Source organism: Moorena sp. SIO4A1, assembly GCF_010672065.1.
Lineage (GTDB): Bacteria > Cyanobacteriota > Cyanobacteriia > Cyanobacteriales > Coleofasciculaceae > Moorena.
Genome location: NZ_JAAHHX010000039.1, coordinates 1 through 57,671, shown reverse-complemented (window position 1 = coordinate 57,671; position 57,671 = coordinate 1). Strand labels below are relative to the sequence as shown.

Sequence of the window (57,671 nt, the reverse complement as noted above, 5' to 3'; positions counted from 1 at the left end):
ATGATACCCTGGTTGGAGGAGATAACTCAGACACCTTGCACGGTGGTGACGGTGATGACGTCCTTGATGGTGGGACTAATGGCGACTTACTCAAAGGTGGAGCTGGTAATGATACCTTGTCTGGGGGAGAAAACTCAGACACCTTGATCGGTGGTGAGGGTGATGACATCCTTGTTGGTGATAACGGTGATGATACCTTAGAAGGCGGATTAGGGAATGATATCTTATCTGGAGGAGTCGGCTCTGACACCTATGTCTTGAACCCTGGTGAGGGAACAGATACTGTGAATGATTTTCAAAATGGAATCGATTTCTTCAAGTTAGGTGGAGGTCTGACCTTTGCTGACCTGGAGATTACTGGTAATATTGTCCAGAGTACTATTAGTATTGATGACACTGGCGAAGTCTTAGCACAGGTGTTAGGGATATCCGCAAGTCAGCTCACAGAGGCAGATTTTATTTAATTCAAGAGCCGCACACCCACTTCCAGAGTGGGTGTGTTGGTCCTTGCTGACAAATCCTCTGTACTTGTTGCTCCAGGCGTTTCTGTTCTAAGGGTGGTAATCCAAATAAAATATTGCGACTTTGCCAAACTAAGACGGCTAAGGTTGTGCCAATACAGATAGCCAGACCTATTGCAGGCACATGGTTGTAGATAATACTATACCGGAGTGCCGCCCAGGTAAAATGCGATCGCATCAGGGAAATTTCATAGTGCCAACCCCACAGGCTTAATGGAGCAACAGTTATCCAGAGGATGCCTACGAAAACCCACCTACCATAAACAGTTATTTGATGTAATCGTTTTACCCTGGCCTTAAAGATGGGGTCAAGGGTAATTTTTCTTCTTTGGCTACCTGGCTGCTCCATAATCAGAAAACTATTGAAAATTAGAACTAAACTTCATCAGAAAATTCTGCTTCAATCACTGAATTCCCCTCCTTTTCGGGATTAACCGGAACCTCTACTACAGACTGAGCTTTACCAGTGCGCTCTCTCCACCAAGCTAAGAGGGTACTGGCAATAAAAATACTGGAGTAAGACCCTGCTATAAAACCAATAATCAGTGCTAAGGCAAAGAATTTTAGGGTTTCTCCCCCGAACAGCAAGATTCCTAACAGGGGTAGCAAGGTAGTTAAGGTGGTATTGATGGAACGGGTTAAGGTTTGATTAACAGCATCCTCTACAATTTGATTGATATGTTGACCTGGCTTGAGTTTAATTACTTCTCGCACCCGGTCGTAAATCACCACAGTATCATTAACCGAAAAACCAATAATTGTCAATAGGGCAACCACAAACAAGGTATCGACTTCTACCCCTAGCACCAAACCTAGGATAGAGAAAAGACCAATGGCGATTAAGACATCGTGGAACAGGGCAACGAAAGCGAATAGGCCATAGTCAAATTCGAATCGGAAGGTAAGGTAGACAAAGATGCCCACAAAGGCCATAAACAAAGCGATTAAGCCAGAAACAAACAGTTGTCTGCCCAAGGTCGGACCAACGGTGTCAATCTGAGTAGATTTGGGATTGAAAACACCAAGACGCTCGGTTAGGGCAGTTTGCAACTGGGTGCGTTGTTCAACATCTAATGTTTTAGTCCGAATTGTTAGGGCTTGTTTTTCTTCCCCTAGAATTTGGATACTGCTATTGCCAAGACCTTGTACTGTCATCACCTCCCGTACCATAGCCACATCAATGGGTTGGTCGCAGTTTCCAGGTTGAGTACAGTCTCTCTCTAGCTGTAGGCGGGTACCACCAACGAAATCCAGACCTAACCGTAAAGGGGCTCCTAGTTGGAGAAAAGAAATCACCATGGCAATGATACCGACGGTAATCAGGGAGGTTGAGATGCTCCACCAAAGCGATCGCGTTTTAATTACATTAAGTTTCATATTGACTTTTTTATTAGTAAATCCTGATATAGCAAAGGGAGTAGGGAGTAGGGAGTAGGGAGTAGGGAGTAGGGAACAAAATTATCACAATTAATTTAATTTAGGATTGCTATAACCTAGGAATTATGAATGATGAATTATGAAATGGGTTTGTTGATGGAAACTGATCATGGTCAACTAAACACTTTATCCACAACTCTATTCACCACTTTATCTACAACTAGGATGAAGGATGAAATAGGTTTTTTAGTTAAACCGGATCATGGTGAAATAAACGCTTTATCCAAACCCTTGAATTACACTTCCTACTTCCTAGTTTCTACTTCCTAGTTCCTACTTCCTAGTTGCTAATTTCTAAACTATTAGGTTGGTAAATTAGGGCAGAAGAGTTCTGGTTTCTGACGTACCCCTGGAAGTCCTAAAACTGTCACGAGCATCAGCGTGCGACTACAGGTAAGGGCGGTAAACATACTGATTCCTACCCCAATGCCTAGGGTGACAGCAAAGCCTTTGACTAGACCTGAGCCTAGCCAAAACAGTACTGCACAAGCGATTAATGTGGTCACAGTTGCATCTACAATACTAGAAAATGCTCGGTAAAACCCGGACTCCACTGAGCGATACAAGGTCTTACCAGCACGTAATTCTTCCCGTGTCCGCTCAAAAATCAGCACATTGGCATCAACTGCCATACCGATACTAAGGATAAAACCAGCAATTCCGGGTAGGGTTAAGGTAACATCTAGTAGGGCAAATGCTGCGATGGTAAGTAAAGCGTAGATACTCAGAGCAATATCAGCAATGATGCCAGGGAGTCGGTAATAGACCACCATAAAGATTAATACTAAAATCAGACCCACTACAGCAGCATAGATACTACGTTGAATACTATCTCGTCCTAAGGTTGCCCCTACGGTGCGATTCTCCACGATTTCCACTGGCAAGGGCAAGGAACCTCCCCGCAGCTGGGCAGCAAATTCATAGGCACTTTCGGCATCAAAGTTACCCGTAATCACTGCTGCACCACCACTGATGCCATTTTCAGCATATTGCGCTGCCACACTCGGAGCACTAATTAGTAAATTGTCGAGGAAAATACCAATGCTGCGTCCTGTACCGGCAATGTTCTTGGTCAGCTCAGCAAACTTTTGAGCTCCCTCACTATCAAATCGGATAGCTACTTCCCAAGCACTACCACTTTGAAGAGGTTGGGGACGAGCATCTTTGAGGTTTTTGCCAGTCAGACCAGTACTTTCAAATAGTTCAAGGATGGCTTGGTTACTACGATTGATAGCAGCTTGATTTTCTGCGATCGCATCTCCATCACCACTGTTGCGTAATACTTCTTGGTTGAATTGTTGTTCTTGTAGCACTTGCTGTTCAACCCGCAGCTGTGCTTCTGTACCAATCTTTTGATTGAGAAAATCCAGCTGTGCTGTTCCCCCTAGTACCCGTTCCGCTTGTTGCGGGTCATTGACACCAGGTAGCTGTACCAAAAGCTGGTCTTTGCCAACGGTTTGCACTACCGACTCAGAAACCCCTAGGGCATTGACTCGGCCTTCTATAACCGTTTTAACTGCGGCTAATTGCTCAGCCGTGATTTCCGTAATCTCTTCGGTAGTGTTAATCTGAATTGTAAGTTGAGCCCCTCCCTGCAAGTCCAGTCCTAACCGGATCGGAATTTGCACCAGTACTATGATTGCTGTAATTACAAGTACTAGGATTAAGGCTAATAGTGAACGCTGTTTTTGCATGACTACGACCCGCCGCAACAAATGCTATGATAATCTGTTTTGGCGAGTGTAGTAACTGAGAAAGTCTGAAGTCTGAAGTCTAAAGTCTAAAGTCTAAAGTCTAAAGTCTGAACTCTGAAGTCTGAAGGCTGGAGGTTTAAGTATTCCATCGATTGGTTACTTAGTATAGTTAGTCACCAATCGGGATCTTTTTAACCTCCAGCATCCAAAGATCAGCAACGCCCCCTGCATGGCTAATGCCTAAGCTTTATTTGCCAAGCTTTAAATTAAATCCGCAAAGCCATCATCTTTTTCACACCCTCGACAATCTGATCGGGTTGGACAATGGTGAGATTTTCCAGAGTCCCGTTGTAGGGAGTGGGAATATCTTGAGATGAAAGCCGAAGCACTGGTGCATCGAGTTCATCAAACCAGCGCTCGTTAATCGATGCTGTTAATTCTGCCCCAATGCCACCGGTTTTCATGCACTCTTCTACAATAATGACTCGGTGGGTTTTGGCCAGTGAAGCACCAATGGTTTCAAAGTCTAGAGGCTTGAGGGAAATCAGGTCAATTACCTCAGGATCATACCCCTCTTTTTCCAGCTGCTTAGCCGCTTGCATGGCGTGGTAACGCATCCGGGAGTAGGTGAGAATGGTAACATCTTTACCGGAGCGTACAACTTCAGCTTTATCAAGGGGTACCAAGTACTCCTGTTCTGGCAGATTTTCTTTGAGATTGTAGAGCAGGACGTGTTCAAAGAACAGTACTGGGTTATCATCTCGAATGGCAGATTTCAGCAACCCTTTCCCATTGTAGGGGGTGGAGCAAGCAACGATTTTGAGACCAGGAACTGCCTGAAAGTAGGCTTCTAGACGCTGGGAGTGTTCGGCTCCTAACTGACGTCCGACACCACCAGGACCTCTAACCACCATCGGGATTTTAAAATTACCACCAGAGGTATAACGCAGCATCCCAGCATTGTTGGAAATTTGGTTAAATGCCAGGAGTAAAAACCCCATATTCATGCCTTCGACAATTGGTCGTAAACCTGTCATTGCTGCACCCACAGCTAGACCAGTAAAGCTATTTTCGGCAATGGGGGTATCCAGAAGCCGCAAGTCACCGTATTTTTTACACAGATCTTTGGTAACTTTGTAGGAACCACCGTAGTGACCAACATCTTCACCGATTACAAATACTGTCTCATCCCGTGCCATTTCTTCGTCTATGGCTTCACGCAGAGCATTAAAGAATAGTGTTTCTGCCATTAATAATTCAATATAGGGGGCTACTGTGATCCTAGCATTGCCAGAGCCCTCGAATGATTATGCACAGGGAAGTTTCCCTCAGGTAAGTCGGGCAGATTGAGCTGTGGTAGCGCTAATCAATAGTATTGAATCTACTACTTAACCCGATGTTCGAGTTTGCTAACATAATCTCTATTATGATAGGATGCTTATTTTAAAATTATGCTCAATTTGAGCATAACTCAAGGGATAGAATAGATTCAGCACTTCGGGGCATCCCTTAGCATAACTGCAAGCGTCAGGGGTCTAGGGTGACTACGCTTCGGAAAACCGAACCACTGGCTATATACAATTTTAATCAAAATATCATCTATATATATAGTAGTTGAAATTCATTGAACGAGTTGACAGCATTCATCTTGAGGAGAATAAAGGACGCATGGGCAAGGTAGTCGGCATTGACCTGGGTACAACAAACTCCGTGGTGGCTGTCATCGAAGGCGGTAAGCCGGTGGTAATTGCTAATGCGGAAGGTATGCGCACAACTCCGTCAATGGTTGGCTTTAGTAAGGATGGGGAAAGGGTTGTAGGACAATTGGCACGCCGCCAAGCTGTGCTTAATCCCCAAAATACTTTCTATGGGGTGAAGCGGTATATTGGACGTAAGTATGCTGAACTGAATCCAGAGTCGAAGCGGGTTGCCTATACCATTCGCCGGGATGAAAGTGGTAATGTGAGAATTAAGTGCCCCCGCTTGAAAAAAGACTTTGCCCCAGAGGAAATTTCTGCGATGATTCTGCGGAAGTTGGCGGATGAGGCCAGCCGCTACCTGGGAGAGGAGGTAACAGGGACAGTAATAACAGTCCCGGCTTACTTTAATGATTCTCAACGGCAAGCCACACGAGATGCTGGACGAATTGCTGGGTTAGAGGTTCTGCGGATTCTTAATGAACCAACAGCAGCGTCTTTGGCTTATGGCTTGGATCTTGAGGCAAGTCAAACAATCCTAGTATTTGATTTGGGTGGGGGTACCTTTGATGTCTCTATCCTAGAGGTGGGGGATGGGGTGTGTGAAGTCCTATCCACCAGTGGTGATACTCAACTGGGGGGCAATGATTTTGATCGAAAAATTGTTGACTGGTTGGCAGAGCAATTTTTGGAATCAGAGGGAATTGATCTGCGACGCGATCGCCAAGCCCTACAACGGCTGACTGAAGCTGCAGAAAAAGCCAAGATCGAGCTGTCTGGGGTGGGTGTAACTGATATTAATTTGCCCTTTATCACAGCTACAGAAGATGGTCCAAAACACCTAGAAACTAGGCTGAAGCGCTCCCAGTTTGAAGAGCTATGTGTGGATCTAGTTAGTCGTTTGCGCAGACCCCTAAAACGAGCTTTCAAAGATGCTGGCTTAACTCCTATGGAAATCGATGAAGTGATCTTGGTAGGAGGGGGGACCCGCACCCCTATGGTACAACAATTGGTGCGCAGCTTAATCGATCGGGCACCAAATCAGAACGTTAATCCTGATGAGGTAGTGGCAGTAGGAGCTGCAATTCAAGGAGGAATTCTCAACAGTGAAGTCAAAGATATCCTATTGCTGGATGTAACCCCGTTGTCCTTGGGTTTGGAAACTATTGGTGGGGTGATGAAAAAATTAATCCCTCGCAACACGACTATCCCAGTCCGGCGGTCTGATATTTTTTCCACCTCCCAAAATAATCAGACTTTGGTGGAAATCCATGTGCTGCAAGGGGAACGGGATATGGCAACAGATAATAAGTCCTTGGGTCGGTTTAAGTTGACTGGTATTCCCCCAGCACCACGGGGAGTGCCCCAAATTCAGGTGGCTTTTGATATTGATGCCAATGGAATTTTGCAGGTATTGGCACTGGATAAAACTACTGGTCGAGAACAAAGCATTACCATTCAAGGGGCTTCTACCCTGAGTGAGGCGGAAGTCAACAAAATGATTCGTGAGGCAGAAGAATACGCCCAGGTTGACCGGGAACGAAGGGAACGAGTAGAAAAGCGCAATCGGGCAGAAAGTTTGGCTAATGAAGCGGAACGGCAACTGAGGGAGGTAGCCCTAGATTTTGGTAGACAGTTTGCTAGTGGTTATCGGCGTCAGATTGAAGGCTTAATTCAGGAGATGCGTCAATCCGTTGCCCAAAATGATGACCGGGCTATTGATCGGGCTCAAGGTGATCTACAAGATGCCCTCTATGAGCTCAAGCGAGAGGTACGGCTGCAATATGAGGAAGAAGAGGATGATGACTTCTTTGGCTCAATTCGTCGCACCTTTACCGGAGATAGTGACACAGACAGATATTCTCAACGGGATTACCGCCGGGGGGGGGACTCCTATGACTCCTATGGGGCTAGTTCATCGAGATCCAGTCGCGATCGCTATCGCAGAAATCCCCTTGAAAATGATTGGGATGAGGATGATGATTGGTTCTAAATTAGTCAATAGTTAGTTGTCAGTAGTCAGTAGCCACAACTAATTAGCAATTAGTGTTTAGGTAAAAGCAAACTGGGCTCTTCGCTTCAAAAAATACTGACAATTGACCATTAATCAAGAATAGATCAAAAAAGCGATGCAGCCCCTTAATACGGGGGTTTCCCCGATGAGGGAATGCATTAAGACACTGACAATGGACTAATGACCAATGACTAAGACCAATGACTATGCAAAACTATCGAGATTACTATGAAATGTTGGGTGTACCCACAGAGGCATCCAGCGAGGAAATTAAAAAGGCTTATCGGCGGTTAGCTCGACAGTATCACCCTGACCTGAATCCTGGAGATAAGACAGCAGAAGACAAGTTCAAGGATATTGGTGAGGCATATGAAGTTCTCTCTGACCCGAATAGGCGATCGCAGTACGACCAATTTAGTCGATATTGGCAGAAGAATTTTGGTAGAAAAGCGGCTAAAGCGGCTAGTTTGATTAAAAATGTAGGCTGGAACGGCAATGGTCGTGGTTCATACCAAGCAGAGGATTATGGCAATTACCGGGACTTTAACACCTTCGTTGATCAACTACTCGGACGCCGCTCTACTAGAAAGGCAACATCAACCCCACCTCCAGGGACTCGGGTAAGTTCCGACAGTGCGTTTCGACCAGGGAAAACTAAAACAGCCTACACGGTTAGTTCTCGTCTGAGACCTCAACCGAAATCCCAGCCTCAGCCTCAACCTTATCCCAAACCTCAACCTCAAGATATTGACGCTCGATTAACCCTACCTTTGGAAAAAGCCTATAAGGGGGGTCGAGAGCGAATTCGCCTAGAAGATGGACGGGGTTTAGAAATTGAGCTACCTGCTGGGATGGTAACCGGTGCCCTGGTGCGGCTCCAAGGTCAAGGTATTGATGGTGGATGTTTAAATTTAAAAATCACTGTGTCACCTCATCCCTTCTTTAAATTAGAGGAATTTGATGTGATTTGTGTAGTACCAGTAACGCCTGCTGAAGCAGTATTAGGTGACTTAATAGAAGTTCCCACCTTGGATGGTATAGTGCAAATTAATGTTCCTAGTGGGGTGAGGTCAGGACAAAAATTGCGCTTGGCCAATAAGGGTTATCCCAATCAAGAAGGGGTGCGAGGGGATCAGGTAGTAGAAATTCAGATTGTTGTGCCCACCGAAGTCACTGAGGAGGTCAGAGAACTGTACGAAAAACTACGGCAGATTGATAATTTTAATCCTCGCCAGGATTTACCGGTCTAGGAAAAAGGCTGACATCCAAGCATCCACAAGTATGGTTAGAGTCGATGCCTAGGTAGGGCTTGCTGAATAAGTCTGGGAAAAACAACCGATGAATTATTTAGTTATTTAAGCCTGAAGCAAAGATGAGTGTTTATTGTTGACAACTCCCATGATTATTTAATAATAATTGATGCCCAGGCGTTATTATTTTGTTTGAAAATGTTCTGTAGTGGCGTGGCAAGCTTAAAATAGTGCAATAGATTTTTGCTCCCCATCTTCCCACACTCCCCGCGCCCCCGCCCCACACTCCCCACACTCCCCCATCTGTTTCTAATGCATCAAATTAAGCTTGCCACGCCAGTAGGGTGCGTTAGGGATGGACTAGCCCTGATTTTCGCGGTAGCCAGTTTGGAACAGTCCGTCCGATTGTAACGGGCAAGATGCCCATTCCACCCACCGTGTTAAACAGCATGGATTGAGATGCACCCTGTGATCCCTTAATTGGGAGTAATTCTAGCGGTCTTAGTAAACGCGGATATTTAGGAAACTCATTAGAAACAATGGGATCACATAATAATATAGTAGTGTAAAATCTGATAGCGCTCAAATAATGATTAGCAATGCGATCGCTTAATAATGAATTGAGTATAGCGGGCTTAGTACAATTCGATAGGGCTAAAACTCTGATCAGTTATGCAATTGCAATTGGATAATTTTTATTAAAACTAGCGCTATAGTAAAACCCGATAAGTAGCAGGGTAAGCGCATCTTGTTGGGTAACCGGGGGTATTTCTCAATAAACCCGGTCTTATTGTGCTTATTGAGAATATACTTTCTATATATAGTTTTCATGCAATTCAATAAACACTATATGTAGAAATAAAAAAATTAGATGCGTTTACCCTGTTCTCTAGGCCAAGCAGCCCTAACAGAAGTACGAAACTAAATCAAACCCACCCTTGAATATATTGGTGACATTCTAGCTATGTTGTCACCCCCTTAGGCTTGAAATTATAAGCACCGATCCCATAATTAATTACCTACTCGCAATCTCTGCAACCCTTACATTGTAATGGTTTGAGTTTTTTGGAAATGTGTATAGCGGTTTTAAATTTGGTGAGGTACAGATTACCTGGTTTGATGGGACAGGTAAAAAATCCTGTGTACCTCATTAGGCTAAAAACCGCTATAATTAATTTTGTGTACCTGCTTAGCATAAAAATTCTAAATTAAGCAGATATGTAATTAAGGACTATAAATAGGTAGGTTGAATTATGGATGTATTCACGTGGCAGCGGTCTCTAAATGCTTATACAAACGGCTCTTCCGTACTTGTTATGCTAAATAAACAGTATGTAAGAGGGAACAGCGGATCTGGGAACAGCGGATCTGGGGTCAGAGGCCGTATAAAGGAAAATTTTGTTAGTTGAATAGCCTAAAAATCCTTATACAGTAAGCTTTATAAGTTTCTTAACTGGAAATTTAGCATACCAGGTACTGAAGAACCATACAAACAAAAACATGTTGAACAAAGATCAAACTTTGACTGAGGCCGCAGGTTTAGGTATTGCAGGAACTATTGTAATAGGAGATATAATGCAAAATTCTCCAGAATTGAAGAATATAATCAAAAATTTTAATGGTAATCCTAAACTTATTGCAAGAGTTGTCGCTAGACTCCTGGAAGAGCCTGAAATTGCTAATACAGTTGTGGATGTAAGTAATAATGATGAGTTTAAAAAAGGTGTAAGTAATCTTGATAATAAGTTACGCCAAAAATTTCGAAAAATTGGTTTATCTATGGCTAAACGTTATAATCAAATAATGACAAATTCACTAAAAATTGTTTTTGAAAATAATAATGATATGTTTAGTATGGAACACGATAATCTAAAAACTTTAGAGTATTATCTAAGGGATTTATTAGCCAATGCAAATAATTTTATTGAAAATTTTACTAACATAGGATCTGAAGTCCTACATGAGACAGGTGAAGTCACTATTGAAAATTTTTCTGAAATAGGAGAAGTCCGAGATGAGACAATTGAATTACTAGAAGATGCTGGTGAAGTCACTCCTGAAGTTATGGATTCTCTTGTGGGTTTCTTAGAGTGGATAGGAGAAATTATCTGAGGGGGTGACATGAGCCCTGAAAAGCTTACTAGATAAGGCTTTGATGCCAATGATCTTAGGGAAGATAAACTCCCAAATTGACCCTACGAATGATTTTCTGGAAGCTCAAGCCCTTATAACTACGTCTAAGGTCCCGTCCAAAACAGCATGTATCTTTTAGGTGCGACCCGTGGCGACTTTAATAATTAAACTAAATCCGGTTGTCATACCCCCCTCATATCAGCAGTTTTGCGATCGCATAGCGTGGCCGTAGGCCAATCGCATAAATTCGTGCTTCGCAAAATTTGTGCTTTGCTCAAGTCATGATTAGCAATTCGTTCGCGTAGCGTGGCCGTAGGCCAATCGCGTAATTTCCATTAAACCAATCGATAGCACAAAATTCGATAGTGGTAAAACTATCATCAGCAGTTCTGCGATCGCATAATTTTTAGTTAACTATAGCGCTATATTAAATTGTTCTAATTTGCTTTATGATCACAAATATGTAAAAAACACAACTTTTGCTTCCCCTACTCCCTACTCCCTACTCCCTACTCCCTACTCCCTACTCCCTACTCCCTACTCCCTACTCCCTACTCTCGACTCCCGACTCCCTTGACTCTCCATTAACAACTGGTATAATCCTCAATAACCTACCATAATCAAGAAACCAAAACTCTTTTGCCTGGGTCTGCGATAATCAAAGGCACCGGAGTTTTTCCCATTCTTGAAGCAAAACCCGTCACCATCGATGACGAAACTAATTATTCAAATCCCCTGCTACAACGAAGAAAACAGCCTAGGGATTACCCTTTCGGTGCTTCCCCGTCAACTGAGGGGTGTAGATACCGTTGAGTGGCTAATTATCAATGATGGCAGTACAGACCGCACCGTAGACGTAGCCCGCTCCTATGGCGTAGACCACATTGTCAATTTTAAACACAATCAGGGACTAGCCAAAGCTTTCATGGCAGGAATCGAAGCTTGCTTGAAAGCAGATGCGGACATTATTGTCAATACCGATGCGGATAATCAGTACTGCGCTGATGACATTCCCAAACTCATACAACCTATTATATCAGGTCGAGCCGAAATAGTGATCGGGGCGCGACCGATTCAGAAGATTAAGCACTTCTCCCCTATTAAAAAGTGTCTACAAAAATTCGGTAGTTGGGTAGTCCGAATTGCTAGCAATACTAATATCATTGATGCTCCCAGTGGATTCCGAGCCTTTAGCCGAGAAGCCGCCTTAAAGCTAAATGTCTTTAATGAATACACTTACACCCTAGAAACTATTATTCAAGCTGGACAAAAAGGCATCGCTATTACGTCTGTACCAATCCGCACCAATCGCTATTTACGCCCGTCCCGTCTAGTCAAGAGTATCAGTGCCTATGTTAAGCGATCGCTAATCACTATCCTGCGAATCTCCATGACCTACAACCCCCTGAGATTCTTTATCACCTTGGGGACAATTCCATTTACCCTAGGAACCTTACTGGGGATTCGTTGGTTAATCCTATACTTCGCTGGTACTCCCAAAGCTCACGTACCCAGCCTAGTTTTAGCTGCTATTCTGATTCTAATGGGCTTTCAACTGTGGATATTTGGTTTAGTGGCAGACCTAATGGCAGTCAATCGTCAACTTCTAGAAGACATCCAACTACGACTACGTCGATTGGAAGTTGACTCCAATCACACTCCCCATTTGCCATCAACCGGAAATCATCAACAGCGGGAAAACCGTGATGAGGGGGGAGAAGGAGAAGAATTTGTCAATAGTTTCTTGAATCGTTGAGACTCCCATTGTTATAGTTGGAAGCTCTTAAGACTACTTGTTATAGTGGGAAGCTCTTAAGACTACTTTTGGCTGAAAAGAATTAATCACTCTCGGACTCTCGGACTAACGCACTCAGCAGTAAATAATGACCAGAGACCTATTCGCCCGTCAAGCCCTAAACCAAATCCCTAAAATCCTTACCCTCCTAGACCGCAATCCCCACAGTCCCACCTACGGCTGCTTTGACCGTAACTTCTGGCACTATAAAATAATTGATTTTCCTAGTGGGATGGCACAGGAATTTGTCTGGCCCCTAGCACTAGCCTATCATACCCACTTGCCAGATAACCCGTTCTACCAGCAACCAGTAATTCTCGATTGGGTCGAAGCAGGGATACTTTTTGCTGCATCCAGTTCCCATCCCGATGGCTCCTGTGATGATTATTTCCCTTTTGAGCGTGCTGCTGGAGCCGCCGCCTTTTCTTTATTGGCTAGCATCGAAAGTTACAAAGCCATGGGACTCCATAACCCCATTGCCTTACAATTCTTTGAAAAACGAGCAGATTGGCTAGCCCATCACATGGAAAGTGGACAGCTCAGCAACCACCAAGCCTTGATTGTCTTATGTTTAGACCTGCTATCGGAACTGTTGCATACCAATCAATGGGATAGAGCGCGATCGCAAAGACTAGAGCAAGTATTATCCTGGCAAAGTCCCGAAGGTTGGTTTATAGAATACGAAGGCTGCGACCCAGGCTACCACACCTTAACGATTTCCTGTCTAGCCAGGATTTATCTGTTGAGATTAGACCCACGCCTAAAAGAAGCTCTGATCAAAGCTGTCGAATTAGCCGCACAATTCATCCATCCCGATGGTTCCTATGGCGGAGAATACACTAGCCGTAACACTTACAACTTTTTTCCCCATGGCTTTGAATTAGTAGGACGCTGGTTTCCAGAAGCCCTAGAGATTAATGACCGCTTCTTGGTGGGATTAGCTAATGGTCTTGGTCCCTGTTACGCCGATGATCACATTATTGGTCACCATACATGGAATTATCTCCTATCTTGGCGGGATTTTGTCAGCAACCGACCCAAACCAACTCCCCGTCGCAGTGGTCGCGTATGGTTGAAAGACGCCAACATCCTAATTGACCGCCGTCGAGGTACAGAACTTTATTTAGCTTTGAATAAAGGAGGCGTTTTTAAGATATTTCGAGACAATCAATTAATTGCTTCAGATACCCATTTTTCTATATTAGTACAAAACAGAGGTAAATTAAAAAATGCTGTTGGTCATCTGATTGATGACTATCAAGTTAAAGTCAGTGAAGATGAAATTCTGATTGAGGGAAACTTGGGATGGGCGAAACAGAAGCAAATGACTCCAATGAATTTACTAATTCTGCGGGGAGTGATGTTAACGATAGGACGCTTCTTTCCCAATTTAATTCGGAAATTATTGCAGAAATTATTAATTACTGGGAAAAAAGACGCTCCCTTCTGCTTTCGCCGATATTTTTATTGGCAAGGTGAGCGATGGTTAGTAATTGATGAATTACAAGCTAAGTCTTGGAAATCGGTACAAAGTGTCGGCATTGGTGGTGACCAGACATCGATTTATGTGGTCATGAGTCGTACTTTTCAAGCAGGACAATTACAAGCCTGGGTTGACCTAAGTGATGAGGTGCAAACCTTGGATGATTATGAATGGTTGAAGTTCGAGCAGCGTTTTTGAGATCAGATAACTGGGAAAATATTTTTGAGTGCCTCAGTGGTCAAGTGTTGTGTGATCAATGCTTATCCCAACTATAGCGCTATTAAATTTGTGGTGATTAGATCATGTCTTATCAAAAAAATGGCGTTGCTGATTCTGGGTATGGTTTTGCCCCCCTAACCCCCCAATTCTGGGGGGAATAAGACGTTCAAAGTCCCCCGAGCGAGCAATCCCTCGCTCGGGGGATTTAGGGGGCTTTAACAAAACCAGATGATTGCGCATTCATTCCTTAATTCAGCAACGCCAAAAAAATTAGGGCTATATTTAATCCTCCCCAACCAAATTATTATACCGCTATAGTTTTGATAGGCTCCTACTCTTAAGTAAAGATAGCGCTATTTAATTAAGAGTATCCTTTGCCTCCGCCGGTCAAGTAATAGCGCTATAGTAATTGGGTTCAATTCAAGCTACTAAATATAGCGCTAATCTAATCAGCTTACTAACTTCCTAAAACTATAACGATAGCCAAGATATTAAATTATGTAACAATTACCAAAAAATACTAGCACTATTTAAAAATTTGTGTTAACCTCAGATATAAACTATACAAGAGCGCTATAGTAAAGAGGAAAAGGCATGGTAGCAAAAGACATAGTGGAATTTTAGGAAGAATCTGAGGGTAATCTATATAGGCTAAGGTTTTTAGGTTAGTCTCTTTCGCGACTCAATCCGATCACAGAAACAGTTTCGATAGCAATGCCCACCTGCTGAGAGAGATGGTGTCAGCGTTTTGACAATGTCTTCAAATTGGTGCTATTTGGAATTTTATTCACAATTATAATTTAGCGCTGCCTTAGGCACTGCTTAATAGACCGGTTGTAAATCATAACATCACTAATTCTACAGAACTGCCCATAATTTTTATTAGATGATATGAACTATAAAAATTGGATGGAAAAATGGAGAAATCGAAATCTCTACTACTATAAAGACTTAGAAAAGTTTTTCCGCTTTTCAACACGTCCTGGCTATTCTGTCTTAGAGGTTGGTTCACGTTTGGGGTACTTATTAGCGGCTGTTAATCCAAGTTATGGCCTCGGAATTGATAGAAATTCCGAGGCCGTCGAAGATAGTCAGAAAAGTTTTCCAGGACTGGAGTTTCAGGTAGAGAATATAGAATATTTTCAACCCCTAGAGAAATTTGATTATATTTTATTGGCCAATACAATCAGCTACATAGAGGATATACAGAAGGCATTACATTCTATAGAAAAAGCCTGCCATAATAATAGCCGTTTGGTCATGACGTTTCAAAACCCTGTATGGGAACCTATTCTACAATTTGCCACCTTGATCGGGCAACGCATGCCCTTATCAGATCTCAACTGGTTGAGTCTGGAAGATATTCAAAATTTATTACAACTAACTGGTTTTGAAGTCCTTTATCACGGAAAAAGATTACTCTTTCCAAAGCGAGTGCCACTAATAAGCTATTTTATAAATCGGTTCCTAGCACCCTTGCCTTTTATCAACCAACTTTGTTTATGTGAGTATATTATTGCCAGATTACAGCCTAAAGATGCTGATGCTCAAACCCAAATTCAGCAAAGGACTTGTTCAGTGATTATTCCAGCACGAAACGAAGCAGGGAATATCGAAGCTTGCGTCACCCGGATGCCAAAATTGGGCCGACATACTGAAATCATCTTTGTAGAAGGAAACTCTAGAGATGACACCTGGTCAGAAATTCAACGGGTTCAGGAAAAGTACAAAGATCGATGGGATATAAAAGTTGCCCAACAATCAGGGATAGGCAAAGGAGACGCAGTTCGCCAAGGCTTTAACATGGCAACAGGAGACGTTTTTATTATCTTAGATTCCGATTTAACCGTTAAGCCAGAAGATTTAGTTTACTTTTTCGAGGCGATCGCTTCTGGATACTGTGAATTTGCTAACGGTTGCCGCCTCATCTACCCAGTAAATGCTACTACTATGCCCTGGTTGAACCGAATGGCTAACCGTTTCTTCGCCTGGCTACTATCCTATCTTCTTAATACTAAAATCAAAGACTCTCTCTGTGGAACCAAGGCAATTTCAAAAGAGAATTATTGCCGCATTGCGGAAAATCGGAGTTACTTTGGTGATTTTGACCCTTTTGGCGATTTTGATTTGTTATTCGGCGCTGCGAAGTTAGGATTAAAAATAAATGATATTCCCGTCCGTTATATGCCCAGAACCTATGGCGCTTCAAATATTCAGCACTTTAAGGAGGGGTTGGTACTTTTTAAAATGTGTGCTTATGCAGCCAAGAAGATAAAGTTTTCCTAATTATATAGCTGACTTCTGTGATTACTATGCTTAACTTATTAAGACTTCCTGAGTTATCTAAGATGACCAATCTAGATAATCCAAACAACATCCATGTATTAAGGGCAATAATTCAGCGCAAACCCTTTCTTATAAAAACTTATAATAGTTTTTATAATCAGTTATTAGTGAGAATTAAGACAATTCCACCAGATGGTAAAATTGTGGAGCTTGGTAGTGGTGCTAGTTTCTTAAAAGAATACAATTCTCAAATTATCACTTCAGATGTCTTACCCTATGATGGTGTTGATCTAGTTTTTTCTGCTTTAGATATGCCCTTTGAAGACAACGATCTTAGTGCCATCCTGATGATTGATGTATTGCACCATATTAAAGATTCGCGACAATTTTTTCGGGAAGCAGATCGTTGCCTTAAGCCTGGTGGAAAACTTGTCATGATCGAACCAGCAAATACTTGTTGGTCTAACTTTATTTATAAGAATTTTCACCATGAACCATTTAATCCACGGGGGTATTGGGGTTTTGAAGAAGGGGGACCATTGTCAGGAGCAAATATGGCTATTCCTTGGATTATTTTTAACCGAGATAGCGAACTTTTTCGGGAAGAATTTCCTCGTTTAAGAGTACGAAGTATAAAAAATCATACACCCTTAAGATATCTGATTAGTGGAGGATTGTCTATGAGACAACTTCTCCCATCAGCCCTTTTTAGTCTAGTGCAATTTATGGAATGGCTTCTATCACCCCTTAATCCTCACTTGGGAATGTTCATGACGATTGAACTAGAAAAAGTAATTTAAGTGATAGCTAATGCTTAAATTAATAATAAGGATAATTATATTAAAACAACTACGTTAATGCTTCTATGAACATCAGTCATTTCCGGCAGAAAGTATCTAAAAAAAAGCAATTTGTTTATTTATTTATTATCCCGGTTATCTTCGCTGTTATTTCTCTGATTATTAGACAGGAATTCGGTCCATATTGGCTTGGAATAAACTCTGATCCTGAGTATGCTTATCTCCTAAATTTTTTAAATATCATCCAATTCCAAACACCTGGTCATACCGATCATCCGGGCACTACTCTACAAGTTTTTGGTGCTATTGTTATTCAAATCACTTATTTTATTCAGTACCTGACGAATTCTGTTGTTTCTAATATTACAGAATCTGTACTGCAAAATCCTGAGTTTTATTTGATCACTGTCAACACCATCCTGCTTCTTATCATAACATCTTGCTTGTTGCTGGTGGGTTTAGTTGCTTTTGCATTCTCTCAGAATATTGCGTTGAGTTTACTATTACAGTTAGGACCTTTTTTGTGGACTCCCCTACAAGAATCCACCCGTGTGAGACCGGAAACCCTACTACTTTCTTTGACTCAAGTGTTGGTGATTCTGCTGCTATTTTATCTTTACTCAGAGAGAGCCCGATTGCCTAAATTTGCCCTAGCTATCGGTATAGTTTTGGGATTAGGGATATCCACAAAAGTCACATTTATCCCCATGATACTGGTGATTATGCTGCTTCCTGGTTGGTTTCAGAAAGGATTAGCAATTTTTACAACAATAGTCACGTTTTTTATTACAACATCTCCTATTTTTTCCCAATACCCTCGTCTTTTTAATTGGTTGACGTCGATTGCGACCCATACAGGACACTATGGCAGTGGTAATCCAGGTTTAGTTGATATTTCAAATTTACCAAGCACCTTTATTAACTTGATTCCCCAGGATAGATTTTTCTTTTATACTGTTGGCTTATCGGTATTAAATTTCTTCATTGTTACTGTTTGGTTTTGGTTGGCTAGACCGACCTTACAAAATTTCGATTTACAACACAAATACTCTCCTATCGTCCCCGTTCAAAAGCTTTATTTATTGTACTTATGTCTTTTGTTGATTATTGGGTTTCAAATAATGCTTACGTTAAAACACCCTGCTACTCATTATTTAATCCCATCTATGGGGTTATGTAGTCTGCTGATTTGGGTGCAAGTTACTCTATTTGAACAACAACTGACTACTCTTTTACAACCAAGTATTTATGCAAAACTAAGTCTACTTGTGTTAACGGTGTATGTGACAGCAAGTGCCGCAGTTACTTATCAGCTAATGTTACAGGATAAAAATAGTCATCAATCTTATAGGGGTGAAATTAAAACTATTAATCAGTTGATTAAGCAAAATTACAATAATTGTATTCACGTAAGATATTATCGGTCTAGCGATAGACAATATGCACTCAAGTTTGGTAACGATTTTGCTTCAAATCGGTTTTCTAAGGTCTTAGAATATAGTTTTCCTGATGGATTTTTCTACAATATCTGGTCTCGTAAATATGAATCTTTTAATCAAGAATTAGATTTAAGTAATCTTATAGAGAAGAATTGCATTATTTTTCAGGGTAGCCCCTTGAACGAAGCACATTATTCACAATTCATGCCAAGCACAACAATAGAAATAATTTTTGAGGGTCAGAGCGAAAGCCTTTACAAGCTAATACAAAAGCCCAATGACGAAATAAAGTAGGTGGGCAGCTAGGGCAAACCCATCTAATCCTCATAACCCAGCTTAGAAAAGAGTTTGACTAACCCTAATTATTAATTACTGGTAAAAAAGACGCTCCCTTCTGCTTTCGCCGATATTTTTATTGGCAAGGTGAGCGATGGTTAGTAATTGATGAGTTACAAGCTAAGTCTTGGAAATCGGTACAAAGTGTCGGAATTGGTGGAGACCAGACATCGATTTATGTGGTGATGAGTCGTACCTTTCAAGCAGGACAATTACAACCCTGGGTTGACCTAAGTGATGAGGTGCAAACCTTGGATGATTATGAATGGTTGAAGTTCGAGCAGCGTTTTTGAGATCAGGTAACTTGGAAAATAGTTCTGAGTGCCTCAGTGGTCAAGTGTTGTGTGATCAATGCTTATCCCAACTATAGCGCTATAAAATTTGTTGGTAATTAGATCACCTTTGCTGTGAAATTAATAGCGCTATATGAATTGGAACAATAAACATAGCGCTATATAAAACCACTAACAACACTGAATAAAGCTAGCGCGCTTATTAAGCTAACGGCCAAGATACTATAACGCTACATTAATTCATTAGCTAACACTCTGATGATTAAACTATAGCGCTATTTAATTTCTTGCCAATACTGTTTAAATCACCTGTCCCAAAAAGCAATAGCGCTATAGTAATTTGACTAATAAGATTAATCAAACTACATCAACGATCTAGTACTTTACTTCCCACTCTAAACTCAAACCTATAACACTATATAAACAACATAGTATTAAATTATGTAACATTTTTTACCAAAACACTAGCGCTATTTAAAAATCTGTGTTATATTAAAATCATGAACAAACAATAGCGCTAGACTAAAAGGCAAAGACATGGCAGCACAACAGATAACTACAATTGGAACCACTCAAGCAGCTTATCTTTTAGGAATTTGTGTCCAACGAGTTCGCCAACTCCTCAAAAGCGGCAGAATTAAAGGCGCTCAAAAAGTTGGCAGATTTTGGCAAATTCCCCTATTTAACGGCATGCCCAGAGTCATTCCTGGTAAGCGTGGACCAAAAGGAACCTGGAAAAAAGTTGCTCAAAAGGTGGCGACTTACATCCACGTCAACCAGCAAATTATTAAGGAAAATAGAAAATACGATACTTACAAGCCTGTCCTGACCGTCAAACAAGGCAACCGCAACACCTACGGTCATTATGTAGAAATCAAAGGCCCATCTCGCTTAGTTTATCAACCCAATTGTCCTAAGCATTGTGGGGCTACGGTGTGGCTAGAAGTTGACCCAGCTGTTGAAATTCTGACTAAAGTTTTTGGTTAGCATCAGATGTTGAAGGTTGTTCGCCTTTGGCGTTCCCCTAGGGTAGATTGAAGGTTGACCGTTGCCGGTTGCCTTTTGCCTTTTGCCTTTTGCTGCTAATCCATGAAACGACTAATCTCGATTGCCATCAGCCTAATCATCCTAGGGGTAATTTATACCAAAATTGACTTTCCCGAACTGATCGCTGTATTTAAAGAATGCGATCGCATGTGGATGGCGATTAGTCTGGGCATGGTGATTCCGATCACCCTGTTTACGGCTTGGCGACTGCAACAACTAATGCCGACGGGTTCCCAACTCCGATTTTGGGAAGCCAATCGCCTGATTTTAGCTGCCAGTACCCTGAATATGGTCTTGCCCTCCAAAATGGGAGATATTGCTAAAGCCTACTTTATGAAGCAGCGGGGTAATTTAGCTGGGAGCTTGTCGTTAGCCATCGTGATTTTCGAAAAAGCTTGTGACATGCTGTCTCTACTGCTATGGTGTGTCTTTGGTTTATTACTATATCCGGGCAAAAATGACTTCTTTTGGCTGATGACCGCTGGGATAATTTTCGGGTTAATTCTAGGGCTATTCCTGCTAAGCTCCCGCAAATTTGCCCATTTATTTTTCTTGCTGACAAAAAAAATTGCACCCAAAAAATTCCGCTCAAAGCTAGAAAAAATGCAAACTTCTTGGGGGGAAATGCACGGCTACTTCTGGCATGACCCCAAGCAGTTATTCAAAATTACCCTAACTTCAATTTTTATCTGGTTCTTACACTTATTGCAAATTTGGTTATTTATCCTCGCCCTCAACGCCTGGACACCCTTTTTAACCAATCTCGCTCTGTCCCCCCTAGCCATTTTAGCGGGATTGTTACCACTAACCTTTGCGGGGGTTGGCACCCGTGACGCTGCGCTAATTTTCTTCTACCAACCCTATTTTCCGGCTGCTACAGCTGCCGCCTTAGGGTTGCTGTGTACTTCCCGCTACCTACTTCCCGCCATTGGTGGATTACCCTTTCTAGGACAATATTTGACTACAGTGCGTAACTTGGGAAAAAAACCTTCTTAATTTGACTGTTGTCAAGGGGAGATGTATGTTAAATTTATTTAAATTCGGAGCAGTTTAGTTAATATTTTTTTAAACAACCGCTCAGGGATGGCACAATTCCCCAACAGCAAATACTATAGTCTGTAGCGGAAACCCATCCTTCAACAGGCAGCTAAAATGCTCAATAGTAATGGTCGTGAGGGAAAAAGGTGAGGCAACAATCTATGTTAATCAGTCGCAGAACTTTACCCCCTAGCTCTGGCAAGCGGGTCAAACCTAATCCAACGGTTCATAAAAACTTCACCAAGTGGAAAACTAGTTGGCAACCTACCAATCAGACACTAGCTGAGCCAATAATTGACCGTAAAAGAGTGGAAAAATCTCTCTTAGCAGTCCAACAGAGATATCGGTCTCTATTTGAAAACTCCACTGATGGTATCTTTAAAATTACCCCTGATGGTTACTATATAGCCTGCAACCCATCACTAGCTAGACTATATGGCTATGAATCACCTAACCAATTCCTCAGTCATGTAACTGGTGTTGGGGAGTACCTTCACAAAGATCCCCAGCGACGCTATCAATTCCTTGAACTACTGCACTTGAGGGGTTTGGTAGAGGATTTTGAATCCCAGGTCTATCGCCAAGACGGCACCCTAATGTGGATTTGCGAAAGTGCTTGGGCAGTGCGTGATGCTACTGGTTACATTCTATACTACGAAGGTTTTGTAAAAGATATTACTAAACAAAAATTAACTGAAGCAGCTTTACAAGCAGCACAAGCAAAATTAGAAGCCCAAAGCCAGGAACTGGAGAATGTCTTAAAGAAGCTGCAACTGGCTCAAGAGCAGTTAAAGCAAAGTGAAACAATGTCCACCTTAGGACAGTTATGCGCTGGTGTTGTTCACGAAATCAACAATCCACTTAACTTTATCTGTGGAAATGTGACTCCAGCAAGGGACTATAGCGAAGATTTATTAAGACTGTTGGGATTATATGTCAAACACTATCCCCAGCCTGTAGCCGAAATTCAACAGTACGCCGATGCAATTGACCTAGATTTCCTAATCCAAGATTTTCCCAAAGCCCTATCATCCATGGGATTAGGTGCAGAACGCTTGCAACAGATTGTGCAGTCAGTGCGCCACTTTTCCCGACAGCAGACCGATGAAAAGCAGCGCGTGAATATTCATCAAGGGATTGATAGTACTCTGACTATCCTCCATAATCGCTTAAAGCCCAAAGGAAACAATCCCGGGATTACCGTGACCAAGGACTATGGAAAACTCCCTTTAGTGGAGTGCTACTCTGGTCCAATCAACCAAGTGTTGATGAACCTGCTGTGCAATGCCATTGATGCTCTAGAAGAGGCACAGGTTAATAGGTTCTTTGTTAGAGGTTCTTCACCTGTTCAGGTAGACAGGTTTAAGGTTCGAGTTTCCCCTCAGTCTTCTGATTCCCCGCAAGGTGTAAATCAAAAGACACCAGCACTGCCTAATATCACCATTCGGACAGAATTTATAGGCAGCAATGGTGATCTTGGGGACAGTTCTGGTGGACAGGTCGTGATCAGAATCATCGATAATGGTCCGGGAATGACAGAAGAGGTTAAACAGAAGATATTTGAACCATTCTTCACCACCAAATCAATCGACAAGGGAACTGGCTTAGGGCTAGATATCTGCCGGAAAATCGTTGTTGAACAGCATGGCGGTCAAATCCTATGTACCTCTAATCCCGGTAAGGGAACAGAATTTGCGATCGCAATTCCTGTAGGTTCATATCATAAAGGCTTGCAGGCAAAACAGACGAACCAATCACCAATGACTAACGACCAATGACTAATGACTAATGACTAATTAAACTTTTGCCTCCAAAGACTTGAGATATTCAGTATTGACTCCCGATTCTCGGGTTAGGGCGATTTTGCCAGTCCGGGCAATTTCGCGGATACCAAACTTATTCAGCATTTGGGTCAGTGCTACCATTTTACCTGGGTCTCCCACAACTTCTAGAGTTAGTGACTCCTCAGATGTATCTACAACATGGGCACGAAACACGTGGGCTAATTCAATAATCTCGGAGCGGGTGGAACTAGTAGTGTTAACCTTTAGCAGCATCAACTCCCTTTCGACACAGGGAATTGTGGTAATATCCTGTACTTTGAGGACATTAATTAGCTTATAGAGTTGCTTAGTCAGCTGCTCAATGCTGCTGTCATCTCCAGGTACTACCATCGTAATTCGAGATATACCAACCTGCTCAGTTGGTCCAACGGCAAGACTTTCGATATTGAAGCCTCTACGGGCAAATAAACCAGCAATGCGAGTTAGAACACCGGCTTCATCTTCAACTAAAACGGAAAGGGTATGTTTCATAGTGTGACTTGGGAGTGGTGGGGGCGTGTGCTGCCTAAATTGCTATCAACGTGATTTATTGGTGAGACTGTTGAGTGGTTAAGTGTTGACTAGCCCGATACTTTTTAGCTACCAAAGTCTACCAAGATAGACTTTTGCCCGCCAATGCAAGATGCTTTCACATCCAGGGGGTATCTCCGCGCTTCTCTGACGGAATATCCCGCGAGCGCCATAAAAATGTCAAAAAAGCTGGTTCCACCGGGATAGAGAGCGCAACTATTAAACCCTTGGTTTTCGGCTTTAATTTAAGTTACATAATAATCCCTGTCGGTGTTACCATAATTTAATTCTAACAAATAATAAGAGTTTTTGGGAGACTCTGCGACATTTTCTCTAGCTGTTTACTAACCCTTTTTTAAGGGGGGATAAGGGATGAGCAACGGTTAACTGTTAAGTTTTTTGAAGCTAAGCGTCAACGGTCAACGGTAAACCAACTACCATTTTATCCAGGTTTTGAGTAACCAAGAACTCTAGTAACAGTGTGCTGTATCTAAAGATATATTTTTTCTGAAACTAGGCAGCTAATTGCCAAATTCCTCGGTAACATAAAAATCGATAAAAACTGATTGGAGTGAAACACAATATTTATGGGTTGGTTACAACGAATTTTTGGATTTGGAAGCCCAGAGGAAGCTGCCGCAGCTAGTACCCCTTCAGAAGATGCACCAGCAGGAGATGACATTCCCCCAGAACGACTGGGGTTAAATGGAGAATACGACCAAAGCGGCCTTGCCAAGCGAGTTGTTTGGGCTTTTGACCAAGACAACGACCTGGATGACGAGGAGAGGCTCTGGGTTGCTCAAACTGGCGGTAAAGTTGTGCTGAAAGGAGAAGTAGCTAGCCAGGAGGTTCTAGATAAGATGGTTGATGTTGCCTCAGGTGTAGATGGTTGCACGGAGGTTGACACTGATCAAGTGAGCGTCGGCTAATAGGGATTTTGGGTATAATCAAACCTTAGCTCCTAGCCACTCTAACAGGATCAGATTCACCTGTTCCGGACATTCATCGTGGGGACAGTGACCAGCATGATCTAACTCCAATAGCTCTAAATTAGGATTGAGTTTAACAAACTTGCGAGCTAAGATGGGGGGAATCATTCGGTCTTTTAGTCCCCACATCAATAGCATAGGAATATCTAATGTAGGTAATAGGGATTTGACCGGTAGACTAAAGTTAGGAGCACTCATCCCTCTCAAAAGTCTACTAAAGGTTGCCGCAGCTCCGGGATCGGTGGCAGGTACACTCAGAATTTCTACTAAATCATCTGTAACTGCCTCTGGATTAGCATAAGCTAACCCTGCCCACTTACGAACAACCGTTGGACGTCGTACTACGTAAAATAGGGCTTTGAGTAGCACTGGTGATGCCACTAGATTCTCAACTGTTGAGACTATCGGTCCGAGCCAACTAGGAATGGCTTCTTCTCGGGCTTGGAAATCTGGTAAATTAATCATCACCAGACCTTTAACCATCTCTGGATGGGTCGCTGCTGCTCCTAGACCAACTAGGGAACCAATGGAGTTACCTACTAACACTACGGGTTTTTGGATAAATGTTTGCCAAAATTCATAAACCTGAGCTACCCAAAGGTCAATGGTGTAGTCAACCGCAGCTTTCCGGGATGCCCCAAAACCCAGCAGATCTAAAGCATAAACGGTATGATGTTGACCGATTACGTCTAGGTTATTACGCCAATGCCCGACCGAAGCACCAAACCCATGAAGCAGAATAACTGGTGTTGTCGGCTGGACAGTTAGGGGTTGGGGTGGGCGAAAATAGGTATAACGGATCGGCCAACCCCGCCAGACCCAATCCCTTTGACTACCAACTCGTTGCTGCCAATGCAAAGATTTGGTCACAAACTGCCTCAACTTCAAAAATATTTACAAAGCTTCTTGAGTCCATTATGCCTTCCCTATCAGGCAAAGGAGTAAGTTATAACTATTCCATCGGCCTTAGTTTCCTACGTGATGTTAATAATTTGAACAGAAACAAGAAAGGAATTAGTAAAATGGCAAGTGTATGTAGTAAGTCTATTTTTTGATTAATCCACTTAAGAAAATAAACAAACGCCTGTGAGTGATAATAGAAGACGCCAACGCGATCTACCCCAAATTAACGAAAGAATTAGGTTTCCCAAGATTAGAGCCATTGATACCGATGGGGCACAGCTGGGTATAATCACACCTCAAGATGCCCTGCGGATTGCTGAGGAAAAGGAGTTAGATCTTGTCCTGGTTAGTGACAAGGCAGATCCGCCAGTTTGTCGCATCATGGACTATGGCAAGTACAAATTTGAACAAGAGAAGAAAGCCCGTGAAGCCAAGAAGAAGCAGCACACGGCTGATGTCAAAGAAGTGAAGATGCGCTACAAAATAGAAGACCATGACTACAATGTGCGGGTCAATCAAGCGGAGCGCTTCCTGAAATCTGGCGATAAGGTCAAAGCTACCATTACCTTCCGAGGTCGAGAAATCCAACACAGTAATTTAGCTATGGCACTACTCGAGCGCATGGCTAATGATTTACAGGAATTGGCAGAAGTCCAGCAAGCCCCTAAGCGGGAAGGTCGCAACATGATGATGTTGCTCTCCCCCAAAAAATAGTGGTTATAGTGATTGGTCATCAGTGATTGGTCATTAGTGATTGGTCATTAGTGATTGGTCATTAGTCATTGGTCATTAGTCATTGGTAGCCACATGTGCAGGTGCCTGGAATTCATGTCTGAATACGTATGCACGGAGCAAGCAGCTTAAAATACCAAGGACTAGTGACTTAGGACTAGTGACGAAGGACGAAGGACTATATGAAATTGCCATCTCCGACTCGCCTGAAGGGTGACTGGGTTAGAACAATCCTAGAGTGGGTGAATCTTCGCCCAGAAGAAGGCGAGCGGACATTGTTGATGTTCGCCTTCCATACCACCACTTCCATTGGACTGCTTTGGTTAGAGTACAGTGCCATTGCCTTGTTTCTAGAGAAATATGGCGCGAAGTGGTTACCGGTGATTTATATTGCTAGTTCCGTGATCTGCTCTGGGTTGGGAGTATTATACTCCTGGTTGCAGAGCATTTTACCCCTGAGGTCAGTCTTGGTAGCGATCGCAATCCTAGCTGCCTTACCCTTGTTAGTGTTCCGCCTAGGCTTGGAGATTGAGTATGGCTATATTACTGTAGTCACTATCTTTCTATTGCGATTGTGGATGGATGCGGTGTACATCCTCAATGACCTTAATTCCCAGGTAGCGGCTAATCAATTATTCAACATTCGGGAAATTAAGCGTACTTATCCCCTCATCTCCAGTGGACTTTTGGTAGCTGATGTCCTCTCTGGCTTCTCATTACCTCTATTATTGCTGTTAGTGGGACTCAACAATGTGGTGGCTTTTGGGTCTGGCATGATGCTCCTCGGAGCACTGATCTTGGTTTATCTATGTCAGCACTACCAGCAAGCCTTTCCTAACTCCCCAGCACGACAGTGGGAAGAAATGGAGCCAGACTTTGCTGTGCGTCAGCCGAGTCAATCCCTCAGACAGTATGTCATCCCTTTATTTGCCTTTTTTATCTTAGGGGAAGCCCTGTACCTCCTAATTGAATTTCAGTATATGGGTCAATTGGAGGACAAACTGGATAGTTCAGCCATTGCTGGTTTTCTGGGTATATTCAGTGGCACTTTGGGACTTTTTGAACTGGTGACCCAATGGTTTATCTCTAGTCGGGTGATTGATCGCTTTGGTCTGTTCCTAAGCGCTATGGTATTACCTGGTTCTTTATCTGTGATTGGCTTAGTTACCCTAGCTAACATGGCAAGTTGGCTAAATTTTAATATTGGGTTGTTGCCTAGCTGGATAACAGGGCTATTTATTAGTGTAGTCTTACTCCGATTCGTTGATGAACTATTGCGCTTTACTTTAATTGCTAGTGTTCAACCGGTACTCTTCCAAGCCTTACCATCAGGGTTACGCTCTGTGGTGCAGACTACTGTACAAGGGATTGCCAAACCCATGACTACTGGCATTACTGGTCTTGGGATTTTAGCTACCATTGGGCTGCTGGATTGGGCTTTCCCCAATTTTGAGCCATTGCGGCATTGGGTGTTTATTCTAATGGTAGTGATTTTTGCCCTATTATGGCTGCTGAGTACCTGGTTGATGCGGGCTAATTATGGTTCATTGCTGCTGATCAATGCTGAGCAAGGACGTTTGGGTTCTGCCAATACCAATTTGCTGGATACTAAGACCGTCTTTGAGGAAGCGGTAAAGCGACTGAAAACTGAGCCGAAGAACCGCTCTGCTTACATTCAACTGTTGTATCAAATGGCTCCGGAAAAAGCGAGTAAGGTTCTTTCTCCCTTGCTGGGAGAAATGTCTACAGATTTGCAGCGCCAGAGTTTAGAGGTGATGTTGCCCTATCCCAACCCAGATTGTCTAAAAGATGTGTCTGGGTTGATTGATCAAAGACCACCAGTAGAAGTCCTGGCCTTAGCATTGCGCTATCTTTGGCTGGCTCAGGAAGACCTGAATATTCGGACAATTAAGCCTTATCTACAACCGGCTGTTGACCCAACTGTAAGAGCTACAGCAGCTGCATTAATTATGGGTCGGGGTACACCAAAAGAGAAATTTGAAGCCGTCAAAACCCTGCGGCGGATGCTCACCTCAAAAAAAGAGCAAGAACGGTTGATGGGTACCCGAGCGTTGGCAGAGATGGATTACTTGGAATCCTTGGTGGTTTATATTGATGACCTGTTAAGGGATAAGTCATTAAAGGTACGCTGTGCTTGTTTAGAGGTGATTGCTGCTAAAAGATTTGAAAAGTACTATCCGTCTTTAGTCAAGGCACTCTACTACACCTCTACCCGCAATGCTGCTCGTATGGCGTTGGTCAAGCAAGGGGATGAAGCCATTCCTTTATTGAGGGTTTTGTCTGAAGATATTCACAAGCCAGACCCAGTCAGGCGGCAAGCTTGGATGGCTCTCGGTGAGATTGGCAGACTCCAGGCTATAACTCAGAAGGGTACTCCTGAAGCTATGAAGCATTTGGTACAACAGTTGATGAGTAGTTGGGGGACAACCCGTCGTAATATTCTCACGATCCTGCTGAAGATTCCAGGGGAAGTTGGGATTGAAGCGGTGATGAACGAGTTAGGGCGTAGGGTCGTAGAAGCCTTAATTGAGCAAGAATTGATGTTTTTGGGTCAAATTTATGGCGCACTGCTGGATTTGACCTCAAAGAAAATAGCTGGACTGGAGGCAGATTTGCTGCGGCAGGGGCTTAATGATCTTCAACAAGATCTGGTGGATGTGTGTTTCTTACTCATGAAGTTTCTTTATCCATCGAGTGCCATCAAAGCAGCTGAGTTTAATCTAGCATCCCATTCTCGGTCAAACATTGCCCTAGGGTTAGAAATTTTGGATAATACCCTAGATATTCCTAATAAGAAAGCATTTTTGTCAATTTTAGACCGGCGTTCTCTGAAAGAAAAATTAGCTGCCCTAGTGGATTTAGTGCCTTATAAACCCATGACTGTAAGCGATCGCTTACGTCGGTTAATCGAGTTACGACATTTCTTGTCAGATTGGCCCCTAGCCTGTTGTTTTCATGTGGCCAGAGCAGCACACTGTTCCCTAGCACCAGCAGCGGCTATGAGTTGCCTACGTCATCCTACCGGTTTTGTGCGGGAAGCGGTTGTGGCTTATCTCAAAGAGATGTCACCTCGTGCTTGTGCAGAGTTGTTGCCAGTGCTTAGGAATGACCCAGATCCCTTGGTAGCTGCTCAAGCACAAGAGATTATCGGATAGTTTGATCAGTATAGTTGCCTATTGTTTGTACACTTTGCTGGCATCATCTCTAATCTCTCATGACTGTGGACAGTAGACCTAGGGGTGAAATAATGTCTGAAATTACCACAGTACAGTGGTAGAATCTTAATTCCACGTCTAGGTCTAGTTAACCATTAACTATCAACAATTAGCGGTATGGGTTAAACTTGTATTTTACTACAGGACGGCTATTCGCTAGCAGCCAACCGCTAACCCAACCACTAACCAATGTTATCTAGCATTGATCGTTTAATTTTTATCAGGGGTGTCCCTATTTTTCACGAATTGCGGGACGATTTTCTGATGCGACTAGCCTCTGTGATGGACGAGCTAGACTTTCCTTCTAACCATACCATCTTTGCTCAAGGGGAAGAGGGTAGGGAACTTTATATTGTAGTCTCAGGTTTGGTAAGAGTTCACATTGGTGAGCGGAATTTGGCACAGTTCAAGCAAGGAGCCTGCTTTGGGGAGATGTCCTTGTTTGATGCAGAACCTCGTTCCGCTTCTGTGACCACAATCGAACCTTGCCATTGTTTGATGTTGACACAGCTACAACTCTATGATGCCATTGATGAGACACCAGAATTTGCAATTAAGATTATTCGTATGCTGTCCCGCCGTATTCGGGAACTTAACAGCAATTTGAATACTAATCAGGTGAAAAATCCACCATCAGATTTGAGAAGGGTTGGAAGTCGTTTAACTGATTTCCGTGCTTAAGATAAGTCCTAGTTTTTTTGGTACTAGTTTTTTTGGTACTAGACCTGGCTCGTAGGTCGGTTAATCATTAACTTAATCAGCAACATCGGTTTATAATTAACATTAACTATGTCTTTTGTTGGTCTACACATTCACAGTGATTATAGCCTACTGGATGGAGCATCTCAGCTACCAGCACTGGTGGATCGAGCTGTTGAGTTGGGAATGCCTGCGATCGCACTGACAGATCATGGTGTGATGTACGGTGCTATTGAACTGATTAAAGTTTGCCTAAAAAAGGGCATTAAGCCGATAATCGGTAACGAAATGTATGTGATTAATGGGGATATTGAGGTCAAGAAGCGTTACCGAAAATATCATCAAGTCGTCTTAGCAAAAGATACCCAAGGCTACAAAAATTTAGTAAAACTAACAACTATTTCTAACCTGAAAGGGATGCAAGGAAAAGGAATTTTTGCTCGTCCCTGTATTAATAAAGAATTACTGGAGCAATATCACGAAGGGTTAATTGTTACTAGTGCTTGTTTGGGGGGTGAAGTTCCCCAAGCTATCCTAAAAGGTGACTTAGATCAAGCCCGTAAAGTAGCTAAGTGGTACCAAGAGGTTTTTGGGGATGATTACTATTTAGAGATTCAAGACCACGGCTCTGTAGAAGACCGAGTGGTTAATGTTGCTATTGTCAAAATCGCCAGTGAATTAGGAATTAAAATTATTGCGACTAATGACTCCCACTTTATCTCCTGCTATGACGTAGAAGCTCATGATGCTTTGCTGTGTATTCAAACCGCTAAACTGGTGACGGAAGAGAAACGGATGCGCTATAGTGGCACGGAGTATCTCAAGTCAGCAGAGGAAATGAAACGGCTGTTTCGAGATCACTTACCGTCCCAGGTGATAGAGGATGCGATCGCAAATACCTTAGAAGTAGCAGATAAAGTCAAGCACTACAATATTATGGGAGAGCCTCGCATCCCACACTACAAGGTATCCAAGGATTATACCCCTGACACTTATTTAGAAGAAATTACCTGGAATGGACTGATGAAGCGGCTAAAGTGTCGCTCTCGTAGTGAAATTGATCCAGTGTATAAAGCCCGGCTGGAGTATGAGTTAAAAATGCTCCAGCAGATGGGATTCTCTACTTACTTTTTAGTGGTTTGGGACTACATTAAATATGCCAGAGACAATGATATTCCCGTTGGTCCCGGTCGTGGTTCCGCAGCAGGTTCCCTAGTGGCTTATGTCCTAGAAATTACCAACATTGACCCCGTACATCATGGGCTACTGTTCGAGCGGTTTCTCAATCCAGAGCGGAAATCAATGCCAGATATTGACACAGATTTCTGCATTGAAAGACGGGATGAGGTGATTAAATATGTCACCAATCTCTATGGTGAAGACCGAGTAGCCCAGATTATTACATTTAACCGCATGACCTCTAAAGCGGTATTAAAAGATGTAGCGAGAGTGTTAGGAATTTCTTACCAAGACTCTAATCGTATGGCTAAGATGATTCCAGTAGCGCGAGGTAAGCCAGCCAAACTCTCAGTGATGATTTCTGATCAGACACCAACACCAGAGTTTAAAGAGGCTTACGATCAAGATCCGGAAGTTCATCGCTGGGTGGATATGGCGATTCGGATAGAAGGGACAAATAAAACTTTTGGTGTCCATGCTGCTGGTGTGGTTATTTCAGCAGATCCGTTAGATGAAATTGTGCCATTACAACTGAATAATGATGGTGCAGTGATTACCCAGTATTATATGGAAGACCTGGAAGCTCTGGGACTCCTGAAAATGGATTTTTTAGGACTAAAGAACTTAACCACTATTCAGAAAACCAAAGAGTTAGTTGAAAAGACTCAAAATCTTAAACTCGATTTAGATCAGATTCCCCTAGATGAAATTAAAGCTAAGAAAATTTTAGACAAGGGTGAACAGAAGAAAAAACCCCTAGATATTCAAAAAACTTACGAGCTCCTAGAAAAAGGTCAGTTAGAAGGAGTATTCCAATTAGAATCTTCGGGAATGCGTCAGGTAGTGCGAGACCTGAAACCTGACAGTATTGAAGATATTTCTTCAATTTTAGCTCTTTATCGTCCTGGTCCTCTAGATGCTGGTCTGATTCCTCAGTTTATTAATCGTAAACATGGTCGGGAAAAAGTAGAGTATCAACATCCTCTATTAGAGCCTATTTTAAAGGAGACTTATGGAATTCTATGTTTACCGAAAGGTACGTTAATTGATCAGCCCGATGGTTCTTATGTGCCCATTGAGGAAATTAAATCTGGCGACCTAGTATTAACCTCTGATGGTAAACAAGTTTGGCAAGCAAGGGTAGCTAAGCAATGGCGCAGTGGTATCAAAGACATCCTGAAAATTACGTTATCTAGTGGTACAGTTATCTATTCCAGTAAAAACCATCGCTTTTTAACACCAGATGGAGACAAATTTGCCTATGAGCTGAAACCAGTAAACCCGGTCGTCAAGAATGCTAATGGTTTGGCTTCTCAAGTTTATGAAAAATATCCCGAAGCCAGCAACAGTTTAGACCCGGTGGTGCGTTACGGGACGGGCTGTTCCAAAGCTGGCTACGAGGCGGAAAATCAGGGCGACCCCGTCCCTAACGCACCCTACGCCACATTTACTAGACCGAAGTTACAGCTAGACCCGGTGGTGCGTTACGGGACGGGCTGTCACAAAGCTGGCTACGAGGCGGAAAATCAGGGCGAGCCCGTTCCTAACGCACCCTACGGAACTCTACAGGCAACGCTAGCCAGACCGAAAGAGTCACATTACAAGACTTGGGATGTTCGGATAGTTTATGTTACCGCTGTTGAAGAGAGTGGGCAACAGGAGTGTTTTGATCTACAAATGGAGGAACAATCTTCCCCATACTTTCTGGCTCATAGCGTAGTAGTTCATAACTGCTTTCAGGAAAGCATCATGCGGATGGCCCAGGATTTGGCCGGTTATTCTCTAGGTCAAGCGGATTTACTGAGGCGGTGTTTGAGTGGATCAACTGAGATCGTGGATCCAGCAACCGGTCGTTTAGTTTCCCTGAGGGAGATTGCTTCTAAATCTAGTTACTGGTTGGGACGAAAGGTTTTTTCTCTGGATTTAAAGACCCAAAAAATTACCCAACGACCAATTATCGAAATTCATCCTAATGGGATTCGTGATGTTTGGGAGATTACTACCAAAACTAACCGCAACATTCGCGCAACGGATGATCATCTTTTCTACACCACTCTAGGATGGAAGCCTCTGAAAGAGTTTACCATAGGAAGTCCGATCGGTTTAGCTAAAGCATTACCAATTCGCTATACTCGTGAACTATCGAATAGTAAAGGTAAGCTAACTGATAATATCATTAGACTTCTTTCAGAAGTTGGGAACAGGGAACGGGGAACAGGGAACAGTGGACAGGAATTAACGAAAACAGTTGCGACTCCGAGTTTAGCACGTCACCAAGGCATTACTGATTCAGATGTTTTCTGGGATGAGATTGTGGAGCTGAAGTATCTTGGCCAAGAGGAGGTTTTTGATTTAAGTATTGCTGAAACTCATAACTTTATTGCCAATGACTTTATTGCTCACAATTGTATGGGTAAGAAGAAAGTGGCTGAGATGCAGAAGCATCGGGAGATTTTTATCGATGGTTCAACCAAAAATGGCGTGACTCAAGACATAGCTGAAGAGTTATTTGACCAAATGATTAAATTTGCTGAATATTGTCTCAGCTATGATACGGAGATTATCACAGTAGAGTATGGTCCGATGGCCATTGGTGAGATTGTCGAAAAAGGTATCCCATGTACTGTTTATAGCGTTGATAGTAATGGCTATGTTTATACCCAACCTATTGCTCAGTGGCATAACCGGGGAGAGCAAGAGGTGTTTGAATATACTCTAGACGATGGCTCAGTGATTCGAGCCACAAACGATCATAAGTTTATGACGATTGATGGTCAAATGCTGCCGATTGATGAGATATTTGAGGGAGGTTTGGAGTTGAAACAGTTAGAGGAGTTGCCTTTAGGGTTAATTGATCAAGCTAGTTAATTTTTCTGTAGTTTTGTTAAGGGAATAACCGCATAATAACGCTTTCAGATATTAAGAAATAATTCGCCAACAGCATCTTGACCTCGACCCAACCCGGATTGTGTATAATTTATGCAGAAATGTCACAAACTAAACATTAAGAAATCAAAATGCTAACGAAATTAGTTAAGAATGGATGGAATATCAAGTTTTTGTTGATGGCTACATCCTTACTCACACTTTTATCTTCTCAACCTGCCTTTGCTAATCAGGCATGTTCTACTGTTGAGTTTAATGGTTCGGCTGCCAAGCTTCGTTATAGGAATATACAAGGGGATGCAAGTAGCAGGACAATTTCCCAATCTAATTCAGTTAGAGGTTGGAGTTACAAAGGTCGTCTAGCTAGTTACGTTATATTCAATGGTAGTAAATCAGTTGTAATTGTAGAGGAATTTAATCCAAATACAGGACAATTCGGTCGTAAACTGGCGACTATTAATATTTCAAATAGTGATAGCATTCGCGGATGGGATTGGGATGAGGAAAAAGAAATAGCATCATTTTTGTTAGTAAATAGCTCAGGAACTTTCGTAGCTGTAGAAAAGTTTGGTCTATCAGGATTCGGTTCTCGAATAGCAACAGTCAAACTTTCTAATAGCGCTTTAAGTAAATTGGGTTCTTCTTGGACATGGGATGGTAACTTGGCTGAATACACTTTAAATGGTAGAACTAAAGTCGAATATTTTGATGGTGATTCTTGGGGTTCTCAACTTCCTAACAAGAGCTCATTTGTTGGGAACAATATAGTTGGAAGAAGTTGTTACTAAGAATGTAAGCATTCAGCTTATGCGCATTGCGCATTGGCGCACCCTAGGGGAACGGCGCACCCTAGGGGAACGCGAACAGCTTGCATAGGTAAGCATTCGTTTAATCTCTATTACAGAAAGCTGATGGCTGATAGCTGAATGCTTAGATAACTACTAACTATTAATACTGAAAATCACATCGTTACCGCCACCACCAAGAATATCATCACCATCTCCCGCATCTAGGTAATTTTTACCTTCTGTTGTCGAGGAAGACGAAAATGCAATGGCGATAATATCATTTTTAGGGTTGATAGTAATAGCCAATTCTCCGTAAAGGCTATCATCGCCACTACCACCAATTAGTCTATCATCTCCACGCTCACCAGCGATCGCATCATTACCTGCGTTGCCGTTAAGCAAATCATTGCCATTTTTGCCATCAATTAGATCATTACCATCCCCACCGTTAATAGTATCGTTACTATCCCCACCGGTCAGAGTATCAGTAACCGTTGAGGGAATCGTGGAAGCAGAAAAAGACGATTAAAAATCGATAGAAAAATCTCTAGAAAACAAAAAAAAGTATTCTCTGGGGTAGCATACTCCGGTAAAATGAAAAGTATAATACCAAAACTGAAGAATTGTAAACTAATATTAAGTAAAGCCATACATCGATTGAGTGTTTTTTCCTCTATGACCACCCAGTTTTTTGCTTCCCAGTGTGTGGAAATGACTGTGCCACAGGAATCTGTGCCGATTCAGCACTACTTGCGTCAGCCGGAACGGATAGTTTATGCGATCGCAGACCTGAATCGCATCCAACAACTGACTCAGAAGCGTTTTCGCCTGAAAATGAATCCATTACACTTTATGTCCTTGACATTTCAGCCCACGGTAGATCTAGAAGTGTGGGCAGAATCTGACGCTACTGTTCATCTGAGGTCTGTCGGTTGTGAAATTATAGGATTGGACTACATCAATCAACGCTTTGCACTGCAATTAACCGGAAAACTGCATCCTTGGGAAGATCACGGAGTGACTAAGCTCACCGGTAGAGCGGATTTAACTGTCAAGGTTGATGTGCCCTTACCTTTTTCCCTTACTCCCAAGCCAATCTTAGAAACCACTGGCAATGGTTTGCTCAAAAGCGTTTTGGTCAGGATTAAGCAAACATTGATGAACCAGCTGTTATTGGATTATCGTCAATGGGCTCGCAATGGCACCCAAACCAATATTTATACTCAGCACCAACCACCAGGAGCTCCCGCCATCTGATCTAGCAATCGGTGTGGGAGATGGGGAGATGGGGAGATGGGGAGATGGGGAGATGGGGAGATGGGGAGTGTGGGGAGATGGGGAGATGGGGAGATGGGGAGATGGGGAGATGGGGAGTTTTCCGGGAATTTTTCCCTATTGCTAGCATGCCTATTGCCTATTGCCTTTCCTTAAGGGAGTATGTTCAAAATAACCCTTAACCCTTCATCCTTGATAATTCCTTGTGACAAAGAGTATTACTAATCTCCCAATTAAAGCTGGTATAGTTGGTACTGGGTTTGCGGCTAAGCTACGAGCTCAGACATTGCAAACGGATTCGCGATCGCATTTAGTGGCTGTCTGTGGTCATACCCCTGCCAAAACCCAAGAGTTTGCTGAAACCCACGGCACTACAGTGGTGGATTCCTGGCAGCAATTGGTAGAACACCCGGAGCTTGATCTAGTATTTATTAGCACGATTAATCGGGATCATGGCAAAATTGCCCGTGCTGCTCTTAATGCTGGGAAACATGTTGTCACTGAATATCCCCTTTCCCTTGACCCCAAAGATGCCGAATCCCTGATTACCCTTGCCAACGCTAAGGGTAAGCTCCTCCATGTAGAACATATTGAGCTTTTAGGGGGCTTGCATCAAGCCTTGCGCCAATCCTTGCCCAAAATTGGTCAACCGGTTTATGCCCGTTACGTAACTATTTCGCCCAAACACCCTGCACCCCGCAGCTGGACATACAATCTGGAACTATTTGGCTTTCCCTTCATTGGTGCTCTTTCTCGCATTCACCGCTTTACAGACTTGTTTGGTGAAGTCGCTTCTGTGTATTGTCAATCCCAGTTTTGGGATGCTGGTGATCAGTACTTTACGGCCTGTCTATGTAATGCCCAACTGCGCTTTACTAGTGGTCTAATCGCAGATATTACCTATGGTAAAGGGGAAATGTTCTGGCAGAGGTTACGGAATTTTGAAGTCCATGGAGACCAAGGCACACTGCTGTTTGAGGGAGACCAAGGTAATCTGATTAAGGCAGAGGAAAGCAAACCAATTGAAGTAGCAGGGCGACGGGGTTTGTTTCTTAAAGATACCGCTATGGTCATTGACCATCTAGTTAAAGGAACACCCCTGTATGTAACGACCGTAGCTAGTTGCTATACTCTCAAGGTCGCAGATGGATTACGTCAGTCCGCAGCTACAGGTAATGCGATCGCGTAGCGTGGCCTACGGCCAATCGCTTTATTGTAGTGCTAAGTAATCAGCGATCAGCTATGAGCTTATAGATCACAGGCTAGAAGCCTGTGCCGCTAGAAGCCTGTGCCACAGTACTTGAGGTGCTTTTGAATCAAATAAGCTGACGGCTTACACTTATCAATTGAAATAATTTTCACCTAAAGATATATACCATAAAATTTAACTCAATCTTGTATAAATTACCTAAACTATATAAATCGTAACAAATATTTTAAACTTCATTACAAAATCAGATATGCCCTTGGCATACCATGATATGTTCTGTAACATACATCGAGTCAGGGTTCGTATGGGCTGATTGGACACGCAGCTTTCCCGCTCTCGAACTACCTAATGGTTAAGTTAGACAAGGAGGACACTTTGGATTTGCATTCTACTCAACCCCACAATGATCATGCTTGTGAAGGCATTAGCGATTATGTCGCGGAGCTTCAGTTTCACATGGCACTCCACGCCCGCAAATTAGTTCCTAACCTGACTAAAGCAGCAGATAGTAGAGAGCAACTATTGCAGCAAACCCAAGCTAATTTTGAAAAACTAGTTTCCCGACAATCCCGTTCACAGTGATAAAGCCTTAGCTCGATTTGCAGCAATCAACGATTCTGTATACTGTAGCGCCTCTTGCCAAACCTGATAGCCAAGAGGCGTTAAGTGTATGCCATCGGTTGTCAAGTTGTGCTGCATCTGACCTTTACTATCAGTAAACAACTTGTGAAGATTGAGATAGGCTGCTCCTTCTTGTTGAGCAATCTTAGCAATTTGTTGATTAAGATTACGAATGCGCTGATTAGAAATAGCAGTAGCTCGTGTCGGTAAAATCGATTGGATAATCAGTTGAGCTTGTGGGTGATTTTGCCGCAATTGACGAGTAATCTGGCGCAGGTTGTTGAGAATAACTTGATCGGTTTTCCCCTGACGCAAATCATTGATACCTGCCATCACATAAATTGTATCAGGACGAGTCTGGGAAAATGCCGATAATCGACTCAAAATTTGACTGGTATTCTCACCAGAAATACCTTGATTGAGCCAAAGTTGATATTTAGGTAATCCCTGTGCGGGTAACCACAAACTTAGGGAATCTCCCACTACCATAGACAGACGATTGTTACCCTGTCCGTAGGTAACAGCTCTGGCTTCCTGTGCCAAGAGTTGTTTCCATTGCTGATAGGTAGGTTTTGTGAGAGGCACTCCTTTGTGATTTAATCCCTTTGCCCAAAACGATGAGAAACTATGGGCAGGTAAGCGAGTATAAAGTTTGCCAGCTCTGAGGGCAGCTAATCGTTGGTAATATAGTTCCGTTCCCGACTTTGGTGAAGGAGTAGCAGGTCGATAGTTGGGTAAACGTTGCTGATATTTTATTTGCTGATACTTTAATAATTTAGCAGGTCTACGTTTCTGCCATTGACTACTAAATTGAGGAGAGGAGTTTTCTACAGTGGTTTCTACAGTAGGGACAATCTTATGACTAACCCCAGCCTGCAATGCTTTATTAGCTGTTGAAACTAACAGGCTTGAGAGGCTATCTGAGGGATTGGCAGGTAGGGGTGGTGGTGGTGGAGCAGACATTGCTCCTCCAGTGAGTAGAGTTGTTGTTAACAGATATAGATTGGTCATAATGTGCCCACTTTCCTCTCTATACTCTTTTCACATCAAGCAATGGAGGAAATCCGGACAACTTTGAAGCGTTTCTAATATTGTGTCAGGATAATGGCGTTGCTGAATGTTTGAATGAATATGAGTAGAGTGGGCATCCTGCCCGCCCGGAAATATATTGAAACTGGCAAGATGCCAGTTCCACGCAAGATGCCCATTCCACAAAACTCTTAAAATCATTCCATTATTCAGCAACGCCAACATAATTACCCTTAATCAAATCTCCCCATCTCCCCATCTCCCCATCTCCCCATCTCCCCATCTCCCCATCTTCCCATCTCCCCATCTCCCCATCTCCCCATCTCCCCATCTCCCCATCTCCTTAATGATGGGTATTCAAAGAAATCCCCATCATTCATTAAGGAAGGGATAGCTTAACGGGCACCGATCCGAATCACGTCTCCATCGAAGGTTGGCAGAGACAGCACAAAGGGATCAGTGGAATAGGTCAATGCTTGTTCTTCTAACATACCGATGGCAATTTCTTCACCCATGCGCAAACTATCATAGTAGTCAGTAAAGTAGTGAACGCCAGCCATATTGCGACCAATGGAAATATTGGCAGCCAGCTTGTTCAACTCACCCTCCAGAGTCAAAAAATCCCTCGTACGCTCTGAAACAAGTGTCGCCTCACCTTTCGTGTAGCCAGACAGATCAGGGGCACGGAACACAATTCCCTGATCTTTGGGGCTATAGCGTTTAAATCTGATCTGTGTCCTTGGTTGTCCCGGTTTTGAGTTTTTGACTGGTGTTTCTACTAAAACTGCACTGGTATCAAAGAATGCCTTAAGCATGGTCACACATGCTCCAGCAACAGTGGCATGTCCTGCACCATAGGCAGGGTGCATGGGAGACCCTTCAGGAAATGCCATTGGTAGTAGATAATTCGGTGAGCCAGAGCCATTTTGATTGGCTAGTTCCAAAATCGACTTGAGAGTACCGTTGCCTTCTAGTTCACGTTCAAACCTTCTAATGTACTTGATTAATGCTCTGGGTACACTAGCTTTAGCTTCATTAGGTAGCTCTTGAAATCGCCGTAATAGTTCAATCCGGGCTGCCAATGCCTCTGGTCGCAGGCGAATATGGTTATTGAACTTCTGGAAGCGGACAGCTTTGAGTGCTCGTGTGGCTACTTCAGTAACTAACGTTAAGATGTGTGGACCGCCGTAGAGGGCAAAACCAGCGGCATTGCGACGGGTTGCTGGATTACCTGCTGCCACACCACCCCCAGAAAGATGATCAAAACCAGGATCGAAGGGTGTTTGCATCCCCAGGAGAATGATGCAAGCGTTGAGATACGCTTCATAGAGAGCATCGTAATGAACATAAGTAGCTAAATCTCGGGGAGTGGAGATAAACCGACGAGCTGGACGATCTGGTAGCTTAGGGTTTTGATCATTCTCTAAAACATAGCTTTCTCTGTCTTGCTTAATCCCACGCTGAACCAAGACATAGTCTTCCATGTTGGTCATGTAATCTAGGTTAGGTGTTGCAATGGGAACCTTTTGATCAATTTGCAAAGCACCATAGGTAATTTTCCCTTCTGCAACGTTGCCACCACCATTGAGATCAACATTACCTATCAGTAGAAACTGAGAGAGATAGGGACCGACTTCCACTCCTGGAGAAGAGCCTCGGAATACGGTTTGCTCATCAAGCCTGCCTTTGGAATTCACCTTCCGAGGTCGTCCAGTTTGGTTGCGAATATAGTCGAGGGCATTGAGACGATTGATTGAACTCTCGATTTTGCTATTCGCTCCTCTTTTCTCAAAGTCATTGAGGGGCTGATCCCGCAGTATGGCTAATTCGTAGACTTCTGCTATCTCAAAAATTAGCTCTGGGTTAGCCTTACCGTTAGCATCGATTAACGGTGGTGCCGGAGGCATGGTAACTGCTTGTGGATCTGGTCCGTTTAGCTCAAAGACAACCCCTGCAGTTGGTGCTTCCCATTGTCTAAATTGCTCAAGCAGATCAGGGTCAGTCTCAGGCTTAATAGTGTAGTCTTGACCTGTAAATACTACCTCAAATTTGGCACCATGACGTACCCGATCAGAGAAGGGATCAATAAAGCCATCATCCACTGCACGGCGAAACTTGACAAAATCCAGTGGGTCTTGTAGTAGCCCTGTATCAGGGTTGTGAGGTAGCCCTTTGGTAAAGGACATAAAATACTGATCATCAGCATGTCGCTGTTCATCCCCATTGGCTTTATGGGTAGGATAGTCTCGACTTCTGGCTAGTTTTGCAGCGTCAAGGCGAACCTCAAAGGACTTCTCTGAACGATTTGCCATGGGAATCTCCTTAGGAAAAAGAATTTTGATATGTTTTGAAGATGTCTATTCAAATGTACAAAGTAATTTATGACTCTGGCAGTACCCACAAGGGTACTTTTTTCACCAAAAAAAATGGGTTGGTTTGTAAGCATTTAGCCCTTAGCTGACAGCATGATAGCTGACAGCTAAGGGCTGAAAATAAATCTCTTGCGAGAGAATTTTATACTTCGAGATTTTAGAGAATTGAAAGTCTAGAGAAAAGCCCAAGGCCAACGGCTGAGGGGTGACTGCACCTCAAGTAGCGTGCGTGGCACAGGCTTCTAGCCTGTGAAGTAGGGCATATGCTTACGCAGAATCTAGGCAGGAAAAGCCTTTGAAGAGTATGTTGAATGGGTTTTCCCTGACCTTAGGATAAATGTTATAACGGGCTTATTTGACAAAATTTACCATAAACTAACCTGAGCGATCGCAATATTTCCTGACAAACACACATCAACGTCTGTTCCTGAATCAGATTTGCGGTTGATGTCATCTCCCACATAAAGATATCCGTCCTCTTGCTTTACAAATTCTGTCAGTAGAGGACGGGTACAGAGGGAACAAAAGACTATCTCTGGCTCGGGTGCGTCTGGTTCTAGGTGGGGAAAGTTGACGCTCCAGAAGGTGCCAGGGTCAGACGGTTGGTCTAATAACTTGTGCAACACCCGAACCGTCCATTCCGTCGCCAGCTCCCAGTCTATCTCCCAGTCAGTTCTCTTAAAATGAGAAAAAGCGATCGCGTTCAGACGGTGTATTGTGGCCTCTCTAGCCGCCGCTATGGTTCCTGAGGGATAAATGTCCGAGCCCAGATTGCAGCCCCCATTAATCCCAGAGACAACAAACTCGATATCGTCGTAGAGATAGTTGACTCCCAGACGCACACAATCAGCGGGCGTACTGTCTACACTCACCTCAGTCTGCGATCGCCATTCCACTGGAATCACTGTGCGAATATTGACCCGATGGCCACAGCCGGACTGGTGGTATTTAGGAGCAACTACCGCAATGCGATCGCTTGTTACTTGGAATAATGCTTTGTGCAATGCGTGAATGCCGGGAGCATCAATCCCATCATCATTGGTTACTAAAAAAGCCATAATCCCAGCTCCACCGATAAACAAAATGAGGATAGCAGATCAGTGAGAGCAAATACCATCTCTACTGACCTACTAACCACTTAAAGTATCAAGAAGCTACAAAAGCTAGAGTCTGGTTGCGTCTAACCACATCACCCCAAATAGGTCATGACCCACACCATAGCCTGGTTGCTGAGTTGCCTCCAATTTCCGCAACACTTGAGCTAGCATAGACTCGACCTTCTGTCGGTACAGGTGTTTGTCAGAAATCTGTTGTAATTCTTGCTGGGCGGCTGCCTTAAATCCTTGAACTTCAGGGGGCAACTCAACGGTCGCGACCGCCAAAGGCTCACCCAATAGCTCTGTGGCGTCACTCACCAAACGGTTCCACCAACTAGAGAATTTCCTGAAGAAATCTAAGATGTGCTCTGGTGCCGCTCCTAACTCGACTTGGAAGATCAGTTGGCTCAAGTCTGTCTGTTGTGAGGGTGAGAGCAAACTATTGACTAGGTCGCGATAGTTGGGCAACCCTGGGTTAAACTGCCTTGTTGAGGTATGGCGACCAACCATAATCGAGCGATCGAAAAACTGAAACTTCTCAACAGGACAGCCTACGGCATTCGCTGCCTGCTGCATAATTTCTTGCAAGTGTTGATGGGAGTAAAAACTCATCCATGTTGGTTCTGTATCCCCTTCGGTCTGGAAAAAGCTCATCGAGTAATTCCAACGGCTGTTCTGCCATTGGGCTGTCCACTCGATACTGTAGCGCCCCAAAACATCCACAATCACAGCACACCGGGAGCGATTCTCGCAAACATTGGTCACAATCATCTTTAAGGCTTGGTCAAGCTCCTTGTGAGTCAGATGAGAGTAGGGAACGCCGCAAGAAAGATATAAATCGAAGGGTCGAGCCAGCTTGCTAGTCCGAATATCCGCACATTCAAACCCAACGTTACTGTGGTTACCATATAAATTTATGGCAGTTTCCACCATTTGGGTACTAATATCAACTCCCAAGTACTCTAGCTCATAGCTACCACTTAGTTCTGGGTCTTTTAACAATAGCGTTGACAGCAAAACATATCCATCACCTGTGCCTGCACCAATATCAACAACCCGTAGTTTCTCCCCCTTATTTTTGCTCACTGGGGCGATTGCTTGCTTAAACACTGAACGAGAGAACGGCTCCTCCCAATCAACTTTTACACCGTCACGGCGACTTTTAGATAAGTAATGTTGAACAGCATTGCTTTGGTCGTATACAGTCTTAATCTGCTCTGGAGTTACTTTCATAACCAATGTAGGTTTCTACTAGAACTTCAAACGTCTATCGACTCAACTCTGTCACTTCAATCAACTGCTAAGTCTCTCTGGAGCAGGCTTGTAATGAATTTAAAATTCGTTCCTAAAGCATTGTATCATAAAAAATCGTAACAACAAAAAAATGTATCAAAAGAAAGCGCGACAGCTATAGCAATCCTCAATTATTTGTAAAATATTTAAAATCGTAAATCATTGCTGGGCAAGGGTTATAGCGATATATTTCGCCACTATTCGGCTACTAGATTTGACGAATCAGATAGGATTGCTATAATCTTCAACAAAATACCAGTAGCTCAATTCTTCCAAAGAAATATCATTTTCTGGCTGTGGATCATGGAAATAGGAATGGAGCGGAAGTAACTCAGCAGCAGGATTTGCTGATGGTTTAGAAACAATTTGTTTGATTCGGCTCAAGTAGTTTAAAGCGGTGCTATCCCAGGTGTAATATTCCAAAACATACTGCTGACAACGTTTCTGTAACCTTTGCCACAAGTGTTGATCACAAAGTATTTCCCTGATGCCTCTAGCAATATCTGCTGGATCACTGGGATCGACTAACATACCATAGTCTTCATCTCCTACTTTTAGACTTTCACCAACACCACTATTTTTTGTTACCACTATCGGTAATCCAGCTGCTGCTGCTTCTAAAGGAGCAAGACCAAAGGGTTCAAACAAAGAGGTAAGAGTAAACACGGAACCACGCTGAGCAAAATAGCGATAGGAAGCGGCTAGTGCTGGTTGATCGGGTACTGAAAAAGCGCTAATTTTACCCCACAAATTTTTTTCTCGTACTATTTCCCGGATGGGACCGATTACTAGTTTTTCGGTCTGTTGATCGTGGACTTTTTCTTGCAAAGGGTTATCCAAGCCACCAGTAATCAGCACCACATTGGCTTTCTGTTGCACTATCACATCTTCAGCAAAGGCTTGCACCAAACCTAGGAGATTTTTCTTGGGGTCTAAACGGCTGGATGCCAAGATAGCCGGTAGACTCCGCCTTGACTCACTGATGTCCCGGCGCAATCGCTCTTCAATCAGTTGATAAGTCGCTTGTTCATTATGAGCGATCGCATCGGAACCAAACACAGAGGCATTGACTCCCGGTGCAATAACGGCAAATCGATGATCAGCTTCTACATCCACTGCTCCACGATAAGCATGATGACTGTACTGTTGGAACCGCTCTTGTGCCGTATTAGTAATATTGAGGGCTGAGTGATTCATGCTCAACCGTTCCGCTAGGATCCGGTATCGGAAATTGTAATAGTGATCGATTTGAGCCAGATTCTCAGGAGTGACGTGGAGTTTATCCATTTTTTGAGCCCCCAGGGAATGACCTGTGAATGTAAAGGGTATCCCTGTCTGTTGCTCAATCAGCACTCCACACACTCCCCCATCACTGTAGTGGGTAGTCATGATATCAGGGAATTTACCTTCCTCTCGATAAAATTCCAGGATGTTTGGTACCCAGTCTTGGACGAGATAGGGCCACAACAATTCTTTGCGCAGGAACTGTTTTGGTCCGGCTGGCAATCGGATAATCCGGAGGTTGTCTACACTCCCATAGCAATCAAATGTCTCGGCAAATTCTGGCCAATCCGGATCAATGATGTGGCGGGTGAGAATATCTATTTGGTGACCTTGTTTTGCGATCGCATCTGCGACTTGCCTGACATAGACCAACTGACCACCGAAATCGGGATGTTCGCTAATGTAGCTATTTTTATGGTCAAAATTACCGTGAGGGTTGAGAAATCCAATGTGCATCACACTGACTCGAATAACAACCAACTGTTACCAAACCCTTACAATTCCTAGGATTTACAATCCAGGTTTAGCTTGTTTTGGGGATCTTATGTTAGTTAAAAATTAAACTTATCATTATATTATTAAATTGGGTGGTTTTTACGACACAGTTAATAGTTTTTAATGTTAAATTATATTAAGAAGCCTCGGGAAAGACGAGACCTCTTGCGTAAATAGACAACAACAGCGTGATAACTACGATAGTTACCTCCTAATAAATGACTTTTGCAAAAGGTCTACGGTTAAGGCAGGGACGTTATTCGTAATCAATCGTAAATAGGACTTACGCATTTGCCCCCGTGGGTCCCCCAATTCTGGGGGACTTTAACTCAATTTCCCCCCAAAATTGGGGGGCTAGGGGGGCGAAATCAAGTTAACCGCGTAAGTCCTGGTAAACAAATTCAGGAGAGGTAAGACATTCTATGGTTAGTTCTATGGTTAGTTCTATAGTTAGTGAAGCAAAGACCACTACTCCTCACCATGTGGTCATTATTGGTGGCGGATTTGGTGGACTCTATGCTGCTCAGGCTCTGAGAAAGGCACCAGTGAAAGTAACTCTAATCGATAAACGGAACTTTCATTTGTTCCAGCCCCTACTCTACCAAGTTGCTACAGGGGGCTTATCCGCTGGTGATATTTCCTCACCCCTGCGGGCAATCCTGAGTCACCAGAAAAATACTCAAGTGCTGATGGGGAAAGTAATTGGTCTTGACCCGAACCAGAAAACCGTTCAACTAGCAGACAAAGAAATATCTTACGACTCCCTGATCGTGGCGACTGGCGTTAGCCACCACTACTTCGGTAATGATCAATGGGCAAAAGATGCTCCTGGTTTGAAAACCATTGAAGATGCCCTAGACATTAGACGTCGGATTTATTCTGCCTTTGAAGCCGCAGAAAAAGAAACTGACCCCGAGAAACGTCGCGCTTGGTTGACCTTTGTGTTGGTAGGAGGCGGACCAACTGGAGTGGAATTAGCCGGGGCCATGGCAGAATTGGCTTACGACACCTTAAAAGATGACTTCCGCGACATTGATACTTCCGAAGCCAGGATTTTGCTGTTGGAAGGGATGGATCGGATTTTGCCTCCTTACCCACCGGAGTTATCAGTAAAAGCCCAAAATTCTCTGGAACGGTTAGGAGTAACAGTACAGACAAAGACTCTAGTTACTAATATTGATGACGATATAGTTACCATGCGTCGAGGGGAGCAGGTAGAGGAAATTAACGCCAAAACTGTTCTGTGGGCAGCAGGGATGAAAGCGTCTGCTATGGGCAAGGCGCTAGCAAACGCTACTGGTGTGGAGTTAGACCGGGCTGGACGGGTGATAGTACAACCGGATATGAGCTTGGCAGGACATCCCGATATTTTTGTGATTGGTGATTTGGCGAATTTCTCTCATCAAACTGGTAAACCCCTACCAGGAGTTGCGCCAGTGGCGATGCAACAAGGCAAGTATGTCTCTACTCTGATTCAGAAGCGCCTCAAGGAGGAGACAGTAGCGGATTTCCATTATCAGGATTATGGCAATTTAGCGGTGATTGGACGGAATGCCGCAGTAGTGGATTTGGGGTTTGTTAAGTTCTCTGGTTTCCCCGCTTGGCTAGCCTGGATTTTTATCCACATCTTCTTCCTGATTGAGTTTGATAATAAGTTGCTGGTCATGATTCAGTGGGCATGGCATTACCTTACCTTTAAGCGCGGGGTTCGTTTAATTACTAACCTTGAGGAAGAACCAGCAGGCAATTTCGAGGAGAGAAGAGATTATCGGACGCCGGTACAGGTGTAGGGCTTTAGGGATTAGGGATAGGGTGGGGAGGGTGGGAAGTGTGGGGAGGGTGGGGAGATGGGGAGATGGGGAGATTTTTAGTAAGGGTAATTATCCTGAGATGATATAAGTACTGAAACCATTAACCATTACTCTAACCCCTAATCCCTAATACTATTAACCTGATCTATGAGTCAGATTTCCTCTAAAGCATCTACTCCTTCCTCGATTAATCTATTGGAGCAACCAGCCGCTTGGCTGTACAGTTTCTGGAAATTTTCTCGTCCCCATACGATTATTGGGACGAGTTTTAGTGTTTTTGCCCTCTATGTCATTGCCGTGTCCATGACTAACAGTGGTTGGACTTGGCAAGGGTTCGGTCAACTGCTGGGAGCTTGGATTGCTTGTTTGTGCGGTAATGTCTATATCGTAGGACTAAATCAAGTCCACGATGTGGAGATTGACCGGATTAATAAACCCCATCTTCCCATCGCTGCAGGGGAGTTTTCTCTGCAACTAGGTCAGGGGATTGTGGCGGTAACTGGTATCCTAGCGCTACTGTTGGCTTGGTTATTCGGGCCGTGGTTGTTGTTGATGGTCAGTATTAGTTTGGCAATTGGTACATGCTATTCCTTGCCACCGGTCCGGCTGAAGCGGTTTCCCTTTTGGGCAGCACTATGTATTTTTTCAGTACGGGGAGCAATCGTTAATGTAGGTCTGTTTTTACACTTTAGTTGGGCATTGCAACAGGGACAAGTGATGATGCCTACCGCAGCAGTGTGGGCATTGACCTGGTTTATCTTAGTGTTTTCCGTTGCGATCGCAATATTCAAAGATGTCCCAGATATCAATGGGGATAAGCTTTTCAATATCACTACCTTTACCATCCGCCTCGGTAAATTAGCGGTATTTAATATAGCACGGGGAGTGATTACTGCTTGCTATCTCGCCATGGTGCTAGCTAGTGTGCTGCTCCTCGGTTCAGTAAATATCCTCTTCTTGGTAGGAACCCATCTGGTAGCATTGGCAGTAATGTGGTGGCGCTCTTACCAGGTAGACTTGGAGGATAAAAATGCGATCGCTAGTTTTTATCAGTTTATCTGGAAACTGTTTTTCCTGGAATATTTGATTTTCCCAGCAGCTTGTCTTTTTAGACTATAGGGTTTCTCAATTAATCGAATCAACAGCGCGTAAGCATTCAGCCGTCAGCCGTCAGCCGTCAGCTGATAGCTGATAGCTGATAGCTGATAGCTGTTCGCGTAGCGCATAAACTTACAAAAAAATAGCCGTAGAAATACTATCCACGGCTATTTCAACTCCACAATAAGTCCGTTGAAATTGTTGTTAGGTGCGCTGCATCGCTATGTCACTCAGTTACCAAACCTAACCTGATGTGATCCTATGTTAGCAGACCGGAACCTTTGACTGGGGGGAAACCCCCCAGAAATTTAAGGTGTTATGGCAACAGCCAATACTTGTTTAGTGTAGTCATCACTTCGCCTGGAACGTCAGTCGGTTCCAGAGGAGTCCATTCGCAAATCTCGGCATACCCTAGGGCATACATCCTCTGCATACTATAAATTACTGCTTCCCGAGACCCTTTCAGAGTGTGCTGAGCAGGTTGTTTTTTGAAGTTTTGAGTAAATCCTTGTCGCATAATTTAACAATTGAACTCATTGTGGTAACTTAATGATTATTGTAATAATTATTATTATAATTGTCAAGGGTTTTTTAAAAGTTTTTTTGGGGAGTTTTAGGATTAATAAAAAACAGCGATATTCTGAAATAGATGCTATATACACGCTAATTAATTATTAACTAGTATTTATTAAAATAATTCGCTCCTAAAACGTAAGTATTAAACTATCCTATAAATTTAGATTTGCTATAATAACTAATATAGTTACAGCGGTTTGCATAACTATCAGGTACACAAGATTGTCTTCCCTGTTCCCTGTTCCCTGTTCCCTATTCCCTATTCCCTATTCCCTATTCCCTATTCCCTATTCCCTATTCCCTATTCCCTATTCCCTTTGCTCATGACACAATCAATCTTGAGGATGCCAGAAAATTCCAGACTAACATCCCAACAGTTTTACGACCTGTGTTGTGCTAATCCCGACTGGAAAGTAGAGCGAACCGTACAAGGAGATTTGGGAATTATCGCTCCAACCGGTGGAGAAACAGGAGCAAGAAATGCTAATCTCCTGATTCGTTTGGGAATCTGGAATGAACAATCTCAACTGGGAATAGTGTTTGATTCATCCACAGGATTTCATCTACCTAACGGAGCTGATCGTTCACCAGATGTAGCTTGGGTTAAGCGGGAAAGATGGGAGGATCTGACACTGGCACAACGGGAAAAATTTCCACCCCTAGCACCAGATTTTGTGATCGAATTAATGTCTCCCACCGCCTGAAACAAGCCCAACTAAAAATGCAGGAATACTTAGATAATGGGGTAAAATTGGGTTGGTTATTCAACCGATTAGCCAAGCAAGTGGAGATTTATCAGTGTGGGAAAACTAAAGTAGTATTAGAGCAGCCTAATAAATTATTGGGAGAACCAATTTTGCCTAATTTTATTCTAACACTTGATGGTTTTTGGTAATGAATTGGTAAGCTATCAGCTATCAGCTATCAGCTATCAGCTATCAGCTATCAGCTATCAGCTAATGCGCTACCTACCAGCGTCGTTCGCACAGCGTGGCACAGGCTTTGGCCTTGGCCACGCACGAGTTTTGAATAACAAAAGCTGTTCGCGCAGCGTGAGCGAAAAGCTCACGGCTGACCACTGATGGCTGAATACTAACAGAAAAACACCCCGACCAGACCTAAATTACTAGAATCTACCGGGGCTTTGATATTTTAGGTTATTACCTTGTACTCCTTGGCTAACAGATAGCGTGGAGTGGTTAAGCGTTGTAACATATTGAGCGGCGATACCTTAGATAATCAATTTCAAAGTTCGGTTATTTCAGGTAAAAATTAGCTGAAATAATTGATTACCTCGTGTACCGGCTTGCTGCTTTTATCTTTCGCAGTAAAAGTCCACTGGTCCGTCTCCTTCCTTTAGATAGAAGACACCATACTCAGGCAGGGGCAGGACTATATCCTCATTTGGGGATATGAAGGTTGGCTGGCCTGTAGCTGAGTCTACTACTTTTACTCGCTCGGGAGATTCGTTGTGTAGTTTAGCAAACAGATAGTCATAACCAGGAGTAACTTCAACTAAGCAAAAGTGCTCATCGGGATTTTGCAGGTAGGTGACATCTCCTCCACAGCAATACCCGGCAAGTGCTTCCCCGGGATTAAGCGCGAAGGTGACGATTACTGTTAGTGCTACTACGGCTAAAGTTAACACTTTGCTGAGGCTAGTTTTGATTGTATTCATGTTTTTGATTGCTGTTTATTGTTGCTATTTTATGCAAGTTAAAGTTGGTGGTTTTGTCTGGAAATCCTATTATACCATTGGTTTGAGCGATCGCGGTTTTACCCAATCCATCGGGCAAGGATTGCTATCGGTGAGCTTAGTTGATGGGGGATTAGGAGCTTTTTTAATAGAGATTACCTTTGCTGCAACAGATTCTTGCTCTACCAGTGACGTTATTTCCTCTGCCGTTGTCTCTAATTTGATCTCCGAATAATTACCCTCTTTTCTACAAGCTTTTCTGGGGTATCAAATTCAGTAACCAAGCCATTGCCCTCTGCCACTGCGATCGCCTTTGGCGGAAGCTTCGCTTCATCGCTTCGAGGTTTTCTACTCCTATTGTCCCAGAGTTATTTTCTCGATGGCAGTCTATACAGCAGTTATGGGCAAATTTAGTCAGCCATCCCTTGAGATTGGTAATCTTTGCAGCAAATTTGGGCAATTTTTCCCAAGCCTTGAGCATAATCTCAGAAACAGCATCTTGGGCTTGAGACCGATTACCCCCCATCCAGCTGCAGAGCGCGATGGTAAAGATAGTCTTGATACTGTTCCCAGAGGGGCCAAAAGGCCGTACGGTCTCCAGTAGACAGTTTTTCCAGGAGGGGCTCCACCCAAGCAGCGGTAGATTCGTTTTCGGCATTTTCGCGCCATTGGCCATGAAAACCTTGGTTTGTTGCCTGCATAAGTCCTGTTGATCCACCGAAAACCAGTTTGACCTATTCGCCCAAGTTATACAAGTGACGTTCGTTAACTTAAGCCGTCAAGTCCAGTCAGCCCTTGAGTTAGGATTTTTGTAAATTTTATTGAAGCCTTTTCTTTATCTTTTTTTAACTTTATTTAAGGTAATAATTAATTATACCACATCCGCTGGTAATAAGCAAAATGTATTGGATGCAAGGCAAAAGGCAAAAGGCAGAAGGCAGAAGGCAAAAGGCAGAAGTAAAAAGGCAACAGTATAAAATGTAAAATGCAAAAGGTAACAGGATAAAATGTAAAAAATTCAAAAAAACATATCAGATAATGAAATATTATATCTAGAGCATATAAAAGTATTTAAAATCCTCTCACTAAAAATTAAATTGGTATCGAATAAAGCCTGATAAAAACCTCTATTTTAGGCATCAAACTATCTTAGTTTTTTAAAAAATTAGCGCTACTGAAATCTATAATCTAAGCTTTCATAAGCTCTAAAAGTAACAGAATCTTTATTTGTGACGTTTGTCAGCTAAGCACAGTCAACCCTAGAGGTCAACCATAAAACTACCTAAAAACAGCAATACTTTCAGGTCGAGATTATTAGTATTTTTTCCTTACAGTTGGGAACTCTTATAGATAAGCCTTAGGTTTATTTAAATGTTATGACAAATCTCAACAGTGTTCTTCAACGAGACCCATTTGCCGACAGCACATTAGTTGTAAACGATGAAGGGATTACCATTCGCCTGATCGACGGCAGTAGGAATAATTTAGACCAAGTCTCTTTGGGTATCCCTAATACGCCTTTGCTGCGTTTGAGTCCAATTGAGTATGAAGACGGAATCCAGTCACCGGCGGGTATAGCATTTGATGCAGAAGGCAATGCTCTGATCGGTATAGATGGCAATACTGTTACGCGCCAACCCATTCCCATATTTACCCAAGCCGAAGCAGACCGATTAAATGGATTGGGATTGAATGTCATATCCAATACAGAGGGCTTAAGCAATGTATCTGATGCGCCCTTTGTATTGCTTAACCCACCCGATCGCCCTAGTACCCGAGTGATCAGCAATGCTACCTCTAACTTAGAAGAAGGAGAGTCTGATCCCAATGGTAATGGCTTAAGCGCTTTCATTTGGGCTTTTGGTCAGTTCGTCAACCACGACACTGATTTAGCAGCGAATGGGTCAAAAGAACAGAACCAAAACCGGTTAGAATTGCTCAATTTCCCCATTGACATTCCCGCCGATGACCCTAATTTTCCACCAAACACTCCTCCCACTCAAGAAATTTCTACACAGGCAGATGGTGGCTTGGAGTTTGACTTTGAACGGGATGCGTTTTTCAGCGGTACTGGAGTCTCTGGGAGCCCAGGAAAAGCAATTAATATTGTTACCTCTTGGCTTGATCTTTCTGTAGTTTATGGGTCTACTGAAGAAGAATATCAAGCAATTCGTGCTTTTTCAGAAGGTCGCCTCAACGTCTTCTCGGATGAAACAGTTACCACTAATGACGACTTGTTACCCCTTAACATCACAGGTGCTGATGGAGAACTGATCAGTGGTAAAGGCGCTTTTATGGATGTGGGTTTTCTAGCGGGGGATACACGGGTTAACGAGAACGATAGTTTGGCATCCCAGCATACCCTCTGGATGCGTAACCATAACCGCCTTGCCCAAGAACTTTATCGGTTTCATCCTGACTGGACAGATGAGCAGATATTTCAACGCTCTCGCCAGATTAATATTGCCCAATATCAAGCTATTGTTCTCTACGAGTGGCTCCCCCTGATGGTGGGTAATGTGATCACTGACTACAGCAGCTATAACTCTAATCAAACTCCAGAAATCACTAGTGAGTTTGCTGCTGCTGGTCTTCGTGTTGGTCATACCCAAACTAATAACCGTATAGACACTATTGATGCTGATGGTAATCTCACAAGTTTGCAATTATTAAGAACATTTAGTTCACCCAATATTAATGATAGTAGCGATATAGATAATATCTTGCGCGGTGCCAGTCAAACAATTACTGAAGACGTTGATACTAATATAGTTTTTGACCTGCGCAACGCTTTAGTACCAGGAGCGATCGGATTTGACCTTTACTCTGCTAATCAGCAACGGGGAAGGGATCATGGCTTGGCTGACTATAACCAAGTGCGAGCAAGTCTCGGTCTACCACGGGTAACGACTTTTGCGGAAATTACTTCAAATGCAGAGTTGGCAAATACTCTCGACGAGCTCTACCAGACTGTAGAAGATATCGACTTATTGATTGGGCTGTTTGCAGAAGATGCTGTTGCTCCCTCCGGTGCCGGAGAAACTATTCAAGCAATGCTATGGGAGCAATACGAGCGGATACGGGATGCTGACCGCTTTTGGTTCGAGAGACCGATTGAAGATGGCGGTTTCTTTACCCAAGAGGAAATTGCAGCCATTAAGGAAGTGACGTTTGCTGATATTATCAAGCTCAACACCGAAATTACTACAATTGCAGACAATGCCTTTATAATCAGCTCCGACAACAATCCCTCCTCTGATGGACTGCTAGATTTAACCGGCTTTTCGGGACAAGCTACAGCAACTGTGACTAGAGAGGCGGATTATGACAATTTAATTGGCTTTTATCTAATTGCTGATCAACAGGGAACGATAATTGATCCAATCACGGGTCAATCTCTTACTCCTGGCCAAGACGGTTATGCAGAAGCGGCCATTGATGCCAGCGTGGTTGACTTCAAGGTAGACGAAAACTTGACCACGGTAAATTTTGATGTTACTCTTCCAGGAGGCTCTATCCTAGCTCCCTACTTAGTTACAGATGGGGATTTGGATGATTTTGAAAATGGTGATGCTGAGGTATTCTTTGCTTTCACAGCTGCTAACAGTGATGGCATGAGCCATATCCTTGAACTTGGAAATAGCAGTGACAACAAATTCACATTCGCCTTTGAAGATTTAAGTGGTAATGACAGTGAAGAAAGCGATGCTCTAACAGAGCCGCTACGCGATCGCGACTTTAACGATCTAGTGATTGATCTTACTCTTTTATAATAGTTCATCTTCCAGTAGGGTGGGCAAAGTAATCTAATCATGAATACTCATTTAAACCAAACGGTTTTTGCCCACCCTACAAGCTGGCGTGAAAAAAAATCCCAATTAAAGTAGGGTGGGCAAAGTAATCTAATCATGAATACTGATTTGAACCAAACGCTTTTTGCCCACCCTACAAGCTCCCCATCTCCCTATCTCCCCATCTCCCCCTCTCCCCACCCTCCCCACACTTCCTCTAGTTATAGATTTACAACAAAAAGATGCACCACTGATCTACTGAGCAGCTAAGCTAAAACTCCTCTGTACAACAGCACCACGTTCCCCGAGGGATTTTGGTTGCTGTTGATCCACAGTATACAAAACACCTCCCGCATTCCCTGACCTCACAGTCAGTTTTTGTTTAGCAATCCAGGTTTTCTGATATCCCTTGGGTAAGGTTTCTTCCAACTCGATTTTGCCATCAACTACCACTCGTACCCAAGTTTGCTCTGTAATACTCAAGCGTACTTTAATTAATGGATTAGATGGGACAGGTTTGGGTTTGGGGGGTGGTTTAGGTTCGGGCTTAGGGGCTGGTGCTGGTTGTTCTGGTTTATCGGGGATTGTCTGGTCCTGGGCAACTGATGAGTTTTCGATCTGTCGATTAGTGATATAGGTGAACACGGTGTTGAGTAGATAAATTAGTCCACCAGCAACACTGACCAAGCTTACTATTATGATGTAAGGATAATAGGGTTGTATGCTTTTGGCTACAGTTTTAACAGTCTTGCTTTTGGCTACAATCCTAGGAATCTTTTGAGGAGAGGTTGGAGTCTCAGAGTTCTCTTCTGAGGAGATATTGGTATACAAGACTAACCCACCAGACTCGGTGTTCTCGGTGTTCTCGGTTTTCTCAGTTTTCTCGGTGTTCTCGGTTTTCAAGGACAATCCAGAATTAACTGGAAACGTTTTGGCTATTCCTGGACCATCTAGACCGAGAAACTCTGCATAGCGACGAATAAAGCCTTGAATATAAACTGGCTCGGGCAACGGCTCGGATTGCCCTGCTTCAAGGGCTTGCAATATATGCAATCGAATAAAGGTGTTGTTAGCGACTTCCTCAATAGGTATAGATTTCTCCTGCCTGACTTGGCTGAGATAGGTCCCTATTTTCTGGAGTTGCTCCTCTTGCTCTAGACTTAAGTGGCTCACCAAATCTCTCCACCCATTAATCCACGTTAACAATTTTTATACATAAACACCGGATAGTAACATCCCTTGGGCATCTCACCATAGAACTTATCAAAAATTAACAAAGATTAACAATATAGCCAATTTGCTGATCAAATAGGAAAACTCTCTCATTTTAGGGTATGGTTCCGATTGGCATCCTCCCCCGGGCGGAACAACTCATAAGGGTAGGTTTTTTACTTTGACCTCAGGTGTGGGGTGTGGGGTGTGGGGTGTGGGGTGTGGGGTGTGGGGGATAAGAAAGCGATGCAGCGCCTTCATGCGGGGGTTTCCCACGTCACTGTAAGTCTTTCCCCTTTCGTCGAGTGGGCTGATCTAATTGTAAGCATTCAGCCGTTGGCGATTCCCATAGCATGGCCATTCCCGTAGCGTGGCCAAAGCCCAAGGCCAACGGCTGACAGCTGACGACTGAATGCTGTTCGCGTAAGCGTGCGCGTAGCGCATATGCTTACGAATTATCAGCTAATTTTTGGCAATAATTTCAGGCATCATTTCGTTTTTTTTTCTTTACCGTATATCCTTTAATAATTTTTATATAGCAAAGGGAACAGCGGATCTGGGAGTAGGGAGTAGGGAGTAGGGAATATCGCATCAAAATTCTCTCAATTCCTACACGGATTGCTATAGGCCAATATTATTATAGGTAAACTTCATTAAATTTTCTGCAATTATCTTCAGTATCCTGAATTTTGATTTCCTAGAGCAACATCAAACTTTTATCGCTTTACTCTACTGCTCAAAGTGTAGCAAATAAAATACATGTTGGGAACAAAATGTCAAGTTTTGACGGTGGTTTTAACTGCCAAGTCGTTTTTGATTCCCCGACTAAAGTAAGAATTAACATAGTGGGGTATTGACAAAAGCGAGACAACCGTATAGGATTGCGATCGTGACCAAAAACCAGCCGAACGAACTAGAACCAGAACGATTCAACCAGTTGCCGAAGGAGGAAGTGGTAGAAATGCTCATTACTGTAGCGAAGGCTATAGCTCAGCAGCAAGCAACAATAGAAGAACTGAAACAAGAAATAGATAAACTGCCTGTAAGTAGCAGAATTAGAACGCAAAATTTAATCAAAACCGCCATCAACAGACCTACTCAAAAAAACGGAAAATCAGAAATAATAAAAACAAGATACAGTATAAAAACCTAAACGTCAACTAGGCAAACAGCAAAGACATCAAGGAAAAAGCTGGAGTGGCTCTCGGCCTAGGGAATAGTTTCAAGATACTGCTAAGTTAGCGTAATTTATCGGCTAATTTATTAAGTTTAGTAAATATTAAGTTTAGTAAAAAAACTGCTCTCCTTAGGGGTGGTCTGTGATAGATTTTGTTGAGCAAGCTCGACCGGCTCAACTTGATAAAACTGCACTTGCTCCTTCTTTGATTCCATAACCAACGTTGCTGAATCCTTACGTAGAATTCAAGGGAGTTTTTATGCTCGCATACGGATTTATAACATTATTGAGTCTAGGTTCTGAGTACTACTTTAAATACGAGATTGATGCTCAGACTGGTTTCCAGATTTATTGGATTACAATTCCTGAGGGACTCGATAAGGAAC

At 43.1% G+C, this 57,671-nt stretch carries 49 protein-coding genes and 1 pseudogene (1 of these 50 running past the window's edge); 30 read left to right on the top strand and 20 right to left on the bottom strand.

The window, feature by feature from the left end:
* A protein-coding gene (locus F6K53_RS23315; RefSeq protein WP_293082340.1) for a hypothetical protein crosses the window boundary here: on the top strand, nucleotides 1-464 show its 3' end. The gene continues 2,317 nt to the left of window position 1, outside the view; the window shows 464 of its 2,781 coding nt (coding positions 2,318-2,781); its start codon lies beyond the left edge, outside the window; it ends in the stop codon at nucleotides 462-464.
* Between the two features lies 1 nt (nucleotide 465).
* Here F6K53_RS23315 and F6K53_RS23310 read toward each other — a convergent pair whose 3' ends face one another.
* The 4 genes from F6K53_RS23310 to F6K53_RS23295 form a co-directional block, all read right to left on the bottom strand.
* Entirely contained in the window at nucleotides 466-870 is a 405-nt protein-coding gene (locus F6K53_RS23310; RefSeq protein WP_293023509.1) for a hypothetical protein, read from the bottom strand.
* Nucleotides 871-896: 26 nt separating this feature from the next.
* Nucleotides 897-1,898, bottom strand: a complete 1,002-nt coding sequence (secF, locus tag F6K53_RS23305; RefSeq protein ID WP_293069538.1) for a protein translocase subunit SecF — start codon at nucleotides 1,896-1,898, stop codon at nucleotides 897-899.
* A gap of 362 nt (nucleotides 1,899-2,260) precedes the next feature.
* Nucleotides 2,261-3,652, bottom strand: coding sequence for a protein translocase subunit SecD (gene secD / locus F6K53_RS23300; protein ID WP_293023503.1), 1,392 nt, complete (start codon nucleotides 3,650-3,652; stop codon nucleotides 2,261-2,263).
* A 266-nt stretch (nucleotides 3,653-3,918) separates the two neighbouring features.
* On the bottom strand, nucleotides 3,919-4,902 hold the full coding sequence (locus F6K53_RS23295; RefSeq protein ID WP_293023500.1) for an alpha-ketoacid dehydrogenase subunit beta: 984 nt from the start codon (nucleotides 4,900-4,902) through the stop codon (nucleotides 3,919-3,921).
* A gap of 418 nt (nucleotides 4,903-5,320) precedes the next feature.
* Here F6K53_RS23295 and dnaK point away from each other — a divergent pair, with 418 nt between their 5' ends.
* The 12 genes from dnaK to F6K53_RS23235 all read left to right on the top strand — a co-directional run bounded on the left by dnaK (nucleotide 5,321) and on the right by F6K53_RS23235 (nucleotide 23,260).
* Nucleotides 5,321-7,342: a molecular chaperone DnaK gene (dnaK, locus tag F6K53_RS23290; protein WP_293037892.1), complete on the top strand. Its 2,022-nt coding sequence runs from the start codon at nucleotides 5,321-5,323 to the stop codon at nucleotides 7,340-7,342.
* A gap of 227 nt (nucleotides 7,343-7,569) precedes the next feature.
* Nucleotides 7,570-8,613: a DnaJ C-terminal domain-containing protein gene (locus F6K53_RS23285; RefSeq protein WP_293069567.1), complete on the top strand. Its 1,044-nt coding sequence runs from the start codon at nucleotides 7,570-7,572 to the stop codon at nucleotides 8,611-8,613.
* A 1,500-nt stretch (nucleotides 8,614-10,113) separates the two neighbouring features.
* A complete protein-coding gene (locus tag F6K53_RS23280) occupies nucleotides 10,114-10,725 on the top strand; it encodes a hypothetical protein (protein ID WP_293069541.1) in 612 nt (203 codons plus the stop codon).
* 500 nt (nucleotides 10,726-11,225) lie between these two features.
* On the top strand, nucleotides 11,226-11,366 hold the full coding sequence (locus F6K53_RS23275) for a hypothetical protein (protein WP_293069543.1): 141 nt from the start codon (nucleotides 11,226-11,228) through the stop codon (nucleotides 11,364-11,366).
* A gap of 89 nt (nucleotides 11,367-11,455) precedes the next feature.
* Complete coding sequence (locus F6K53_RS23270; RefSeq protein WP_293023494.1) at nucleotides 11,456-12,502, top strand: glycosyltransferase family 2 protein; 1,047 nt, start codon at nucleotides 11,456-11,458, stop codon at nucleotides 12,500-12,502.
* Nucleotides 12,503-12,629: 127 nt separating this feature from the next.
* Nucleotides 12,630-14,222 (top strand): hypothetical protein, encoded by a 1,593-nt coding sequence (locus tag F6K53_RS23265; RefSeq protein ID WP_293069545.1) that lies wholly within the window; start codon nucleotides 12,630-12,632, stop codon nucleotides 14,220-14,222.
* 912 nt (nucleotides 14,223-15,134) lie between these two features.
* Nucleotides 15,135-16,529, top strand: a complete 1,395-nt coding sequence (locus F6K53_RS23260) for a glycosyltransferase (RefSeq protein WP_075901089.1) — start codon at nucleotides 15,135-15,137, stop codon at nucleotides 16,527-16,529.
* Nucleotides 16,530-16,591: 62 nt separating this feature from the next.
* A complete protein-coding gene (locus F6K53_RS23255) occupies nucleotides 16,592-17,329 on the top strand; it encodes a class I SAM-dependent methyltransferase (RefSeq protein WP_081431501.1) in 738 nt (245 codons plus the stop codon).
* Nucleotides 17,330-17,394: 65 nt separating this feature from the next.
* Complete coding sequence (locus F6K53_RS23250; protein ID WP_293069548.1) at nucleotides 17,395-19,062, top strand: hypothetical protein; 1,668 nt, start codon at nucleotides 17,395-17,397, stop codon at nucleotides 19,060-19,062.
* 872 nt (nucleotides 19,063-19,934) lie between these two features.
* Entirely contained in the window at nucleotides 19,935-20,384 is a 450-nt protein-coding gene (locus tag F6K53_RS23245; protein ID WP_075901083.1) for a helix-turn-helix domain-containing protein, read from the top strand.
* Nucleotides 20,385-20,486: 102 nt separating this feature from the next.
* A complete protein-coding gene (locus tag F6K53_RS23240) occupies nucleotides 20,487-21,440 on the top strand; it encodes a lysylphosphatidylglycerol synthase transmembrane domain-containing protein (protein WP_075901081.1) in 954 nt (317 codons plus the stop codon).
* A 203-nt stretch (nucleotides 21,441-21,643) separates the two neighbouring features.
* Nucleotides 21,644-23,260: an ATP-binding protein gene (locus tag F6K53_RS23235; protein ID WP_293023475.1), complete on the top strand. Its 1,617-nt coding sequence runs from the start codon at nucleotides 21,644-21,646 to the stop codon at nucleotides 23,258-23,260.
* 18 nt (nucleotides 23,261-23,278) lie between these two features.
* Here the strand turns inward: F6K53_RS23235 and ilvN are convergent, their stop codons facing one another.
* Nucleotides 23,279-23,797, bottom strand: coding sequence for an acetolactate synthase small subunit (gene ilvN, locus F6K53_RS23230; protein ID WP_293037858.1), 519 nt, complete (start codon nucleotides 23,795-23,797; stop codon nucleotides 23,279-23,281).
* Nucleotides 23,798-24,423: 626 nt separating this feature from the next.
* On the opposite strand from ilvN, the gene F6K53_RS23225 reads away from it, so the two are divergent.
* Nucleotides 24,424-24,765 (top strand): BON domain-containing protein, encoded by a 342-nt coding sequence (locus tag F6K53_RS23225; RefSeq protein WP_293082337.1) that lies wholly within the window; start codon nucleotides 24,424-24,426, stop codon nucleotides 24,763-24,765.
* An 18-nt stretch (nucleotides 24,766-24,783) separates the two neighbouring features.
* On the opposite strand, the gene F6K53_RS23220 is transcribed toward F6K53_RS23225, so the two are convergent.
* Nucleotides 24,784-25,695, bottom strand: coding sequence for an alpha/beta fold hydrolase (locus tag F6K53_RS23220; RefSeq protein ID WP_075901073.1), 912 nt, complete (start codon nucleotides 25,693-25,695; stop codon nucleotides 24,784-24,786).
* Nucleotides 25,696-25,911: 216 nt separating this feature from the next.
* On the opposite strand from F6K53_RS23220, the gene infC reads away from it, so the two are divergent.
* The 5 genes from infC to F6K53_RS23195 all read left to right on the top strand — a co-directional run bounded on the left by infC (nucleotide 25,912) and on the right by F6K53_RS23195 (nucleotide 35,248).
* Nucleotides 25,912-26,442 carry a translation initiation factor IF-3 gene (gene infC, locus F6K53_RS23215; RefSeq protein ID WP_075901071.1) on the top strand — a complete coding sequence of 177 codons (531 nt, stop codon included), beginning with the start codon at nucleotides 25,912-25,914 and terminating at the stop codon, nucleotides 26,440-26,442.
* A 200-nt stretch (nucleotides 26,443-26,642) separates the two neighbouring features.
* The gene (locus tag F6K53_RS23210; RefSeq protein ID WP_293082336.1) at nucleotides 26,643-29,636 is read left to right on the top strand and encodes an MFS transporter; all 2,994 of its coding nucleotides are present in this window, start codon (nucleotides 26,643-26,645) and stop codon (nucleotides 29,634-29,636) included.
* Between the two features lie 249 nt (nucleotides 29,637-29,885).
* Nucleotides 29,886-30,377: a cyclic nucleotide-binding domain-containing protein gene (locus F6K53_RS23205; protein WP_075901067.1), complete on the top strand. Its 492-nt coding sequence runs from the start codon at nucleotides 29,886-29,888 to the stop codon at nucleotides 30,375-30,377.
* A 108-nt stretch (nucleotides 30,378-30,485) separates the two neighbouring features.
* Nucleotides 30,486-34,442: a DNA polymerase III subunit alpha gene (gene dnaE / locus F6K53_RS23200; RefSeq protein ID WP_293082333.1), complete on the top strand. Its 3,957-nt coding sequence runs from the start codon at nucleotides 30,486-30,488 to the stop codon at nucleotides 34,440-34,442.
* A gap of 149 nt (nucleotides 34,443-34,591) precedes the next feature.
* Nucleotides 34,592-35,248 carry a hypothetical protein gene (locus F6K53_RS23195; protein WP_293082332.1) on the top strand — a complete coding sequence of 219 codons (657 nt, stop codon included), beginning with the start codon at nucleotides 34,592-34,594 and terminating at the stop codon, nucleotides 35,246-35,248.
* 153 nt (nucleotides 35,249-35,401) lie between these two features.
* Here F6K53_RS23195 and F6K53_RS23190 read toward each other — a convergent pair whose 3' ends face one another.
* Together F6K53_RS23190 and F6K53_RS45995 are read right to left on the bottom strand one after the other, a co-directional pair.
* Entirely contained in the window at nucleotides 35,402-35,650 is a 249-nt protein-coding gene (locus F6K53_RS23190) for a hypothetical protein (protein ID WP_293082330.1), read from the bottom strand.
* A 6-nt stretch (nucleotides 35,651-35,656) separates the two neighbouring features.
* Nucleotides 35,657-35,728 (bottom strand): annotated as a pseudogene (locus tag F6K53_RS45995) (calcium-binding protein); the annotation flags it as partial.
* A 195-nt stretch (nucleotides 35,729-35,923) separates the two neighbouring features.
* On the opposite strand from F6K53_RS45995, the gene F6K53_RS23185 reads away from it, so the two are divergent.
* From F6K53_RS23185 to F6K53_RS23175, 3 genes are all read left to right on the top strand, one after another.
* The gene (locus tag F6K53_RS23185) at nucleotides 35,924-36,505 is read left to right on the top strand and encodes a DUF1997 domain-containing protein (RefSeq protein WP_293082327.1); all 582 of its coding nucleotides are present in this window, start codon (nucleotides 35,924-35,926) and stop codon (nucleotides 36,503-36,505) included.
* A 223-nt stretch (nucleotides 36,506-36,728) separates the two neighbouring features.
* Nucleotides 36,729-37,712: a Gfo/Idh/MocA family oxidoreductase gene (locus tag F6K53_RS23180; RefSeq protein WP_293082325.1), complete on the top strand. Its 984-nt coding sequence runs from the start codon at nucleotides 36,729-36,731 to the stop codon at nucleotides 37,710-37,712.
* A gap of 369 nt (nucleotides 37,713-38,081) precedes the next feature.
* Nucleotides 38,082-38,315 carry a hypothetical protein gene (locus F6K53_RS23175; protein WP_293023456.1) on the top strand — a complete coding sequence of 78 codons (234 nt, stop codon included), beginning with the start codon at nucleotides 38,082-38,084 and terminating at the stop codon, nucleotides 38,313-38,315.
* On the opposite strand, the gene F6K53_RS23170 is transcribed toward F6K53_RS23175, so the two are convergent.
* The 6 genes from F6K53_RS23170 to F6K53_RS23145 all read right to left on the bottom strand — a co-directional run bounded on the left by F6K53_RS23170 (nucleotide 38,307) and on the right by F6K53_RS23145 (nucleotide 45,909).
* Nucleotides 38,307-39,365, bottom strand: a complete 1,059-nt coding sequence (locus F6K53_RS23170) for a GDSL-type esterase/lipase family protein (protein ID WP_293082322.1) — start codon at nucleotides 39,363-39,365, stop codon at nucleotides 38,307-38,309. The genes F6K53_RS23175 and F6K53_RS23170 overlap by 9 nt on opposite strands.
* Nucleotides 39,366-39,588: 223 nt before the next feature.
* Nucleotides 39,589-39,714, bottom strand: coding sequence for a hypothetical protein (locus tag F6K53_RS23165; protein WP_269087049.1), 126 nt, complete (start codon nucleotides 39,712-39,714; stop codon nucleotides 39,589-39,591).
* A 64-nt stretch (nucleotides 39,715-39,778) separates the two neighbouring features.
* Entirely contained in the window at nucleotides 39,779-41,695 is a 1,917-nt protein-coding gene (locus tag F6K53_RS23160; protein ID WP_293082320.1) for a vanadium-dependent haloperoxidase, read from the bottom strand.
* 425 nt (nucleotides 41,696-42,120) lie between these two features.
* On the bottom strand, nucleotides 42,121-42,813 hold the full coding sequence (gene surE, locus F6K53_RS23155; RefSeq protein ID WP_293069565.1) for a 5'/3'-nucleotidase SurE: 693 nt from the start codon (nucleotides 42,811-42,813) through the stop codon (nucleotides 42,121-42,123).
* A 105-nt stretch (nucleotides 42,814-42,918) separates the two neighbouring features.
* A complete protein-coding gene (locus tag F6K53_RS23150; RefSeq protein ID WP_293028138.1) occupies nucleotides 42,919-44,085 on the bottom strand; it encodes a class I SAM-dependent methyltransferase in 1,167 nt (388 codons plus the stop codon).
* Between the two features lie 282 nt (nucleotides 44,086-44,367).
* Nucleotides 44,368-45,909 carry a glycosyltransferase gene (locus F6K53_RS23145; RefSeq protein WP_293082317.1) on the bottom strand — a complete coding sequence of 514 codons (1,542 nt, stop codon included), beginning with the start codon at nucleotides 45,907-45,909 and terminating at the stop codon, nucleotides 44,368-44,370.
* Between the two features lie 437 nt (nucleotides 45,910-46,346).
* Between F6K53_RS23145 and F6K53_RS23140 the strand changes: the two genes are divergently transcribed.
* Both F6K53_RS23140 and F6K53_RS23135 read left to right on the top strand, forming a co-directional pair.
* Nucleotides 46,347-47,714 carry an NAD(P)/FAD-dependent oxidoreductase gene (locus F6K53_RS23140; protein ID WP_293028132.1) on the top strand — a complete coding sequence of 456 codons (1,368 nt, stop codon included), beginning with the start codon at nucleotides 46,347-46,349 and terminating at the stop codon, nucleotides 47,712-47,714.
* Between the two features lie 168 nt (nucleotides 47,715-47,882).
* A complete protein-coding gene (locus tag F6K53_RS23135) occupies nucleotides 47,883-48,854 on the top strand; it encodes a homogentisate phytyltransferase (RefSeq protein ID WP_293028130.1) in 972 nt (323 codons plus the stop codon).
* Between the two features lie 295 nt (nucleotides 48,855-49,149).
* On the opposite strand, the gene F6K53_RS23130 is transcribed toward F6K53_RS23135, so the two are convergent.
* Nucleotides 49,150-49,350, bottom strand: coding sequence for a hypothetical protein (locus F6K53_RS23130; protein WP_293028127.1), 201 nt, complete (start codon nucleotides 49,348-49,350; stop codon nucleotides 49,150-49,152).
* Between the two features lie 256 nt (nucleotides 49,351-49,606).
* Here F6K53_RS23130 and F6K53_RS45990 point away from each other — a divergent pair, with 256 nt between their 5' ends.
* Genes F6K53_RS45990 through F6K53_RS23120 form a run of 3 tightly spaced genes read left to right on the top strand, consistent with a single transcriptional unit; the run spans nucleotide 49,607 to nucleotide 50,491 of the window.
* Nucleotides 49,607-50,113, top strand: coding sequence for a Uma2 family endonuclease (locus tag F6K53_RS45990; protein WP_364304817.1), 507 nt, complete (start codon nucleotides 49,607-49,609; stop codon nucleotides 50,111-50,113).
* A 17-nt stretch (nucleotides 50,114-50,130) separates the two neighbouring features.
* Entirely contained in the window at nucleotides 50,131-50,304 is a 174-nt protein-coding gene (locus F6K53_RS45985; RefSeq protein WP_364304820.1) for a Uma2 family endonuclease, read from the top strand.
* Complete coding sequence (locus F6K53_RS23120; protein WP_293072028.1) at nucleotides 50,291-50,491, top strand: hypothetical protein; 201 nt, start codon at nucleotides 50,291-50,293, stop codon at nucleotides 50,489-50,491. Before F6K53_RS45985 ends, F6K53_RS23120 begins: the two co-directional genes overlap by 14 nt.
* Before the next feature lie 233 nt (nucleotides 50,492-50,724).
* Here the strand turns inward: F6K53_RS23120 and F6K53_RS23115 are convergent, their stop codons facing one another.
* Entirely contained in the window at nucleotides 50,725-51,087 is a 363-nt protein-coding gene (locus F6K53_RS23115) for a hypothetical protein (protein ID WP_293072029.1), read from the bottom strand.
* Nucleotides 51,088-51,118: 31 nt separating this feature from the next.
* Here F6K53_RS23115 and F6K53_RS23110 point away from each other — a divergent pair, with 31 nt between their 5' ends.
* On the top strand, nucleotides 51,119-51,340 hold the full coding sequence (locus F6K53_RS23110; RefSeq protein ID WP_293072030.1) for a hypothetical protein: 222 nt from the start codon (nucleotides 51,119-51,121) through the stop codon (nucleotides 51,338-51,340).
* Between the two features lie 12 nt (nucleotides 51,341-51,352).
* Here the strand turns inward: F6K53_RS23110 and F6K53_RS23105 are convergent, their stop codons facing one another.
* Together F6K53_RS23105 and F6K53_RS23100 are read right to left on the bottom strand one after the other, a co-directional pair.
* On the bottom strand, nucleotides 51,353-51,631 hold the full coding sequence (locus tag F6K53_RS23105; RefSeq protein WP_293072031.1) for a sigma factor: 279 nt from the start codon (nucleotides 51,629-51,631) through the stop codon (nucleotides 51,353-51,355).
* A complete protein-coding gene (locus tag F6K53_RS23100; protein ID WP_293072032.1) occupies nucleotides 51,621-51,806 on the bottom strand; it encodes a hypothetical protein in 186 nt (61 codons plus the stop codon). Before F6K53_RS23100 ends, F6K53_RS23105 begins: the two co-directional genes overlap by 11 nt.
* A gap of 675 nt (nucleotides 51,807-52,481) precedes the next feature.
* On the opposite strand from F6K53_RS23100, the gene F6K53_RS23095 reads away from it, so the two are divergent.
* On the top strand, nucleotides 52,482-54,878 hold the full coding sequence (locus F6K53_RS23095; protein WP_293072033.1) for a peroxidase family protein: 2,397 nt from the start codon (nucleotides 52,482-52,484) through the stop codon (nucleotides 54,876-54,878).
* A 273-nt stretch (nucleotides 54,879-55,151) separates the two neighbouring features.
* On the opposite strand, the gene F6K53_RS23090 is transcribed toward F6K53_RS23095, so the two are convergent.
* Entirely contained in the window at nucleotides 55,152-56,069 is a 918-nt protein-coding gene (locus F6K53_RS23090) for a helix-turn-helix domain-containing protein (RefSeq protein WP_293028153.1), read from the bottom strand.
* A gap of 354 nt (nucleotides 56,070-56,423) precedes the next feature.
* The gene (locus tag F6K53_RS23085) at nucleotides 56,424-56,552 is read right to left on the bottom strand and encodes a hypothetical protein (RefSeq protein ID WP_269086977.1); all 129 of its coding nucleotides are present in this window, start codon (nucleotides 56,550-56,552) and stop codon (nucleotides 56,424-56,426) included.
* Between the two features lie 409 nt (nucleotides 56,553-56,961).
* On the opposite strand from F6K53_RS23085, the gene F6K53_RS23080 reads away from it, so the two are divergent.
* Nucleotides 56,962-57,261, top strand: a complete 300-nt coding sequence (locus F6K53_RS23080) for a hypothetical protein (RefSeq protein WP_293082314.1) — start codon at nucleotides 56,962-56,964, stop codon at nucleotides 57,259-57,261.
* Nucleotides 57,262-57,671 lie beyond the last annotated feature (410 nt).

Bases quoted from the DNA above. Each gene is read 5' to 3' on its own strand.
- F6K53_RS23205 (WP_075901067.1), top strand. From the start codon at position 29,886: ATGTTATCTAGCATTGATCGTTTAATTTTTATCAGGGGTGTCCCTATT.
- F6K53_RS23095 (WP_293072033.1), top strand. From the start codon at position 52,482: ATGACAAATCTCAACAGTGTTCTTCAACGAGACCCATTTGCCGACAGC.
- ilvN (WP_293037858.1), bottom strand. From the start codon at position 23,797: ATGAAACATACCCTTTCCGTTTTAGTTGAAGATGAAGCCGGTGTTCTA.
- F6K53_RS23245 (WP_075901083.1), top strand. From the start codon at position 19,935: ATGGCAGCACAACAGATAACTACAATTGGAACCACTCAAGCAGCTTAT.
- F6K53_RS23160 (WP_293082320.1), bottom strand. From the start codon at position 41,695: ATGGCAAATCGTTCAGAGAAGTCCTTTGAGGTTCGCCTTGACGCTGCA.
- F6K53_RS23115 (WP_293072029.1), bottom strand. From the start codon at position 51,087: ATGAATACAATCAAAACTAGCCTCAGCAAAGTGTTAACTTTAGCCGTA.
- F6K53_RS23255 (WP_081431501.1), top strand. From the start codon at position 16,592: ATGACCAATCTAGATAATCCAAACAACATCCATGTATTAAGGGCAATA.
- F6K53_RS23260 (WP_075901089.1), top strand. From the start codon at position 15,135: ATGAACTATAAAAATTGGATGGAAAAATGGAGAAATCGAAATCTCTAC.
- F6K53_RS23295 (WP_293023500.1), bottom strand. From the start codon at position 4,902: ATGGCAGAAACACTATTCTTTAATGCTCTGCGTGAAGCCATAGACGAA.
- F6K53_RS23135 (WP_293028130.1), top strand. From the start codon at position 47,883: ATGAGTCAGATTTCCTCTAAAGCATCTACTCCTTCCTCGATTAATCTA.
- F6K53_RS23175 (WP_293023456.1), top strand. From the start codon at position 38,082: ATGGTTAAGTTAGACAAGGAGGACACTTTGGATTTGCATTCTACTCAA.
- F6K53_RS23280 (WP_293069541.1), top strand. From the start codon at position 10,114: ATGTTGAACAAAGATCAAACTTTGACTGAGGCCGCAGGTTTAGGTATT.
- F6K53_RS23150 (WP_293028138.1), bottom strand. From the start codon at position 44,085: ATGAAAGTAACTCCAGAGCAGATTAAGACTGTATACGACCAAAGCAAT.
- dnaE (WP_293082333.1), top strand. From the start codon at position 30,486: ATGTCTTTTGTTGGTCTACACATTCACAGTGATTATAGCCTACTGGAT.
- F6K53_RS23240 (WP_075901081.1), top strand. From the start codon at position 20,487: ATGAAACGACTAATCTCGATTGCCATCAGCCTAATCATCCTAGGGGTA.
- F6K53_RS23225 (WP_293082337.1), top strand. From the start codon at position 24,424: ATGGGTTGGTTACAACGAATTTTTGGATTTGGAAGCCCAGAGGAAGCT.
- F6K53_RS23195 (WP_293082332.1), top strand. From the start codon at position 34,592: ATGCTAACGAAATTAGTTAAGAATGGATGGAATATCAAGTTTTTGTTG.
- F6K53_RS23100 (WP_293072032.1), bottom strand. From the start codon at position 51,806: ATGCAGGCAACAAACCAAGGTTTTCATGGCCAATGGCGCGAAAATGCC.
- secF (WP_293069538.1), bottom strand. From the start codon at position 1,898: ATGAAACTTAATGTAATTAAAACGCGATCGCTTTGGTGGAGCATCTCA.
- F6K53_RS23170 (WP_293082322.1), bottom strand. From the start codon at position 39,365: ATGACCAATCTATATCTGTTAACAACAACTCTACTCACTGGAGGAGCA.
- surE (WP_293069565.1), bottom strand. From the start codon at position 42,813: ATGGCTTTTTTAGTAACCAATGATGATGGGATTGATGCTCCCGGCATT.
- F6K53_RS23310 (WP_293023509.1), bottom strand. From the start codon at position 870: ATGGAGCAGCCAGGTAGCCAAAGAAGAAAAATTACCCTTGACCCCATC.
- F6K53_RS23210 (WP_293082336.1), top strand. From the start codon at position 26,643: ATGAAATTGCCATCTCCGACTCGCCTGAAGGGTGACTGGGTTAGAACA.
- F6K53_RS23265 (WP_293069545.1), top strand. From the start codon at position 12,630: ATGACCAGAGACCTATTCGCCCGTCAAGCCCTAAACCAAATCCCTAAA.
- F6K53_RS23250 (WP_293069548.1), top strand. From the start codon at position 17,395: ATGAACATCAGTCATTTCCGGCAGAAAGTATCTAAAAAAAAGCAATTT.
- F6K53_RS23140 (WP_293028132.1), top strand. From the start codon at position 46,347: ATGGTTAGTTCTATGGTTAGTTCTATAGTTAGTGAAGCAAAGACCACT.
- F6K53_RS23285 (WP_293069567.1), top strand. From the start codon at position 7,570: ATGCAAAACTATCGAGATTACTATGAAATGTTGGGTGTACCCACAGAG.
- F6K53_RS23185 (WP_293082327.1), top strand. From the start codon at position 35,924: ATGACCACCCAGTTTTTTGCTTCCCAGTGTGTGGAAATGACTGTGCCA.
- F6K53_RS23105 (WP_293072031.1), bottom strand. From the start codon at position 51,631: ATGGGGGGTAATCGGTCTCAAGCCCAAGATGCTGTTTCTGAGATTATG.
- F6K53_RS23235 (WP_293023475.1), top strand. From the start codon at position 21,644: ATGTTAATCAGTCGCAGAACTTTACCCCCTAGCTCTGGCAAGCGGGTC.
- secD (WP_293023503.1), bottom strand. From the start codon at position 3,652: ATGCAAAAACAGCGTTCACTATTAGCCTTAATCCTAGTACTTGTAATT.
- F6K53_RS23120 (WP_293072028.1), top strand. From the start codon at position 50,291: ATGGTTTTTGGTAATGAATTGGTAAGCTATCAGCTATCAGCTATCAGC.
- F6K53_RS23110 (WP_293072030.1), top strand. From the start codon at position 51,119: ATGCAAGTTAAAGTTGGTGGTTTTGTCTGGAAATCCTATTATACCATT.
- F6K53_RS45985 (WP_364304820.1), top strand. From the start codon at position 50,131: ATGCAGGAATACTTAGATAATGGGGTAAAATTGGGTTGGTTATTCAAC.
- F6K53_RS23165 (WP_269087049.1), bottom strand. From the start codon at position 39,714: ATGGGGAGATGGGGAGATGGGGAGATGGGGAGATGGGAAGATGGGGAG.
- F6K53_RS23130 (WP_293028127.1), bottom strand. From the start codon at position 49,350: ATGCGACAAGGATTTACTCAAAACTTCAAAAAACAACCTGCTCAGCAC.
- dnaK (WP_293037892.1), top strand. From the start codon at position 5,321: ATGGGCAAGGTAGTCGGCATTGACCTGGGTACAACAAACTCCGTGGTG.
- F6K53_RS23085 (WP_269086977.1), bottom strand. From the start codon at position 56,552: ATGCGCTACGCGCACGCTTACGCGAACAGCATTCAGTCGTCAGCTGTC.
- F6K53_RS23270 (WP_293023494.1), top strand. From the start codon at position 11,456: ATGACGAAACTAATTATTCAAATCCCCTGCTACAACGAAGAAAACAGC.